The sequence below is a fragment of the Pseudomonas nitroreducens genome, assembly GCF_024170165.1.
Taxonomy (GTDB): Bacteria; Pseudomonadota; Gammaproteobacteria; order Pseudomonadales; family Pseudomonadaceae; genus Pseudomonas; species Pseudomonas nitroreducens_C.
In genome coordinates, this window is the sequence record NZ_JALJXP010000012.1 from 171,093 (window position 1) to 225,031 (window position 53,939).

At 66.4% G+C, this 53,939-nt stretch carries 54 protein-coding genes (1 of these 54 only partly in view); 21 read left to right on the top strand and 33 right to left on the bottom strand.

Features of this window, described 5'->3' with window-relative positions:
- Window positions 1-711 carry the 3' portion of an ABC transporter permease gene (locus J2T47_RS22595; protein ID WP_253451817.1) on the top strand. Its footprint begins 111 nt before the window's first position, so 711 of the gene's 822 nt are visible here — the last part of the coding sequence; its start codon lies beyond the left edge, outside the window; it ends in the stop codon at window positions 709-711.
- A 155-nt stretch (window positions 712-866) separates the two neighbouring features.
- Window positions 867-2,291, top strand: a complete 1,425-nt coding sequence (locus tag J2T47_RS22600) for a gamma-aminobutyraldehyde dehydrogenase (RefSeq protein ID WP_253451820.1) — start codon at window positions 867-869, stop codon at window positions 2,289-2,291.
- A 233-nt stretch (window positions 2,292-2,524) separates the two neighbouring features.
- On the opposite strand, the gene J2T47_RS22605 is transcribed toward J2T47_RS22600, so the two are convergent.
- From J2T47_RS22605 to J2T47_RS22630, 6 genes are all read right to left on the bottom strand, one after another.
- Window positions 2,525-3,229 carry a type 1 glutamine amidotransferase gene (locus J2T47_RS22605; protein ID WP_253451823.1) on the bottom strand — a complete coding sequence of 235 codons (705 nt, stop codon included), beginning with the start codon at window positions 3,227-3,229 and terminating at the stop codon, window positions 2,525-2,527.
- A 214-nt stretch (window positions 3,230-3,443) separates the two neighbouring features.
- Window positions 3,444-3,782, bottom strand: a complete 339-nt coding sequence (locus tag J2T47_RS22610) for a ribonuclease E inhibitor RraB (RefSeq protein WP_253451827.1) — start codon at window positions 3,780-3,782, stop codon at window positions 3,444-3,446.
- A 215-nt stretch (window positions 3,783-3,997) separates the two neighbouring features.
- A complete protein-coding gene (locus J2T47_RS22615; RefSeq protein ID WP_253451830.1) occupies window positions 3,998-4,921 on the bottom strand; it encodes a DMT family transporter in 924 nt (307 codons plus the stop codon).
- Between the two features lie 138 nt (window positions 4,922-5,059).
- The gene (locus J2T47_RS22620; protein ID WP_253451833.1) at window positions 5,060-5,821 is read right to left on the bottom strand and encodes an SDR family oxidoreductase; all 762 of its coding nucleotides are present in this window, start codon (window positions 5,819-5,821) and stop codon (window positions 5,060-5,062) included.
- Window positions 5,818-6,780, bottom strand: coding sequence for an alpha/beta hydrolase (locus J2T47_RS22625; RefSeq protein WP_253451836.1), 963 nt, complete (start codon window positions 6,778-6,780; stop codon window positions 5,818-5,820). Before J2T47_RS22625 ends, J2T47_RS22620 begins: the two co-directional genes overlap by 4 nt.
- Window positions 6,764-8,239 (bottom strand): flavin-containing monooxygenase, encoded by a 1,476-nt coding sequence (locus J2T47_RS22630; protein ID WP_253451839.1) that lies wholly within the window; start codon window positions 8,237-8,239, stop codon window positions 6,764-6,766. Before J2T47_RS22630 ends, J2T47_RS22625 begins: the two co-directional genes overlap by 17 nt.
- A gap of 146 nt (window positions 8,240-8,385) precedes the next feature.
- Between J2T47_RS22630 and J2T47_RS22635 the strand changes: the two genes are divergently transcribed.
- Window positions 8,386-9,402, top strand: coding sequence for an AraC family transcriptional regulator (locus J2T47_RS22635; RefSeq protein WP_253451842.1), 1,017 nt, complete (start codon window positions 8,386-8,388; stop codon window positions 9,400-9,402).
- Window positions 9,403-9,422: 20 nt separating this feature from the next.
- Here J2T47_RS22635 and J2T47_RS22640 read toward each other — a convergent pair whose 3' ends face one another.
- The 3 genes from J2T47_RS22640 to speE form a co-directional block, all read right to left on the bottom strand.
- Window positions 9,423-10,208: a sulfite exporter TauE/SafE family protein gene (locus J2T47_RS22640; protein WP_253451845.1), complete on the bottom strand. Its 786-nt coding sequence runs from the start codon at window positions 10,206-10,208 to the stop codon at window positions 9,423-9,425.
- Window positions 10,209-10,437: 229 nt separating this feature from the next.
- Window positions 10,438-12,513, bottom strand: a complete 2,076-nt coding sequence (locus J2T47_RS22645) for an LTA synthase family protein (RefSeq protein ID WP_253451848.1) — start codon at window positions 12,511-12,513, stop codon at window positions 10,438-10,440.
- Between the two features lie 323 nt (window positions 12,514-12,836).
- Window positions 12,837-13,697, bottom strand: coding sequence for a polyamine aminopropyltransferase (speE, locus tag J2T47_RS22650; RefSeq protein ID WP_253451852.1), 861 nt, complete (start codon window positions 13,695-13,697; stop codon window positions 12,837-12,839).
- A 193-nt stretch (window positions 13,698-13,890) separates the two neighbouring features.
- Between speE and J2T47_RS22655 the strand changes: the two genes are divergently transcribed.
- The gene (locus J2T47_RS22655) at window positions 13,891-14,802 is read left to right on the top strand and encodes a DNA-3-methyladenine glycosylase family protein (RefSeq protein ID WP_253451855.1); all 912 of its coding nucleotides are present in this window, start codon (window positions 13,891-13,893) and stop codon (window positions 14,800-14,802) included.
- A 2-nt stretch (window positions 14,803-14,804) separates the two neighbouring features.
- On the top strand, window positions 14,805-15,281 hold the full coding sequence (locus tag J2T47_RS22660) for a methylated-DNA--[protein]-cysteine S-methyltransferase (protein ID WP_253451859.1): 477 nt from the start codon (window positions 14,805-14,807) through the stop codon (window positions 15,279-15,281).
- Here the strand turns inward: J2T47_RS22660 and J2T47_RS22665 are convergent.
- The gene (locus J2T47_RS22665) at window positions 15,278-15,811 is read right to left on the bottom strand and encodes a methylated-DNA--[protein]-cysteine S-methyltransferase (protein WP_253451862.1); all 534 of its coding nucleotides are present in this window, start codon (window positions 15,809-15,811) and stop codon (window positions 15,278-15,280) included. The genes J2T47_RS22660 and J2T47_RS22665 overlap by 4 nt on opposite strands.
- Window positions 15,812-15,835: 24 nt before the next feature.
- Window positions 15,836-16,414: a helix-turn-helix domain-containing protein gene (locus J2T47_RS22670; RefSeq protein ID WP_253451865.1), complete on the bottom strand. Its 579-nt coding sequence runs from the start codon at window positions 16,412-16,414 to the stop codon at window positions 15,836-15,838.
- 67 nt (window positions 16,415-16,481) lie between these two features.
- Here J2T47_RS22670 and J2T47_RS22675 point away from each other — a divergent pair, with 67 nt between their 5' ends.
- Window positions 16,482-17,009 carry a dihydrofolate reductase family protein gene (locus tag J2T47_RS22675; RefSeq protein WP_253451868.1) on the top strand — a complete coding sequence of 176 codons (528 nt, stop codon included), beginning with the start codon at window positions 16,482-16,484 and terminating at the stop codon, window positions 17,007-17,009.
- Between the two features lie 76 nt (window positions 17,010-17,085).
- Here J2T47_RS22675 and J2T47_RS22680 read toward each other — a convergent pair whose 3' ends face one another.
- From J2T47_RS22680 to aroC, 6 genes are all read right to left on the bottom strand, one after another.
- Complete coding sequence (locus J2T47_RS22680) at window positions 17,086-17,277, bottom strand: PLDc N-terminal domain-containing protein (RefSeq protein ID WP_045208647.1); 192 nt, start codon at window positions 17,275-17,277, stop codon at window positions 17,086-17,088.
- Window positions 17,278-17,362: 85 nt separating this feature from the next.
- Window positions 17,363-18,046, bottom strand: coding sequence for an acireductone synthase (mtnC, locus tag J2T47_RS22685; RefSeq protein WP_253451871.1), 684 nt, complete (start codon window positions 18,044-18,046; stop codon window positions 17,363-17,365).
- A 178-nt stretch (window positions 18,047-18,224) separates the two neighbouring features.
- The gene (locus tag J2T47_RS22690) at window positions 18,225-18,770 is read right to left on the bottom strand and encodes a 1,2-dihydroxy-3-keto-5-methylthiopentene dioxygenase (protein ID WP_253451874.1); all 546 of its coding nucleotides are present in this window, start codon (window positions 18,768-18,770) and stop codon (window positions 18,225-18,227) included.
- A gap of 47 nt (window positions 18,771-18,817) precedes the next feature.
- The gene (locus J2T47_RS22695) at window positions 18,818-19,444 is read right to left on the bottom strand and encodes a methylthioribulose 1-phosphate dehydratase (RefSeq protein ID WP_253451876.1); all 627 of its coding nucleotides are present in this window, start codon (window positions 19,442-19,444) and stop codon (window positions 18,818-18,820) included.
- Complete coding sequence (locus J2T47_RS22700) at window positions 19,428-20,588, bottom strand: MFS transporter (protein ID WP_253451879.1); 1,161 nt, start codon at window positions 20,586-20,588, stop codon at window positions 19,428-19,430. Before J2T47_RS22700 ends, J2T47_RS22695 begins: the two co-directional genes overlap by 17 nt.
- Window positions 20,589-20,643: 55 nt before the next feature.
- Window positions 20,644-21,735, bottom strand: coding sequence for a chorismate synthase (gene aroC, locus J2T47_RS22705; protein ID WP_253451882.1), 1,092 nt, complete (start codon window positions 21,733-21,735; stop codon window positions 20,644-20,646).
- A 123-nt stretch (window positions 21,736-21,858) separates the two neighbouring features.
- Between aroC and J2T47_RS22710 the strand changes: the two genes are divergently transcribed.
- Together J2T47_RS22710 and J2T47_RS22715 are read left to right on the top strand one after the other, a co-directional pair.
- Window positions 21,859-22,893: an alpha/beta hydrolase gene (locus J2T47_RS22710; protein ID WP_253451884.1), complete on the top strand. Its 1,035-nt coding sequence runs from the start codon at window positions 21,859-21,861 to the stop codon at window positions 22,891-22,893.
- 50 nt (window positions 22,894-22,943) lie between these two features.
- On the top strand, window positions 22,944-23,723 hold the full coding sequence (locus J2T47_RS22715; RefSeq protein ID WP_045208663.1) for a hypothetical protein: 780 nt from the start codon (window positions 22,944-22,946) through the stop codon (window positions 23,721-23,723).
- 169 nt (window positions 23,724-23,892) lie between these two features.
- Here J2T47_RS22715 and prmB read toward each other — a convergent pair whose 3' ends face one another.
- Window positions 23,893-24,807: a 50S ribosomal protein L3 N(5)-glutamine methyltransferase gene (gene prmB / locus J2T47_RS22720; RefSeq protein ID WP_253451887.1), complete on the bottom strand. Its 915-nt coding sequence runs from the start codon at window positions 24,805-24,807 to the stop codon at window positions 23,893-23,895.
- 180 nt (window positions 24,808-24,987) lie between these two features.
- On the opposite strand from prmB, the gene J2T47_RS22725 reads away from it, so the two are divergent.
- The 4 genes from J2T47_RS22725 to folE all read left to right on the top strand — a co-directional run bounded on the left by J2T47_RS22725 (window position 24,988) and on the right by folE (window position 27,394).
- Window positions 24,988-25,584: a cysteine hydrolase family protein gene (locus tag J2T47_RS22725; protein WP_081520633.1), complete on the top strand. Its 597-nt coding sequence runs from the start codon at window positions 24,988-24,990 to the stop codon at window positions 25,582-25,584.
- A gap of 173 nt (window positions 25,585-25,757) precedes the next feature.
- Window positions 25,758-26,078, top strand: a complete 321-nt coding sequence (locus J2T47_RS22730; RefSeq protein WP_253451891.1) for a hypothetical protein — start codon at window positions 25,758-25,760, stop codon at window positions 26,076-26,078.
- A gap of 68 nt (window positions 26,079-26,146) precedes the next feature.
- Window positions 26,147-26,704 (top strand): Smr/MutS family protein, encoded by a 558-nt coding sequence (locus J2T47_RS22735; protein ID WP_253451894.1) that lies wholly within the window; start codon window positions 26,147-26,149, stop codon window positions 26,702-26,704.
- Window positions 26,705-26,848: 144 nt separating this feature from the next.
- Window positions 26,849-27,394 carry a GTP cyclohydrolase I FolE gene (gene folE / locus J2T47_RS22740; RefSeq protein WP_024765420.1) on the top strand — a complete coding sequence of 182 codons (546 nt, stop codon included), beginning with the start codon at window positions 26,849-26,851 and terminating at the stop codon, window positions 27,392-27,394.
- A 64-nt stretch (window positions 27,395-27,458) separates the two neighbouring features.
- Here folE and J2T47_RS22745 read toward each other — a convergent pair whose 3' ends face one another.
- From J2T47_RS22745 to J2T47_RS22760, 4 genes are all read right to left on the bottom strand, one after another.
- Entirely contained in the window at window positions 27,459-28,310 is an 852-nt protein-coding gene (locus tag J2T47_RS22745) for a cache domain-containing protein (protein ID WP_253451898.1), read from the bottom strand.
- 97 nt (window positions 28,311-28,407) lie between these two features.
- On the bottom strand, window positions 28,408-28,869 hold the full coding sequence (locus J2T47_RS22750; RefSeq protein ID WP_253451900.1) for a bacteriohemerythrin: 462 nt from the start codon (window positions 28,867-28,869) through the stop codon (window positions 28,408-28,410).
- Between the two features lie 367 nt (window positions 28,870-29,236).
- Entirely contained in the window at window positions 29,237-29,839 is a 603-nt protein-coding gene (locus tag J2T47_RS22755) for a glutathione S-transferase family protein (protein WP_253451902.1), read from the bottom strand.
- Between the two features lie 10 nt (window positions 29,840-29,849).
- Entirely contained in the window at window positions 29,850-31,007 is a 1,158-nt protein-coding gene (locus J2T47_RS22760) for a PLP-dependent aminotransferase family protein (protein WP_253451905.1), read from the bottom strand.
- Between the two features lie 82 nt (window positions 31,008-31,089).
- Between J2T47_RS22760 and J2T47_RS22765 the strand changes: the two genes are divergently transcribed.
- Window positions 31,090-31,533 carry a MarR family winged helix-turn-helix transcriptional regulator gene (locus J2T47_RS22765; RefSeq protein WP_253451908.1) on the top strand — a complete coding sequence of 148 codons (444 nt, stop codon included), beginning with the start codon at window positions 31,090-31,092 and terminating at the stop codon, window positions 31,531-31,533.
- Here the strand turns inward: J2T47_RS22765 and J2T47_RS22770 are convergent.
- On the bottom strand, window positions 31,530-32,171 hold the full coding sequence (locus J2T47_RS22770) for a hypothetical protein (RefSeq protein ID WP_253451911.1): 642 nt from the start codon (window positions 32,169-32,171) through the stop codon (window positions 31,530-31,532). The genes J2T47_RS22765 and J2T47_RS22770 overlap by 4 nt on opposite strands.
- 342 nt (window positions 32,172-32,513) lie before the next feature.
- Here J2T47_RS22770 and J2T47_RS22775 point away from each other — a divergent pair, with 342 nt between their 5' ends.
- The 3 genes from J2T47_RS22775 to J2T47_RS22785 are packed head-to-tail and all read left to right on the top strand — an operon-like array spanning window position 32,514 to window position 35,547.
- Window positions 32,514-33,116 (top strand): LysE family translocator, encoded by a 603-nt coding sequence (locus J2T47_RS22775; protein WP_253451914.1) that lies wholly within the window; start codon window positions 32,514-32,516, stop codon window positions 33,114-33,116.
- A gap of 13 nt (window positions 33,117-33,129) precedes the next feature.
- Window positions 33,130-34,329, top strand: coding sequence for a benzoate/H(+) symporter BenE family transporter (locus tag J2T47_RS22780; protein WP_253451917.1), 1,200 nt, complete (start codon window positions 33,130-33,132; stop codon window positions 34,327-34,329).
- A gap of 54 nt (window positions 34,330-34,383) precedes the next feature.
- Window positions 34,384-35,547: an AAA family ATPase gene (locus tag J2T47_RS22785; RefSeq protein WP_253451920.1), complete on the top strand. Its 1,164-nt coding sequence runs from the start codon at window positions 34,384-34,386 to the stop codon at window positions 35,545-35,547.
- A gap of 427 nt (window positions 35,548-35,974) precedes the next feature.
- Here J2T47_RS22785 and J2T47_RS22790 read toward each other — a convergent pair whose 3' ends face one another.
- From J2T47_RS22790 to J2T47_RS22800, 3 genes are all read right to left on the bottom strand, one after another.
- Window positions 35,975-36,274 (bottom strand): LasR-specific antiactivator QslA, encoded by a 300-nt coding sequence (locus J2T47_RS22790; RefSeq protein WP_253451922.1) that lies wholly within the window; start codon window positions 36,272-36,274, stop codon window positions 35,975-35,977.
- Window positions 36,275-36,976: 702 nt separating this feature from the next.
- Complete coding sequence (locus J2T47_RS22795) at window positions 36,977-37,867, bottom strand: bile acid:sodium symporter family protein (RefSeq protein WP_253451925.1); 891 nt, start codon at window positions 37,865-37,867, stop codon at window positions 36,977-36,979.
- Between the two features lie 288 nt (window positions 37,868-38,155).
- Window positions 38,156-38,917, bottom strand: a complete 762-nt coding sequence (locus tag J2T47_RS22800; RefSeq protein ID WP_081520647.1) for an SDR family oxidoreductase — start codon at window positions 38,915-38,917, stop codon at window positions 38,156-38,158.
- A gap of 237 nt (window positions 38,918-39,154) precedes the next feature.
- Between J2T47_RS22800 and J2T47_RS22805 the strand changes: the two genes are divergently transcribed.
- Both J2T47_RS22805 and J2T47_RS22810 read left to right on the top strand, forming a co-directional pair.
- Window positions 39,155-40,159, top strand: coding sequence for an NADP-dependent oxidoreductase (locus J2T47_RS22805; RefSeq protein WP_253451928.1), 1,005 nt, complete (start codon window positions 39,155-39,157; stop codon window positions 40,157-40,159).
- Window positions 40,160-40,439: 280 nt separating this feature from the next.
- Complete coding sequence (locus J2T47_RS22810; RefSeq protein WP_253451931.1) at window positions 40,440-42,188, top strand: SulP family inorganic anion transporter; 1,749 nt, start codon at window positions 40,440-40,442, stop codon at window positions 42,186-42,188.
- Here J2T47_RS22810 and J2T47_RS22815 read toward each other — a convergent pair.
- Window positions 42,156-44,126, bottom strand: coding sequence for a methyl-accepting chemotaxis protein (locus J2T47_RS22815; protein ID WP_253451934.1), 1,971 nt, complete (start codon window positions 44,124-44,126; stop codon window positions 42,156-42,158). The two genes, J2T47_RS22810 and J2T47_RS22815, sit on opposite strands and share 33 nt — an antisense overlap.
- Before the next feature lie 274 nt (window positions 44,127-44,400).
- On the opposite strand from J2T47_RS22815, the gene J2T47_RS22820 reads away from it, so the two are divergent.
- The gene (locus tag J2T47_RS22820) at window positions 44,401-44,775 is read left to right on the top strand and encodes a hypothetical protein (RefSeq protein ID WP_253451937.1); all 375 of its coding nucleotides are present in this window, start codon (window positions 44,401-44,403) and stop codon (window positions 44,773-44,775) included.
- A 24-nt stretch (window positions 44,776-44,799) separates the two neighbouring features.
- Here J2T47_RS22820 and J2T47_RS22825 read toward each other — a convergent pair whose 3' ends face one another.
- A complete protein-coding gene (locus J2T47_RS22825) occupies window positions 44,800-45,408 on the bottom strand; it encodes a flavin reductase family protein (protein WP_253451940.1) in 609 nt (202 codons plus the stop codon).
- Between the two features lie 77 nt (window positions 45,409-45,485).
- Entirely contained in the window at window positions 45,486-45,764 is a 279-nt protein-coding gene (locus J2T47_RS22830) for a hypothetical protein (RefSeq protein ID WP_253451943.1), read from the bottom strand.
- A gap of 152 nt (window positions 45,765-45,916) precedes the next feature.
- On the opposite strand from J2T47_RS22830, the gene J2T47_RS22835 reads away from it, so the two are divergent.
- The gene (locus J2T47_RS22835) at window positions 45,917-46,264 is read left to right on the top strand and encodes a GFA family protein (protein WP_081520654.1); all 348 of its coding nucleotides are present in this window, start codon (window positions 45,917-45,919) and stop codon (window positions 46,262-46,264) included.
- A 239-nt stretch (window positions 46,265-46,503) separates the two neighbouring features.
- Here the strand turns inward: J2T47_RS22835 and mnmH are convergent, their stop codons facing one another.
- Both mnmH and selD read right to left on the bottom strand, forming a co-directional pair.
- A complete protein-coding gene (gene mnmH, locus J2T47_RS22840; RefSeq protein WP_253451946.1) occupies window positions 46,504-47,604 on the bottom strand; it encodes a tRNA 2-selenouridine(34) synthase MnmH in 1,101 nt (366 codons plus the stop codon).
- The gene (gene selD / locus J2T47_RS22845; RefSeq protein ID WP_253451949.1) at window positions 47,604-48,638 is read right to left on the bottom strand and encodes a selenide, water dikinase SelD; all 1,035 of its coding nucleotides are present in this window, start codon (window positions 48,636-48,638) and stop codon (window positions 47,604-47,606) included. The genes mnmH and selD overlap by 1 nt, the downstream gene beginning before the upstream one ends.
- Before the next feature lie 108 nt (window positions 48,639-48,746).
- Between selD and J2T47_RS22850 the strand changes: the two genes are divergently transcribed.
- The gene (locus J2T47_RS22850) at window positions 48,747-49,784 is read left to right on the top strand and encodes a patatin-like phospholipase family protein (protein ID WP_253451952.1); all 1,038 of its coding nucleotides are present in this window, start codon (window positions 48,747-48,749) and stop codon (window positions 49,782-49,784) included.
- A 725-nt stretch (window positions 49,785-50,509) separates the two neighbouring features.
- Here the strand turns inward: J2T47_RS22850 and J2T47_RS22855 are convergent.
- Together J2T47_RS22855 and J2T47_RS22860 are read right to left on the bottom strand one after the other, a co-directional pair.
- Window positions 50,510-51,202: a response regulator gene (locus tag J2T47_RS22855; protein WP_253452036.1), complete on the bottom strand. Its 693-nt coding sequence runs from the start codon at window positions 51,200-51,202 to the stop codon at window positions 50,510-50,512.
- Window positions 51,203-51,242: 40 nt separating this feature from the next.
- Window positions 51,243-53,900 (bottom strand): sensor histidine kinase, encoded by a 2,658-nt coding sequence (locus J2T47_RS22860; RefSeq protein ID WP_253451955.1) that lies wholly within the window; start codon window positions 53,898-53,900, stop codon window positions 51,243-51,245.
- Window positions 53,901-53,939: the final 39 nt, after the last annotated feature.

Sequence of the window (53,939 nt, forward strand, 5' to 3'; positions counted from 1 at the left end):
TTCAACACCGAGGAGTCGGCCTACAGCTTCCCGCTGCAGGGCTTCACCCTGAAGTGGTTCAGCATCGCCTTCGGGCGCGGCGACGTGCTCGACGCCATCTGGCTCTCGGTGAAGATCGCCTGCGTCGCCACGCTGATCGCCATGCTCCTCGGCACCCTGGCCGCCGGCGCGCTGTACCGCCGCGATTTCTTCGGCAAGGAGAGCATCTCGCTGATGCTGATCCTGCCCATCGCCCTGCCCGGCATCATCACCGGTATCGCCCTGCTCTCGGCGTTCAAGACGCTGGGGATCGAGCCGGGCTTCCTGACCATCGTCATCGGCCACGCGACCTTCTGTGTGGTGATCGTCTACAACAACGTGATCGCGCGCTTCCGCCGCACCTCCTTCAGCCTGATCGAGGCGAGCATGGACCTGGGCGCCGACGGCTGGCAGACCTTCCGCTACATCATCCTGCCGAACATCGCCACGGCGCTGCTGGCCGGCGGCATGCTGGCCTTCGCCCTGTCGTTCGACGAGATCATCGTCACCACCTTCACCGCCGGCCACGAGCGCACCCTGCCACTGTGGCTGCTCAACCAGCTGACCCGCCCGCGCGACGTGCCCATCACCAACGTCGTCGCCATGCTGGTGATGCTCGCCACCATGCTGCCGATCCTCGGCGCCTATTACCTGACGCGGGGGACCAGCGATGTGGCGGGGGGCGGGAAATGAATCCTGGCGTTTTGCGAAGCTCCCTCTCCCCCGCCCTCTCCCTGAAGGGAGAGGGAGCATCCGTGCAGCGGGATACCACTGCGCAGAGGACAGCCCCCTCTCCCTCTGGGAGAGGGTTGGGGTGAGGGAAACCCACTCACGAAAAGGAGCCCCCCATGCAAACCAAACTCCTGATCAACGGCCAGTTCGTCGCCGGCGAAGGCGCCGCGCTGGACATCCTCAACCCCGCCACCGGTACCGTCATCGGCCAGATCGCCGAAGCCAGCGAAGCCCAGGTGGACAGCGCCGTGCGCGCCGCCAATGCGGCGTTCGACGGCTGGTCGCAGACCGCGCCGAAAGACCGCGCCATGCTCCTGCTGCGCCTGGCCGACCGCATCGAGGAACACGCCGAGGAGCTGGCCCGGCTGGAGTCGGACAACTGCGGCAAGCCCTACGCCGCCGCGCTGAACGACGAGATCCCGGCCATTGCCGACGTGTTCCGTTTCTTCGCCGGCGCCTGCCGCGTGCTGCCCGGCTCCGCTGCCGGCGAATACCTGCCCGGCTTCACCTCGATGATCCGCCGCGACCCGGTGGGTGTGGTCGCCTCCATCGCACCGTGGAACTACCCGCTGATGATGGCCGCGTGGAAGCTCGGCCCGGCACTGGCCGCGGGCAACTGCGTGGTGCTCAAGCCGTCCGAACAGACGCCGCTGACCGCCCTGCGGGTAGCCGAATTCATCGCCGAGCTGTTCCCTGCCGGCGTGGTCAATCTGGTGTTCGGCCGCGGCCCGAGCGTGGGCGCGCCGCTGGTCAGCCATGACCTGGTACGGATGGTTTCGCTGACCGGTTCGGTGGGCACCGGCAAGGCCATCATCAAGAGCGCCGCCGACAGCGTGAAACGCCTGCACATGGAGCTGGGCGGCAAGGCCCCGGTGATCGTCTTCGACGACGCCGACCTGGAAGACGTGATCGCCGGCATCCGCACCTTCGGCTTCTACAACGCCGGGCAGGACTGCACCGCCGCCTGCCGCATCTACGCCGGCAGGAAGGTCTACGACAATTTCGTCGCCGACCTCGCCAGCGCGGTATCGAGCCTCAAGATCGGCCTGCAGAACGACCCGGCTACCGAACTCGGCCCGCTGATCACTGCGGACCAGCGCAACCGCGTCTCCGGCTTCGTCGAGCGCGCCAAGGCCAGCCCGCACATCCAGATCGCCACCGGCGGCAAGATGGTCAGCGGCAACGGCTTCTTCTACGAACCGACGGTGGTGGCCAACGCCCAGCAGGACGACGAGATCGTCCGCCGCGAAGTGTTCGGCCCGGTGGTATCGGTGACGCCGTTCAGCGATGCCGACGAAGCGGTACGCTGGGCCAACGACTCCGACTACGGCCTGGCCTCTTCGGTGTGGACGAAGGATGTCGGCCGCGCCTCACGGGTGGCGGCGCGGCTGCAGTACGGCTGCACCTGGGTGAACACCCACTTCATGCTGTGCAGCGAGATGCCCCACGGCGGCTTCAAGCAGTCCGGCTACGGCAAGGACCTGTCCATGTACGGCCTGGAGGACTACACCGTGGCGCGGCACATCATGTTCAAGCATTGAGGCAAGCCAGCGGCACGAGACACTCCGCACGAGGGGGCCCCTCTCCCCCGCCCTCTCCCTGAAGGGAGAGGGAGCAGCCTGTGCCGGCTGACACCGTTGATTTCAGCCGGCTCCGATCCAGTCCCCTCTCCCTTCAGGGAGAGGGTTAGGGAGAGGGCCGATCCGAGCGAAGAAGTACCTCATAGGAGCGGACTCCGTCCGCGATAACTCGCCACCGCACCGAGACAGCAGGATCAGACCAACCCGGCCAGCTTCAGCCAATGCTGGTAGAGCCCTTCCGCCACGCGGTTCATCGCCGCGACCTTCTGCGGCAGGTCGGCCAGCATCGATTCCGCGCTTTCCTGGCTGGGCTGGCTCGGGTCCAGGTAGTCCGGGAAGCCGTTCACCCAGCCGCTGACCAACTCCTCGGTCATCTCCGGATGGCCCTGCAAGCCGAGGATGCGCTCACCAAAGCTGAAGCCCTGATTCTCGCACCAGGGGCTGGAGAGCAGGCGGGTGGCGCCCTGGGGAATGTCGAAGGTATCGCCATGCCACTGGTAGATCGGGAATTCCTCGGGCAGGTGCGCCAGCCACGGGCTCTGCCCTTCCTCGCGGCGCATGGGCTGCCAACCCATCTCGGTGTACGGCAGGCGGTGGATATCGGCGCCCAGTGCCTTGGCCAGTAGCTGGCCGCCCAGGCAGTGACCGATCATCGGCACGTCGCGCTCGATGAAGCGGCGGATCGCGGCGATCTCGTCACGCAGCCATTGCAGATCGTCGTTGACGCTCATGGGCCCGCCCATGATGGCGACGGCTTTCGGCCGCTCCAGGTCGTAGCCTTGCAGCTCGCCCAGGTCGACACGACGTACGTCGAACGGCAATTGCAGACGGTCGAGCAGCGCACCCAGGTGGCCGGGCGGGCAGAAATCGACGTGGGTCAGGATCAGGATATCGGTCATGGTCACCTCCGCGCGGCAGTCTGCCGCATCGGTGGCGCCGTGGAAACCTGGCGTGTCCGCAAGCTTGTCCTTGCACGGTTGCCGCCCAGGGGGCTATCACCAGGGTAGAAAGGCGCGCCGTCACTGCTGGCGACGGCGCGCATTTTCAGTCTTACGGGTAAAGAGCGCGGGTAGAAGATCAGCCGTCCTGGGACGGCTCAACGACGTGTTGCGATCAACGCAGGGAAGTGACCTCCTGGGTCACGCCCCAACCATCGAGCGTACCGCCCAGTGGCAACACGACTTCCTCAAGGTCGTGTTCGAAATCGCCGATGGCGGCATGGGTGGCGAACATCACCTTGCTGATCTGCAGGTTCCAGCCGCCGTCATCGCGTGCTTCGACCTGGGTTCTCAGCGACTCGCCGCGAAACTGCCGGGCAGCTTTGCGGGCGTTCTGTTCATCGGAAAAGATGGCGAAAAAATCGATGGGATGAATACGAGCGAAATCGAAGCCACCTTCCTTCATCCGGCGCAACACGTTGACGCTGATATCCTCCGAGAGGGGCTTTTCCATGGTACGCACCTCCTGTCGAGACGTTCAGAGTGTATTCCCCGCCAACGAATACGCCCGGTGCGGGCGTATTCCGGGCACTTCAGTGTGCCGCCAGGAAACGTCAAATGCCGCAACGTCCCCCGAAATGGTAGCCAACTCCGTCGAACGCGCCGAGCGGCGCAACGGAATTCACCGGCCACATTCCTCAGAGTAGCGCCTGAGTACGGGACGTGCCGCTACTTTGACGCTTTGCGCCGTTGGGCGGCGACAGGCGGCAAAGGCACCACGGCGGCCGCGCGCACTCTGGTTCCGAGCAGCAATGCCGCCAGCACGAAAGCCATCCCCAGGGCATGCCCAGCACTGAAATGCTCAGCGAGCAACAGAACGCCTACCAACGCAGAACTAACCGGCATCAATCCGGTAAACAGTCCGGCGATGCTCGCCGGAACTTGCGAGATACCCCGGTACCAAAGCAGAAACGACAGCACGCTGGCACTGAGCGCATAGAAAAGCACCCAAGCCCAGGTGGCTGCGCTCGGCATACGCCAATCGAAGGCCAGTACCTCAGGCAATGCCAGCGGCAGAAACAGCAGTAATCCCGACAGGTTGACGCCGAACGCCATCGCCCAGGGCCTCACGCTGAACGACAGCCGGCGTGAGAACACGGCGAACAATGCCTCGGCCAGCACGGCACCGAGTACCAGCATATTGCCGAGGGCACTGCTCTCCCCAGCCACAGATCGATCCAGCAAGTTCAGCAGAGCGATTCCAGCCACTGCCAGAACGATCGCCAGCAGTTGTCGTCGACTGATCTTCTCGCGCAGCCAAAGCCAGGCCAGCAATGCGACCACACTAGGGGTCGCGCTGGTGATGATCCCAGCGCTGGTGGCCGAGGTGTGCAATACGCCTTGAAGCATGCACAGACTGAACAGGAAGCAGCCGAAGAATGCCTGTAGAAACAATCCACCGCAGACCCGGCGATTCAGCCCTTTACGCATATCGCCGACAAACATGCCCGGCAGCAGCACAACGCTGGCGATCAGGAAACGCAACACCGCCAGCAGGTAGACCGGGACTTCAGTCAGGATCAGTTTGCCAATGGCGATATTGCCTCCAACGAGCAACATCGACAGGGAAAGGCAGAGAAACGCGAACGGCATGGCGGCATCCTTGCAGCGACAGGGATAGGGCCCCAGGAGCGAGACCGGGGCTCCAGCATTCTGTCGGAGCCCCTCACACACAAGCACCGAGCCCGGCGATTGGTCATCGCGCAGGGAAAAGGCACGATCCCGTCATACTCAGGCACGGCTGAGCCAGGCCATCACCCAGCGGTTGATCGCCGGTGGCGACAGCTGGCCGGACCAGTACATGGCACGGAACATCGCGCCGATGGGCCGGTGCACTCCGCCGCTCTGCGCCTGCCGCCACGCGGCGTGGGCGATGTCCTCGGCCACCAGGGTGACACCCAGGCGGCGCAGCACCGGCGGCTCGAAGGTCTGGCTGGCGACCATCGGCGTGCGCACGAAGGGCGGCATCAGGTCGGCGACGCGGATGCCCAGCTCGCGCCATTCCAGCTCCAGCGCCTCGGTCAGCCCGCGCACGGCGAACTTCGAGGCCGAGTAGCTGGCCATCTGCGGCACGCCATAGAGCCCGGACGCCGAGCCCATGTTCAGCACCTGCGCGCCCGGCGTGCGCTTGAGGAATGGCAGCGCGGCATAGCAGCAGTTGAGGACGCCCTGCACGTTGATGGCGATGATGCGGTTGTGCTCGGCAAGGCTGATGTCCTCGAAGCGCCCGAAGCGCAGGATGCCCGCGCAGTTGAACAGCAGGCGCAGGTGGCCATCGTGGGCTTCGGCGAACTCGCGTACCGCTGCCGATACCGCCTCGGCATCGGTGACATCCAGCGCCCGCTGCCAGGCGCCGCCCAGCTCGGCAGCCAGCGCTGCCAGGGGTTCGGGGTTGAGGTCGATCAGGCCGACGCGCCAGCCACGCTGGTGGAACAGTTTTGCAGTGGCGGCGCCGATGCCCGAGGCGCCGCCGCTGATCAGGATGGTATTCATCGTGGCGTTCCTTGCACGGTGACCGGCTGCAGATGGCTGGAAAGGAAGTTGGCGACGTCCTGCAAGGCGCGATCGGCCACGTCCAGCAGCCCGGCATGGGCCTGGAACACATGCCAGCAGCCAGGGAAGCGCTGCAGTTGCACGGTGTTGCCGTAGCGCCGCGCGGCATCGACGAAGCGCAGGCTGTCGTTGCGCAGCACCTCGTCCTCGCCAACCTGGATCAGCAGCGGCGGCAGGCCACTGAGATCGGCATGCAGCGGCGACAACTGGGCGTCCGCGCGGGCCACACCGGGCGGGCAGAACATCTCCATGGCGCTGTCCATCCAGGCACGGGTGATCAGCGGGTCGCCCGCTGCGGGCGCGTGCAGGTGCTCGGCGGACAGATCGGTCACCGGCGAGAAGGCCACCAGCGCGCCCGGCGCCGGCAGGCCCTGGGCCTTGGCCTCCAGCGCCAGCTGCAGGGTCAGGTGGCCGCCGGCAGAATCTCCCGCCACGGCGATGGCGTGCGCGGGAAGGCCCTTGTCCAGCAGCGCACGGTAAGCCGCCACGGCGTCCTCACGCTGGGCCGGGAAGCGGTGCTCGGGCGCCAGGCGGTAGTCGATCACCCAGACCTCGGCCTTGCAGCGCCGCGCCAGGTTGGCGGTGATCGCCCGGTGCGTGGCCGGCGAGCCGATCAGGTAGGCGCCGCCGTGCAGGTAAAGGACCACCCTGCCCTCGCCAGCGCCTTGCGGCCGCCAGACTTCGGCGGGAACGCCGCCCAGGGTCGTCTGCTCGCGGTGTACTCCGCGCGGCGTCAGCGTGGCGGCCGTCAGCCCACGCAGCAGCGCGCGCTGCGCCTTCACTGGCAGTTGCGGGCCCATCAGCCCGCGGAACAGCAGGTTGAGCGCACCGCGCAGGGTGGCCGTCAGCAGCTTCTGGCGGGTCGACAGCGGCAGTTGCGGTTCAACGGATGCAGTCATAGTCGGCGAACTCCGGCTGACGGGTCTGTTGGCGGTAGCGGAAGGTGAAGCCCGGCCAGTTCACGGTATTGCGCCCACTGGCGGTCTTGTACCAGCTGCTGCAACCGCGCTCCCAGATGGTGTGCTGCAGGTCGTGCTGCAACTGGCGGTTGAAGCTTTGCTGCGCCTGGGGCTTGAGGTCCAGGTACTTCAGGCCCTCGTGCTGGATCCGCTGCAGGCAGCTGAGCACGTAGGGGAACTGGCTCTCCAGCATGTAGATGATGGAGTTGTGCCCCAGGTTGGTATTCGGCCCGTAGAGGATGAAGAAGTTGGGGAAGCCGCTGACGCTGATGCCCTTGAAGGCCTCGGCACCGTCGCTCCAGGCCTGGTTCAGCTCGCGCCCGGCGAGGCCGGTGATGCGCATCGGCGCGAGGAACTCGGTGGCGGCGAAACCGGTGCCGTAGATGATCGTATCCACCGGATGCCGCACCCCGTCGCGGGTGACGATGGCGTCCTCGGTGACCTCGCGGATGCCGCTGTCCACCAGCTTCACGTTGCGGCGCGCCAGCGCCGGGTAGTAGTCGTTGCTGATCAGGATGCGCTTGCAGCCCATGGGGTAATCCGGCTGCAGCCGCGCGCGAAGCTGCGGGTCGCTGATGCTCTTGCGCATGTGCAGGTGGAAGCTGATCCGCATGAATTTCATCATCGGCGGGAACACGGTGAAAGCCAGTGCGCGGGCCTCGTGCTGGATGTACTTCAGGCCCCGGTCCAGGCGCTGCAGCCAGGGCAGCCGCGACTTGATGCGGCGCTCCCAGTCGGCGTAGGGCCGGTCCGGCTTGGGGATCACGTAGGCGGCGCTGCGCTGGAACAGCAGCAGCTCGGCCACCTTCGGGGCGATCTGCGGGACGAACTGGATGGCGCTGGCGCCGGTGCCGACCACCGCGACACGCTGGCCCTCCAGCGGCGTGCCGTGGTCCCACTGCGCGGAATGGAAAGCCTTGCCCTGGAAGCGCTCGATGCCCGGCAACTTCGGGATCAGCGGGCGGCTCAATTGGCCGAGGGCACAGACCAGCGACTGGGCGCGCAGCTCCTCGCCATCGGCGCAGGTCACCCGCCACTCGCCGGCTGCTTCGTCGAAGCTGGCCTCGCGCACCTCGCAGTTGAAGCGAATGCGCTCGCGCAGGCGGTACTTGTCCGCGCAGTGCCGCGCGTACTCGAGGATTTCCGCCTGGGGCGCGAACTTGCGCGACCAGTCGGCCTTGGGTTCGAAGGAGAAGGAATACAGGTGCGAAGGCACGTCGCAGGCGGCGCCCGGATAGACGTTCTCGCGCCAGCAGCCACCGACGTCGGCAGCCTTTTCGAGGATCAGGAAATCCTGGATGCCTGCCTTCTGCAAGCGAATCGCCAGGCCCAGGCCGGCAAAGCCGGCGCCGATGATCAGCACGCGCGGGGCGGCCGATCGACGGGATGATGTTGTCATTGTTGTGCTCCCGGTTTCGAAATCCGCACGGCGGCGGATGACACCATCCTAGTGCGACTTACGGTCACGGGTTATGGCATAGTCGGACATAAAATTGTGACTTTCGGTCACCCCTGATTTTCGGTCATTTGAAAGCCGAGGTTCCGATGCCTGCCACCCCACCCTGGTCGCCCCGGCGCAGCGCCATCAGCGTGCAGCTCATGACCCAGTTCGGCCTCGACCACGGCATGACCCTGGAGCAGTGCCTGGACGGCACCGGCCTGGACATCGGCGTGCTCGCCGACCCCGGCGCCGAGGTGGAAGCCGCCCAGGAGCTGGAACTGCTGCGCAACATCAACCGGCAGATCGGCCAGCGCCCCGGCATCGGCCTCAAGGCCGGGCTGCGCTACCACCTCAACACCTACGGCATCTGGGGTTTCGCCCTGCTCAGCAGCTCGACCTTCCTCAGCGCGGCGCACCTGGGCCTGCGCTACCTCGACCTGACCTACGCCTTCCACCGCATGACGCTGGAAGAGCACGACGGCGAGGCGCACCTGGTACTGGACGATGCAGCGGTGCCGGAAGACCTGCGCGACTTCCTCATCGACCGCGACGGCGGCGGCGTGCTGCGCATCCAGCGCGACCTCACCAACCAGCCGCCGCCGATCCGCCAGGCGCTGTTCCGCCGCGAAGCGCCAGCCGACCTGCAACCCTACATCGATGAACTGGGAGTAACGCCGCTCTACGGCCAGGCGGAAAACCGTATCGTCTTCGACAGCCGCATCCTCGAACTGCCGCTGCCCGGCGCCAATCCCGAGGTGGCGCGTCGCTGCGAGGAACAGTGCCGCACCCTGCTCGCCCGCCGGCAGGTGCGCACGGGACTGTCCGGGCAGATCCGCGATCGTCTGCTGGGCACGCCGGGGCGGCTGCCGGACATGGAGCAACTGGCAGATGAACTGCACATGACGTCGCGCACGCTGCGCCGTCGCCTGGAAACCGAAGGCAGCAGCTATCGCACTTTGCTGGACGAGGTGCGCCAGGCGCTGGCCGAGGAGTTGCTGGCCACGGGGGCGATTCGACTGGAGGAGATTGCCGAGCGGCTCGGCTATGGCGAGGTGTCGAACTTCATCCACGCCTTCCGCCGCTGGAAAGGCGTGACGCCGGGGCGTTTCCGCCGCGGCTGATCTCGCCCTGGAAAGCGGGCTTAGAAGACCAGCTTGTAGCCGATCATCGCCAGCATCACGGCCAGGCACGGCCGCAGGATGCCGTCCGGAATGCGCCCGGCCAGGTGGCTGCCGACGTAAATGCCCGGCAGCGAACCGATCAGCAGGTAGCCCAGCAGGCCCCAGTCCATATTGCCCATGCTGGCGTGGCCGAGACCGGCGACCAGGGTGAGCGGTACGGCGTGGGCGATCTCGGTACCGACCAGGCGGCGGGTGGCGAGGAAGGGATAGAGGATGAACAGCGCCACGGTGCCCAGTGCGCCGGCGCCGATGGAGGTCAGCGCGACCATCGCGCCGAGGATGGCGCCGGTGATCACGGTCAGGGTGTTCAGCTTCGTGCCACTGAAGTGGAAGCTGTCGCCGGCATGGCGCTGGGCGAAGGCCAGCACCTGCTTCTTGAACAGCACCGCCAGCGCAGTGAGCAGCAGCACGACGCCCAGGGCGTTCTTGATCACGGCGTTCATGGCCGCGGTATCGGCGTGCAGGCTGTGCAGGAACAGCAGCGTCAGCGCCGCCGCCGGGACGCTGCCCAGGGCCAGCCAGCCGGTGATGCGCCAGTCGATGTTGTCGTTCTTGCGGTGAACCAGGACGCCGCCGGACTTGGTGATGGCGGCATAGAGCAGGTCGGTGCCCACTGCGGCAGCGGGGTTGATTCCGAACCAGAGGAGAATCGGGGTCATCAGCGAACCGCCGCCGACACCGGTCATTCCAACGATAAAGCCAACGACAAGACCCGCGATTACGAAACCGATATTGCCAACATCCATCTACGCGTCCTGACTGGCGAAACTGATCACCTCGTGGTGTGGCGGCGAGGATAACCAGTTTTCTTATAATCCATTAGACCGATGTGGTCTTAATTTATAACCGGATTCTACCGATTGAAGCCTCGCCAGAACCTGACGCAGATCCGGTATCACGGCGCTCCAGTAGTGGTCCGGGAGCGATGGGAGACATGAAAAAGGGGCCCGAAGGCCCCTTTCACTTAGCGCTCGATCACTTCACGTCAGGCTTGCCGTCGACCACACCGGTCTTGTTGTCCAGCAGGGCCTGGGTGGCGGTCTGGATGAAGGACTCCAGACGGGTCTTCATTTCCGACTGCTCCGGGGTGTTTTCGATGCGCGTCACTCCGAAGTCCTTGCCCAGCTTGTAGTCATAGACGCGGATGTCGCCTTCCTTGGGCTTGATCAGGATGCGATTGCCATAGACCAGCGCCACATCCTGGCCACTGCCCGACGGCTTGATCATGCCGAAGCCCTTGTCGCCCTCGGGCAGGTTCAGCAGGTCGCGACCCCAGCACTGGTGGCGCGCTTCGCCGCCCAGGCGGCCCATGATGGTCGGCACGATGTCGATCTGGGTGCCGACTGTGTCGCGGGTGGCACCGTACTTCTCCTGGATGCCGGGAGCGATGACCAGCAGCGGCACGTTGAAGCGGAACAGGTCCATCTCGGTCAGCTGCTCAGGAGTACCGAAGCCGTGGTCGCCGACGACCACGAAGATGGTGTCCTTGTAGTACGGCGACTTCTTGGCCTTCTCGAAGAACTGGCCCAGGGACCAATCGGAATAGCGCATCGCGGTCAGGTGCTCGTCCAGGCTGCCATAACCGGTCACCGGCTGTACCGGCAGGTCCTTGGGCAGTGCGTAGGGCACGTGGTTGGACAGGGTCTGCAGCAGCGCATAGAACGGCTTGCCGGTGGCATGCAGCTTGTCCAGCTCCTCGTTGCCGCGGGCGAACATGTCCTGGTCGGAGACGCCCCAGGTCGGGTCGGAGAACACCGGGTTGACGAAGTCGTTGCGGCCGATGAACGAGGTCATGCCCTGGTTGGCGAAGAAGCCCGACTGGTTGTCCCAGGCGAAATCGCCGTTGTAGACGTACACGTCTTCGAACTTGCGCGCCGACAGCAGCTGCGGCAGGCCGGAGAACTTGTGACCGCCCTCGGGCGTCTGCATCAGGTACTCGAAGCCCGGCAGGTTGGGGAAGCACGCCATGGTGGCGAACATGCCCTGATGGGTATGGGTGCCGTTGGAGAAGTACTGGGTGAACAGCAGACCCTCCTTGGACAACTTGTCGAAATACGGGGTGATGTTGCCCGGGGCGCCCAGCGCGCCGACGTAGTGACCGGCGAAGCTTTCCATCAGGATCACCACGACGTTCTTCACCGGCAGGGTGCCATCGGCGGGCGGCGTGTAGTCGCGGCGGATCGGTGCGTCGTCGGCATCGACCAGCTTGTCGTCGGGCATCACCAGCATCTTGCGCACGGTGGCCAGGGCCTGGTCCTGCGGCAAGGTCGACTTCCAGATGTTGTCGCGATCCTCGGAGAAGCGGCTCTCGGCAGCCTTGATCAGGCTCAGGGTGCCATTCAGGCCGAGCTGGTTGGCGAACTGCGAATCGGTGGTGAAGGCATCGCCCCAGCGCAGCGGCGGGCCCTGGCGCAGGGTGCCACGGGCAGCGACGACGCACAGCACGATCAGCACCAGCAGCGCGGCAACACGGATGTACCAGGCAGCAGCCGACGGACCACTGGCAGCCGGGCGAGTAGCCCGGTCGATACCACGGAACAGCAGGTACAGCAGCCAGGTGGCGAGGGCCCAGGCCAGCAGGTAACGGACGACCGGGTAGCCGTACCAGATCATGCTCATGACCGTCTTCGGGTCTTCGGACATGTACTGGAACACCAGGCTGTTCAGGCGCTGGTGGAACTCACGGTAGAAGTCCATTTCCAGCACGCCGAGGAACAGCGTGATGCTCGCGGCGATGGTCAGCCAGGCCTTCCACAGCCAGCGCCAACCCATGGCGCGCACGCTGACGACAGCGAACACCAGCGGAGCGACGATGTAGACCACGGCGCGAATGTCGAAGCGCATGCCGGTGATGAAGGCCTCGACGAAGGTGGCGGCCGGGGTGCTGCCGATCAACTCGCGGTTGTAGATGAACAGCGCCAGGCGCAGCAGGGAGTACATCACCATCAGCGTGACGACGCTGAGCGCGGTGAATGCCAGGTGGCTGGACAGGGTCGGCCGCGTGAGGCTCGCTCCGGTCTGGCGATTGGTCAGGACTTCTGATTGGCCCATTTCTTGGTTCCGTTGTGAACGTTTCGGGTTCGAAGACGCATCGCCATGGCCGGGCAGCAGGGTTGCCCGCGCGAGCGCGAAAGGCTGCGGCATTACACCGCAAAAGTAGCGGCGGCGCATTCTATTGTGTGCCGCTTAAGCAGACCTTAAGCCTGGCCGGGGAATCGTTTCGAGATGATGCGAATGAGAACCCGCGCGAGGCCGGACCGCCAGAAGGCGGTCACGATGCCGGAGAAGGCGTGAAGAAAATGTCGCAGGCGCGCGCCCCAAGGACGGGCAGCTGACCGCACCGCCGCGAAGCGACGGTGCGCTGATGCCGGCTGTCAGTCGTTGGCCGGCTTGCCGATGGCCTGCAACACATACTGCGGCAGGGCGAAAGCGCCCTGGTGGATCGCCGGGTTGTAGTAGCGGGTCTGAATGCCGCTGGCAGCGAAGCGCTGGGCCAGGGTAGCCGCCTCGACCTGACGCAGCGCCGGGTTGGTCGAGCCCCAGGCGAAGGTCATCGAGCCGCCGATGTAGGTCGGCACCGCCGCCTGGTAGAAGTGCCAGTCGGCGAACAGGCCGTTCATGCGGCCGGCGGTGTTGCGCACGGTGTCCAGTTGCATGAAGGGCGTGCCGTTCTGGGTCACCAGCACACCGCCTTCATTCAGGCAGCGGTGGCAGGCCTGGTAGAAGTTCTCCGAGAACAGTACCTCGCCCGGACCGATCGGGTCGGTGGAGTCGGAGATGATCACGTCGAACTTCTCAGTGGTGGTGGCGACGAAGCGCATGCCGTCGTCGATCACCAGGTTCAGGCGCGCATCGTCGAAGGCGCCCTGGGAGTGGTTGGGCAGGAATTCCCTGCACATGTCGACCACCGTGCCGTCGATCTCGACCATGGTGATGTGCTCGACGCTGGCGTGCTTGGACACCTCGCGCAGCATGCCGCCATCACCGCCGCCGATGATCAGCACGCGCTTGGCCGCGCCATGGGCGAGGATCGGCACGTGGGTGAGCATCTCGTGGTAGATGAACTCATCGGCCTCGGTGGTCTGGATCACGCCGTCCAGCGCCATCACCCGGCCCATGCGGGCATTCTCGAAGATCACCAGGTGCTGGTGCTCGGTGCGCACCTCGTGGAGCATCCTGTCGACGCTGAAACGCTGGCCATAGCCGTCGTAGAGGGTTTCCTGGTAATCGTGCATGCAGTGGGCTCCCGTCGGGACAAGACACTAGGAGGGGACGGCCGGACCGCCCCGAAAGAGGCGCGCATTCTACGTGCCGGAAGATGACAGGTCGAACCCTGCCGTCGGCGCCCTCCCCACAAGGAGCCAGCCGCGCCAGTTTGAAAGTCAGGCGCGGGACGACAGCCCGCCGCGCAACAGGTAAGGTCGCTGCATGAAAAGCACAGCCGCCGATTCCCGCGTCATTCGCCTGCCCTACCACGCGCCGTGGGACTGGCAGCAGTTCCACGAGCACTTCGCTCTGCGCAGCCTGGCCGGCGTCGAATGCCTGACGCCCCGACGCTACGCGCGCAGCGTGCGGCTGGGCGCGGACAGCGGCTGGTTCAGCGTCACGCCACTGGATGACAACGCCGAACTGGAGCTGGAGCTCCACCTGCCGGCCCATCACCACACGGCGCTGACGGCGCGGGTACGCAAGATGTTCGACCTCGACAGCAACCCCGCGCTTATCGCCGGGCACCTGGGCGACGACATCGTGCTCGGCCCGCTCCTGCGGCAAGCCCCCGGCCTGCGCCTGCCCACCGCGTTCGACCCGTTCGAGCAGGCGGTGCGCGCCATTGTCGGCCAGCAGGTCACGGTGAAGGCTGCGGTGACCATAGTCGGACGACTGGTGCAGCGCCTGGGCGAGACGCTGCCTGGAGCCGGAGAGATCGAAGGCCAGCCAACCCGTCTTTTCCCTACGCCCGAGGCCCTGGCCGAAGCCGACCTCGCCGGCATCGGCATGCCCGGCAAGCGCGTGGAAACCCTGCAGCGCTTCTCCGCCGCCTGCGCCAGCGGCGCGTTGCAACTGCACGTGGACGACGGCGCCGAGGACCTGGTGAAACGCCTCTGCGCCCTCCCCGGCATCGGCCCCTGGACCGCCGAGTACGTCGCCCTGCGCGCCTTCGGTGATCCGGACGCCTTCCCCGCCGCCGACCTGGGCCTGCTCAAGTCACCGGTGTGGGGCGCCGACGGCATCACCGCCCGTGAACTGCAACGCCGCGCCGAGGCCTGGCGGCCCTGGCGTGCCTACGCCGCTGTCTATCTGTGGCAGGCCTATTCCCAGGCCGGCCGCACCGGAGGATGACCATGCACTACCGCTACCATGACAGTCCCACCGGCCGCCTGCTGCTGGCCGGCGACGAAGGTGGCCTGCGCATGCTCTACATGGACCTGGAGACCCGCCACTACCCCGAGCCGGACTGGCAGCTGGGCAGCCCTTTGCTGGACGAGGTGGCGCGTCAACTGGACGAGTATTTCGCCGGCAAGCGCCAGCGCTTCGATGTACGCCTCAACACCGGCGGCACCGAGTTCCAGCGCCAGGTCTGGCAGGCGCTGCTGGAAATCCCCTACGGCTACACCACCGTCTACGCGGAGCTCGCGCGGCGCATCGGCCGGCCCAGGGCAATCCGCGCGGTGGGTACGGCCAACGGCGCCAACCCGATCAGCATCATCGTCCCCTGCCACCGGGTGATCGGCAGCAACGGCAGCCTCACCGGCTACGCCGGCGGCCTGCCGCGCAAGGAACTGCTGCTGCGCCTGGAGGGCGCGCTGGAGAAAGCCTAAAAGTCGAAGGCGGTCTGTGCCGCCTGCGGGTCCTCGAAGCCTTCCAGCGCCAGCATGCGCATCTTCGAGGTACTGCCGCCCGGCGCGGAGAAGCCGCCGGTCTTGCCGCCACTGGCGAGCACCCGGTGGCACGGAATGATCAGCGGGATCGGGTTGCTGCCCATCGCCTGCCCCACGGCTCGGGACAAGCCGACATCACCCAGACGCCGGGCGATCTCGCCGTAGGTCGTGGTTTCACCGCGTCCCAACTGGAGGATGTCGTCGTAGACGCGGCGGTGAAATTCGCTGACCGCGGACAGGTCCAGCGGCACGGTGTCGAAGGACACCGCCTCGCCTCGCGCATAGCCCAGGATCAGCTGGCGCGCCTCATCGATGAAGGCCGGCCAGTGGGCCGTCTCGCTGCCGAGCTTGTCGAAGCGCTCACGCAGGCTGTGTACCGAGTCCCCCGGCAGATAGGCGCGCGTGATTCCCTGCGGGCTCCAGGCGAGCCCGAACCAGCCGAGGTCTGTTTCGATCAGGCAGTAATGCATCGGACGAGTCTCTATCCCTATGCCCTATCCCGCAACCCTTTCCGCCTTCAGCACGACGTCGCACCAGCGCCGCAACTCTGCACCGATGGCGCCGGCCGGATCACCCCGGCGCTCGAAGGCCCACCACAGCTGCGCGCCCTGCCACTGGCTGGTCATCAGCCGGCCGAGCATCGGTTGCCGCTGCGGGTCATCGCTCAATCGCCGCCCCAACGCCTTGGCCAGCGTGGCGCCCCACTGAGCACCGCGCCGGCGCAGCAGCAGATCGCGCATGTCTTCCCTGAGGATCAGCAGGCCTTCGGCGTAATCCGCCTCGCCCTCGCCCACCGGGAACATTGCCACCAGCATCTGCACCGCGCCCTCGGGGCTCAGTTCGGCGCTCGCATCGAGCTGCGCGGTCTGCTCGTCCAGCCGATCCCAGGCGCGCAACAGCACGGCGCGAAGGAACTCCGCCTTGGTCGCGTGCCGCTGCACCAGCGTTGCGGCAGACAACCCGACCTCGCGGCCCACGGCGGCGAAGGTCACCGCATCAGGCCCTTCGCGCACCATCAGCGCCATGGCGGCATCGAGTATCGCTTCATCGCTCACCGTCTTGGTCCGAGCCATGCCATCCTCTTTTATAAATGAACATTCATTTATATATTGGCGCAAAGCTTACCCAGGGAAACCCCATATGGCCAGGATTCTCGGCTACATCGCCAGCAGCCTCGACGGCTTCATCGCCACCCCGCAGCACGGGCTGGACTGGCTGTTCAAGCATGACCAGCTGCAACTGGGCGAACACGACTACGGCCTGTTCCTCCAGCGCATCCGCACCGTGGTCATGGGCCGCGCGACCTACGACTTCCTCGCCGCCGATCCCGGCCCCTGGCCCTACGGCGCGCAGCGCGTGCTGGTAGCGACCTCCCGCCCCATCGATGCGCCGAAAGGCCCGCTGGAAATCCGCAGCGATATCGACGCGCTGATCACCGAACTGCGCGCACTGGACGATGGCGATGTGTGGATGCTCGGCGGCGGCCAGTTGCAGATGGCCTTCCTGGAGCACGGGGCGCTGGATGAGCTGGAGATCTATGTGATGCCGGAGATCATCGGCGGCGGCTTTCCGCTGTTCCCCGCGACCGGTCTGCGGGTGTCGCCGACGCTGTTGTCAGCCAAGGTGATCGAGCCAGGGTGCGTGCGGATGCATTATCGATTTGACTGAGGAATCACCCTGCAGGAGCGGGCCATGCCCGCGATCGCGCCGCCCATGGGCGCTCCTGCAGGGAGCGGTACGGCAACTAGATCTTCACATTCCCCCGCGGCCCCGCTACCGCCCAGATGATCAGGCCCAGCACCGGCAGGATGACGATCACCAGGATCCAGATGATCTTCATCGACATCTCGGCGTTGCTTTTCACTACGTTGATGATCGCCCAGATATCCAGGGCAAAGATGATCAGGCTGATCAGGCCACTCAGGGTCGAACCCATATAGAAGATCCCTCTATGCGATTATCGGCCTGATCAGCATAGCCGCCCGCACCGCAACGGCACGGGCGCGGGCCAACGGCAGGGCTCAGACCCGCGCCGGGTCGATCACCGCAAAGCTGGCCACGGTGTCATGGCCTTCCAGCACACCGCCCTCACGGGCCAAGCCGATGGTCTGCAGGCCGGCCTGCTGCGCTGCATCCAGCTCCTGAACCACGTCGGAAAGGAAGAGGATCTCCTCGCCCGGCAGGCCGATGGCAGCGGCGATGCGCCGGTAGGAATCAGCCTCGCGCTTGGGCCCGCTGGTGGTGTCGAAATAACCGGAGAACAGCGGCGACAGGTCGCCGGCCTCGGAGCAGCCGAAGATCAGCTTCTGCGCCTGGATCGAGCCGGAGGAATAGACAAACAGCTGGTAGCCTTCGGCATGCCAGTGGCGCAGTGCATCGACGGCGTCCGGGTAAACGTGGCCCTTGAGCTGGTCGGCGCGGTAGCCCTGCTCCCAGACCATGCCCTGCAACGCCTTGAGCGGCGTGGCCTTGCGGTCTTCGGCAAGCCAGCCGAGGAGGATTTCGATGCAGCGTTCGCTGTCGGCGTTCGCCTCACCGCTGTCGGCGCGGACGGCAGCCAGTTGCTCGGCCACGGCAGGCTCGGCAGCGTGTTCGCGAACGTAGTCAGGCAGATGCGCGGCGGCATAGGGGAAGAGCACGTCGAAGACGAAGCTGACCGCGCTAGTGGTGCCTTCGATGTCGGTGAGTATGGCTTTGATGGGCATGGGAACTCCAAAAGCCCGCCGCTGCGACAAGCGGACGGTGTGTCCATGTGGGAGCGAGGGGGACGCCCAGTTCTTGCTCGCGAACCGATGCCGCAGCAGGGTTCATTCGCGAGCAAGGACTAGGCGTCCCTCGGTCCTACGAAAAGCAAAGAAGGCCCGGCAACGCCAGGCGAGGGAATCAGTCTTCCAGCAACGGAAACCGCTTGGCGATCTCGTCGCCCGTGAACTTCGCCACCCAGCCCTCGGCGTTGTTGAACAGGCGGATGGCGACGAAGTGCGGGCGCTCGCCCATGTCGAACCAGTGGCGAGTGCCGGCGGGCACCGAGATCAGGTCGTTCTTCTCGCACTGCACGGCATAGACGTGATCCTCGATGTGCAGAGTGAACAGTCCGCGACCGGCGACGAAGAAGCGCACTTCGTCCTCGCCGTGGCGGTGCTCGTCGAGGAACTTGGCGCGCAGTTCGTCCTTTTGCGGGTGGTCGGCGGTGAGGCTGACCACATCGACAGTGACGTAGCCTTCCTCTTCCTGCAGTCGACCAATCTCGTGCTGGTAGGCGGCGATCACCTCTTCCTGGCTGGCGCCGGGGACGATGGGGGCATTGGCCGCCCAGCGCTGGAAGCGCACGCCCAGCTCGCCCAGGGTGGAAGCGATGTCCTCGGCGTGGGTCAGCAGCTTCAGCGGCTGTTCGGGATTGGTTTCGTGGTAGACGGTCAGGCTGCTCATGGTCGTTATCCTTCTGGGCAATTTCCGCAAAAGCGGGCCGGATTCGCTCAGCGTGTGCCGCCGCGAAGGCTCAAGACTTTCAGTTCGCATTCGAAGAGAAATTCGAAGGCTTCGATCTGGCGCAGGGCATCGGCCATGCGCGGCCCCCAAGTGTACAGACCGTGGCCGCGGATCAGGTAACCGGGGCAGTCCGGATGTGCATCGAGCCAGGGCTGCACCCTGGCGGCCAGGCGGGCGATGTCCTGGTCGTTGTCGAAGATCGGCACGGTCACGCGGCCTTCATGGGTGGTGACGCCGCTGAAGGCCTTCTGCAGCTCGTAGTCTTCCAGCTCCAGGCGATCACCGGCGGTCAGTCGCGACAGCACGGTGGCGTTCACCGAATGGGTGTGCAGCACCGCACCGATCTCATCGCGCCAGGTGTACAGCTGGGTGTGCAGCAGGGTTTCCGCCGAGGGCTTCTTGCCCGGCTCCAGGCTGTTGCCGGAGAGATCCGTTTCCAGCACATCGTCCTCGCCGAGCTGGCCCTTGTGCCTGCCGGAAACGGTGAGCAACGCGCGGTCGGCGGCCAGGCGCGCCGAGTAGTTGCTGCTGGTGGCCGGCGACCAGCCGCGGCCATGGAGGAAGCGCCCGGCCTCGATGATCTGCTGGGTCAATTGCTCACGGGTGTCGTTCATGCGGGTCCTCGTTCAGACGGGTCCAGATGATAAAGGCGGCGGCCAGCGCGGCCACGCTGGCGATTGCAAAAGTCCAGGACGGGCCAAGGCTACCCCAGCTGTAGCCGGAGTAAAGCGCACCCAGCGCGCCGCCGGTCCCCGCCAGCGCGGCATACAGCGCCTGGCCCTGGCCCTGCTGGCGCGCCTGGAAGCTGCGCTGGACGAAATGAATCGCGGCGGCGTGGAAGCTGCCGAACGTAGCGGCGTGCAGCAACTGGGCGAAGAGCAGCACCGGCAGGTGCCCGGCCAGCGTGCCCAGCAGCAGCCAGCGCAGGGCCGCCAGCAGGAAGCTCGCCACCAGCACCTGGCGCAGGGAAAAGCGCTTGAGCAGGCGCGGCATCACCAGGAACAGCAGCACCTCGGCCACCACGCCCAGCGCCCAGAGCTGGCCGATCAGCCCGCGGGCATAGCCGAGCGCTTCCAGGTGCAGGGTCAGGAAGGTGTAGTACGGGCCGTGGGACAGCTGCATCAGGCACACGCACAGGTAGAAGGCGAGCACGCCGGGCTTGAGCAACTGCCGGAGGAAGCCGCCAGCGCTGGCTTCGTCCTGTCGCGCTGGCGGCTGGGCGTTGGGCACCCACCAGCTGGCGCCGACGATGCCGAGCATGATCACCAGCAGCGCCAGCGGATAGGCATCCAGGCTGGCGAACTCGAACAGCCAGCCCAGGCCGACCACGGTGCAGATGAAACCGATGGAGCCCCACAGGCGGATGCGGCTGTAGCTCTCGGTGCGCCCGCGCAGGTGCGCCAGGGTGATCACTTCGAATTGCGGCAGCACCGCGTGCCAGAAGAACGCGTGCCCGGCCATGATCAGCGCCAGCCAGGCATAACTGTGGCCAAGGAAGATGCCGGCGAAGCACAGCGCCGTGCACACCGCGCCGAAGCGCACGATGGCCAGCCGCTGGCCGCTGCGGTCGCCCAGCCAGCCCCACAGGTTCGGCGCCACGCAGCGCATCAGCATGGGGATGGCGACCAGCTCGCCGATACGCGCGCTGGAGAAGCCCAGGTGATGGAAATACAGCGCGAGGAACGGCGCCGTCCCGCCCAGCAGGCAGAAGTAGAAGAAGTAGAAACTGGACAGCCGCCAGTAGGGAACCTGCGTCATCGGCGGCGCGACGAACCTTCCGCGAACCGGAAGGCTCGCGGAAGGTTCTGGTCGGTCAGAGCTGGCCGAGGACCGGGGTGCCGACCTTCACGTCGGCATTCTGCGCGCGGTGGCGCAGCAGGTGGTCGAGCAGCACGATGGCCATCATCGCCTCGGCGATGGGGGTGGCACGAATGCCCACGCACGGGTCGTGGCGGCCCTTGGTGATCACGTCCACCGGGTTGCCGTTCACGTCGATGGAACGACCAGGGGTGGTGATGCTGGAGGTCGGCTTGAGCGCCAGGTGGGCAATGATCGGCTGGCCCGAGGAGATGCCGCCAAGGATGCCGCCGGCATTGTTCGACAGGAAGCCTTCCGGGGTCAGCTCATCGCGGTGCTCGGTGCCGCGCTGGGCGACGCTGGCGAAGCCGGCGCCGATTTCCACGCCCTTCACCGCGTTGATGCTCATCAGCGCGTGGGCCAGTTCGGCGTCCAGGCGGTCGAAGATCGGCTCGCCCAGGCCGGGCGGCACGCCTTCAGCGACCACGGTGATCTTCGCACCGACCGAGTCCTGGTCACGGCGCAACTGGTCCATGTAGGCCTCCAGTTCCGGCACCTTGTCCGGGTCGGGGCTGAAGAAGGCGTTGTCTTCGACGCTGTCCCAGGTCTTGAAGGGGATTTCGATCGGGCCGAGCTGGCTCATGTAGCCGCGCACGCTGATGCCCAGGCCTGCCAGCACCTTCTTGGCGATGGCGCCGGCGGCCACACGCATGGCGGTCTCGCGCGCCGAGGAGCGGCCGCCACCACGGTAGTCACGCACACCGTACTTGTGGTGGTAGGTGTAATCGGCGTGGGCCGGGCGGAACAGGTCCTTGATCGCCGAGTAGTCCTTGGACTTCTGGTCGGTGTTGCGGATCAGCAGGCCGATCGGGGTGCCGGTGGTCTTGCCCTCGAACACGCCGGAGAGGATTTCCACCTCGTCGGCTTCCTGGCGCTGGGTGGTGTGGCGGCTGGTGCCGGGCTTGCGGCGGTCCAGGTCGCGCTGCAGGTCTTCCAGGGAAATCTCCAGGCCGGGTGGGCAGCCGTCGACGATGGCGACCAGCGCCGGGCCGTGGCTTTCGCCAGCGGTGGTGACGGTGAACAGCTTGCCGTAGGTGTTGCCGGACATGCGAGGCTCCGCGAAAAGACTGGGATTCGAAAAGGCCGAGCAGTATACCTGCGTCAATCCGCCCTGCGAACCTTCGCCGCCCGCGAGGATCAAAGCGCCATCAGCCCCATCGCGAAGCCATCGATGCGCCGTCTCGCCCTGTTCTGCTTCCTGCTCATGTCCTCCTTCGCCCAGGCCGCCCCCACCAGCATCCTGCAACGCCCCTATGACCTGGACACCGGTCATGGCGTGCTGCGCGGCACCCTGCTGCTGCCGCAGGCCCCGCCCTCCCAGCCGCAGAGCCCACCGCCGGTGGCCCTGCTGATCGCCGGTTCCGGCCCCACCGACCGCGACGGCAACAACCCTGAGGGCGGGCAGAACGCCTACCTGCGCAAGCTCGCCGAGACCCTGGCGGAGAACGGCATCGCCAGCGTGCGCTACGACAAGCGCGGCGTGGCCCGCAGCCTGCCGGCAGCGCCGCGCGAGGAAGAGCTCAGCGTCGAGGCCTACGTCAGCGACGTGGTGGCCTGGAGCGACAAGCTGGCCCACGACCCGCGTTTCGGACGGCAGATTCTCATCGGCCACAGCGAAGGCGCGCTGATCGCCAGCCTCGCCGCGCCGCAAAGCCACGCCGAGGCGCTGATTTCACTGGCCGGCAGCGCTCGCCCGATCGGCGACGTGCTGCGCGAACAGCTGCAGGGCCGCCTGCCCCCGCCCCTGCTGGCCCAAGCCGACCAGCTGATCGACGGTCTGCAGGCCGGGCAATTGCAGCCCCGGGTGCCGGAGCCACTGAAAGCGCTGTTCCGCCCCAGCGTGCAGCCTTACCTGATCTCACTGTTCCGCCAGGACCCGTCCCGCGCCTTCGCCGCGCTCAAGCTGCCCACCCTGATCCTGCAGGGCACCAACGATATCCAGGTCGGCGTCGAGGACGCGCAGGCACTCAAGCGCGCCAAGCCCGACAGCGACTTCAACCTGATCTCGGGGATGAACCACATCCTGCGCATCGTTCCGACCAGCGGTCGGCAGCAGCTCGCCTCCTACAACAATCCCAACCTGCCGCTGGCCCGCGAGCTGGTGCAGCGCGTCACGACTTTCATCCGGCAGGCACAGACCCTGCCCGGTGGCACGCTGGCGGAATCTGGAGCGAACGTCTCAAGAAATCCGCCGGTGCGTCGATAAACCACGGGAGAGCCCTGGTCACGCCCGCCAGGCCCCCGAGGTAGCCCCCCATGACCGAAGCCGAACAGACCGCCGTCGCCGCCGACGAGGCCGCCGCCCGCCCGCACCCGTGGGCCGAGCTGGCGCCGGAACACTATCGCCTGCTGCGCCTGGCGCCGCTGCCCACCGACCGCAGCACCGGCGCGCGCCCGCTGCGTTTCGTCCAGCTCGGCCGGGTGGAACGCCACAACGCCGAGCAGAGCCTGCTGCGCCTGACCGTTCAGGTGCCCGGCCAGGTGCTGCGCAAGGAAGTGAACCTGCTGGAGGTCTGGGCGGACCACCGCAACAAGGAAGTGCGCTTTGGCGCCGACTCAGGCTTCGCCACCGATCCGCTGAACCGCGGCCTCGGGCGCTTCCTGCTGGCCCAGGGGGTGGCCTGGGCGAAAAAGAAGTGGTCGCACTACCGCGTCGAAGGCGGCGCGCTGGCGATGAAGGACGCGCCCAACGAAGAGGCCCGGCAGCGCCGCGACCACTTCCTGCGCGCCCAGGGCTTCGACGTGATCTACGAGGATTCGCGGCTGCTGAAGGCCCGCTACAGCGTCGGCCGGGTCAGCGAACTGTATGACGACTGGCACAAGGACAAGGTGCAGATAGTCCCGTTGCTGGAGGCCGGCTCCATGCTGGAACAGGCCGACCAGAACCTGGCCACCCAGTCCAACGAGATCCGCCGGCTGGAGCAGCGCATCGAGACCTTCCGCCGCGACGACACCAGCCTGCGCTTCACCATTGCCTGCCTGACGGTGTTCGCCGTGTTCCAGGCCGGGTTGCTGATCTGGATTGCCACGCACTGAGGCGCGTGGATGGTAACCGCGCCCCTGCGTATTCCGGCGGGAGCGACGAGCGATCGCGGACAAAGTCCGCTCCTGCCCAAAACCTACCTGCCGCGTAGCAGCGGACTCCGTCCACGATTGGCCGGATCTCGCACCAACCCCTCGCCATGGCCCGCTCCTACAGGTCTATTCAGGCTTTGATGCGGGATTTGAACAGCTCCTGATGCTCGCGGCACTGCTGCGCCGAGAGCAGGAACACGCCGTGGCCGCCGTACTCGAAGTCCAGCCAGGTGAAGTCCACTTCCGGGTAGAGCGCCGCCACGTGCACCTGGCTGTTGCCCACCTCCACCACCAGCGTGCCGCGCTCGGTCAGATGGTCCCCGGCCTCGGCCAGCATGCGCCGCACCAGGTCCAGGCCGTCGTTGCCACAGGCCAGGCCCAGCTCGGGCTCGTGGTGGTACTCCGCCGGCATGTCGGCGAAGTCTTCGGCGTCGACATAGGGCGGGTTCGACACGATCAGGTCGAAACGCTGGCCCGGCAGGCCTTCGAAACCATCACCCTGCACGGTGTAGACGCGCTCGCCCAGCTCGTGGCGCTCGATGTTGATGTTGGCCACTTCCAGGGCGTCGAACGACAGGTCGCCCAGCACCACCTCGGAATCCGGGAAGGCACTGGCGCAGGCGATGCCGATGCAACCCGAGCCGGTGCACAGGTCGAGGATGCGCGCGGGGTCCTGCGCCAGCCAGGGCTCGAAGCGGCGCTCGATCAGCTCGGCGATGGGCGAGCGCGGCACCAGTACGCGCTCGTCGACCACGAAGGGCATGCCGCAGAACCAGGCCTCGCCCAGCAGGTAGGCAGTCGGTACACGTTCGTCGATGCGCCGGCGCAACAGGTGCATCAGGTAGTCGCGCTCCTCGTCCTCGAGGCGGCAGTCCAGGTAGGCATCGGCCATTTCCCAGGGCAGGTGCAGCGCGCCCAGCACCAGCTGGCGGGCTTCGTCCCAGGCGTTGTCGGTACCGTGGCCGAAGAACAGTTCCTCGGCGTGGAAGCGGCTGACGGCCCAGCGGATGTGGTCACGCAGGGTCAGCAAACGGGATTCGGTCACGGCAGCAGTCCTCGCAGCTCGCAAAAAGGGGCGCATTCTAGCTCAGCGCAGGGGCGCTGGGGCGCCTCCGGGCGGTTCCGTCGAAGAATGCCATTACCACTTTGGCGCGAGTTCGCAAAGATTCACAGCGGACGCGTTACGGCCCACAATGAGTGAACATGCATTTACAGGAGTCCAGACATGTCCCATCCGCTCAGCATGCTGCAGATCAGTGGGCGCGGATATCCGCCGGCCACCCTGCGCCAGAGCACTCTGTTGATCATCGACGCCCAGGAGGAATATCGCAGCGGCGTGCTCGCCCTGCCTGACCTGGACGCGGCGGTGGCGCAGATTCGCCTGCTGCTGGAGACGGCCCGGAACATGGGCACTCCCATCGTCCACGTGCACCACCTGGGCGTGGTCGGCGGCCTGCTCGACCCGCAGGGCCCGCGCGGCCGCTTCCTGCCCGAACTCGCGCCGCTGCCGGGCGAGGTAGTGGTGGACAAGCGCCTGCCCAACGCCTTCGCCGGAACCGACCTGCATGACCGCCTGCAGGCCAGCGGCCGCCTGGACCTGATCGTCTGCGGGTTCATGACCCACTCCAGCATCAGCACCACCGTCCGTGCCGCCAAGGACTACGGCTACCGTTGCACCCTGGTGGACGCTGCCTGCGCCACCCGCGACATTCCCACCCCCGAAGGTGGCGTGCTCGCCGCCCGTGACCTGCACCGCGCGGAAATCGCCGCCCTGGGCGACAACTTCGCCGCCGTGGTCGCCCAGGCCCAGGCGCTGGTCTGAAGCCATTCGTCCCGACGGGCGGCAGCGACAAGCGCCCGGGGTTAGGCTCAGCTTAGGCGCGAAAGCCCGCGAACCCGCTCGCTTGGCGGGTTCGCCGCGCTTCCCGACCCTGGGGTTGGAACCCCACCCCTCCCCACCGGTCATAGCCTCGTTCAACAGATGAGGAAGTCGGGATGAAGATGACCGAGAAATTCGATCCACCCAGCCTGCGCCCGAAACGTCCGGGCCGCTGGCGCTGGCGCTTTGCCGCCGCCGTAGCCGCGGTGATCGCCACCTTCGGCATCCTGTCCAGCATGGCCGGCGTCGCCGCCCTGCTCCGCCGTCAGCCCGCGGTGGGAGTGCTGCACATCGAACCGGGCGCCGGCGCCGTACTCCTGGTGATCGGCCTGTTCTGCCTGTGGCTGGGCGTCACCTTCTGGCGCGCCGCCCGCCGCCGAGCCCGTGGCCGCGATGGCCTGAGCCTGTCGCCGCGGCTGATGAAGCGCCGCAACTGATTGCCTCGGTGAATTTCCGTAGGACCGGCACGATCCGTTAGACTGCGCGGCTCTTCGAGGAGGTGCGCATGCAAGACGACGACTTTTCCCAATTCGCCCGCGAGATGCGCGGCGTCAAGCGCATCACCGTGGACCAGGCCGACACCGGCAAACCCAAGACCGACCGCAAGCAGCTCAAGGAGCTGCGGCAGAACGCGAGCGTGCGCACCGAGAACATCCGCGTGGATGGCCTGTCCGACCAGTTCGTCATCGACGTCGGCCCCGAAGACGAACTCTACTGGGCCCGCGACGGCGTCCAGGAAGGCCAGATCCGCAAGCTCAAGGCCGGCCAGATCGCCTTCGAGGGCAGCCTCGACCTGCACGGCATGAAGATCGAGACCGCCCGCGAAACCCTCTGGGACTTCATCGCCGAAGCCACCCGTTTCGAGATCCGCTGCGTCCGCGTCACCCACGGCAAGGCCGCCCGCGTCGACGGCCGCAGCCCGATGGTGAAGAGCCACGTGAACACCTGGCTGCGCCAGCACCCGCAGGTGCTCGGCTTCGCCTCCTGCCTGCCACGCCATGGCGGCACCGGCGCCATCTACGTGATGCTGCGGCGCACCATGCTCGAAGGCCGCGACGAGTAAATCCCCCAGGCAAATCCTGGTTGCACGCCTGGCGCCAAAGCGCCGGGCATAACGCGCCAACCGGCGCGCGGGCCTTGCCAGAGGGGGCTTCGCGCCCTACCCTGCGCCACGGTTTTTATTTTTGTCATTGCCACAGGTAGATCCATGTCCCTGGAACAAAACTACTCCGCGATCCTCAGCCAGCTCGGTGAGGACGTCACCCGCGAAGGTCTGGTCGACACGCCCAAGCGTGCCGCCAAGGCCATGCAGTACCTTTGCCGCGGCTACCAGCAGACGCTGGAGGAGATCGTCAACGGCGCCCTGTTCAGCTCCGACAACAGCGAAATGGTGCTGGTCAAGGACATCGAGCTCTACTCGCTGTGCGAGCACCACCTGCTGCCCTTCATCGGCAAGGCCCACGTCGCCTACATCCCCAACGGCAAGGTGCTGGGCCTGTCCAAGGTCGCGCGCATCGTCGACATGTACGCCCGTCGTCTGCAGATACAGGAAAACATGTCGCGGCAGATCGCCGAGGCCGTGCAGCAGGTCACCGGCGCGCTGGGCGTGGCCGTGGTGATCGAGGCCAAGCACATGTGCATGATGATGCGCGGTGTGGAGAAGCAGAACTCCTCCATGGTCACCTCGGTGATGCTCGGCGAGTTCCGCGAGAACGCCGCGACCCGCAGCGAGTTCCTCAGCCTGATCCGCTGAAGCGAGTCGTTGCCATGAAAAAACCGGCCCTCAGGCCGGTTTTTTTTGTGCCTGCAAGAAGGCATCAGCGGGTGTAGTAACCCACCGCCACCAGATAGTGACCGGCCTTGCGCAGGAAGGCGTGCTTGTTCTCCACCTTGCTGGTCACCGGGTTGCGCCACTGGTATTCGAACTCGGCCTCGCCCTTCGCCTTCACCAGCTCCAGCATGGCGTGGCCGATGGGGTTGCCACCCGGGTCCTTCAGCGAGTCGAAGTCGGTGCCGACCATGCGGGTGTTGAAGCCGTGGGCGACGAACTTCGAGCTGTCCAGGTCGACCACGAAGACATACAGGTCATCCTCAATGAAGGTCTTGTCCCGCGCATTGATCTTCTTGAAGGTGCCCTGCGGATCGGCTTCGACTGCCTTCACCGCCTTGTCCAGCATGGCCGCCGCCTGCTGCGCCGAAGCGCGCGGGATGTAGTAGCCCACCGCGAGGAAGCGCTCGCCGACGCGCTGGTAATAGACGTGCTTGCGTTCGACCTTGCCGTCCGCCCAGTTCTTCCAGCGGTAATCGGCCTGCTGCACCTTGCCGGTCTCCGGCGACTTCAGCGCCTTGGCGAACTGCGCCTGCAGCGAAGGATCGAGGGTGGAGGAAACGTCGCGGTCGATCAACACCACCGACGGCCCGCCGCTGGCGAGCATGGTGCCCTTGCTGTCCACCACGAACACATAGAGGTCGCCATCGACGAACTCGCCCTGGCGGCTGAACGCCGCGAAGGCCTTGTCGCCCTCCTGCTTGTAGGCGGCCACCGCCTTGGACAGCAGCGCCTTGGCGCGCTGGTCGTCAGAGCCTGAGGTGGCGCTCGACTGGGCGGCGAACAATGGGAAGGACGACAGGAAAGAAAGCAGCAACAGTGACTTCAACAGCGTCTTCATGCGCGAATACCCCCGTGGCATTGCTTGTAGTTGTGCTCAGAGCATAGCCAGCCAGGGGCGATTCGCGTCGGCATTCACTGCCGAAACAGCGGGCGATTCAGCCGAAGAATCGTTTTATCGAGCGCGAGAGCCAGCCGCCATGGCCCTGGTCACGGGTCAGCTCGTGCATGGTCGCCTTCACCGCGTCCACGTAATTGGCGTCGTCGTTGCGGATATGGTTGAACAGCCAGCGGCCGAGCAGGCCCTTGAGCTCCTCGGCGACGTCCTCGCCGGCCTCGAAGCGCGTGCGGTAATCGGAAACGCGCTTGATGAAGAGCTCATGGACCTTCTTGTGCGCGCGGGTGAACTGGTAACCGGAGTCTTCCAGCAGGGTCTCCTCGAAGGCGAAGTGCGAGATGGTGTAGTCGACCAGTTCCTCGATCACGCCGCCGAGCAGGGCCCGGTCGTGATGGGCCTGGGCCTCGTGCAGCTGGTTGATCATTTCGACGATGCGCTTGTGCTGTGCGTCGATCACTCCGATCCCGGTGTCGAGATCCGCCTGCCAGACCAGATAGGCCATCTTTCCCCTCCCCATGCCAGGCGACGACACTGCCTGCCGCTCGCGCCCGGCCACATCGGTACATCCCGCTGGCAGCGCGTCCAGATTAGGGAGGGCGACAAAACGCCGCCATGATGCCGGTCAACCCCAAAGCGCCGGAATCCGCGGTTTAGAGCGGTTCTTTCGGATTCGTCTGATGGCGTTTTGCCTGTTTACTTCACCGACGCCAGAATCAGTCTGTAAGAGCGAGCTTGCTCGCGAATCGCCCAAGGTCCGGTGTTGCCGGAAGCCTGTTCGCGAGCAAGCTCGCTCCTACCAAGAGCACCGGGCGCACAACGAAAAACGCCGCTTCCAGGGAAGCGGCGTTTTCCAGGGCCAGGCGCGACAGTCAGTCCTGCATGCCCACATGCCGCGGGTGATCGGCCACCCGCGCCAGCCAGGCATTGATCGCCGGGAAGTTCGACAGGTCGAAACCACCCTGGTGCGCCACATGAGTGTAGGCGTACAGGGTGATGTCGGCGATGGAATAGGTGTCGCCCACCAGATAAGGCGTCTGCTCCAGCTGCTTTTCCATCACCTTCAGCGCCTTGTAGCCGCCCTTGTGGCAGCGCGCGTATTCCTCGCGGCGCTCCTCGGGCAGGCCGAGGTAGAACTCGATGAAACGAGCCACCGCCACGTAGGGCTCATGGCTGTACTGCTCGAAGAACTGCCATTGCAGCACCTGGGTGCGCAGGCGCGGCTCGCTGGGCAGCAGGTCGCTGCCATCGGCGAGGAAATTGAGGATGGCGTTGGATTCCCACAGGCAGGTGCCGTCTTCGAGCCTGAGGACCGGCACCTTGCCGTTGGGGTTCATCGCCAGGAACTCGGCGGTCTGCGTCTCGCCCTTGAGGATGTTGATCTCGCGCCACTGGTAAGGCAGCCCGAGCAGGTGCAGGGCCAGCTTGACCTTGTAGCAGTTGCCGGACAATTGATCGCCGTAAACGGTGTACATGCTCATCTCCTCACTGGGCCTGGGCTTCACGGATCACCGCGGCCAGGCGACGAAGCCCTTCACCGGCGCGTTCGGGCGCCACGTGGCTGAAGTTAAGCCGCAAATAGCCGGGATTGGCATCCGGCTCGGTGAAGAAAGGCTCACCGGGCATGAAGGCCACGTTCTGCGCCAGCGCCGCGTCCAGCAGCGTGCGGGTGTCCAGCGGCTGCTTGAGGCGGAGCCAGAAGAACAGCCCGCCCTGGGGCACGTTCCACTCGGCCAGCTCGGCGAAATGCTGCTCAAGCTGCGCCTGCATGGCATCGCGGCGGATGCGGTAGAAATCACGCAGCTCGGCCAGATGCCCACGGTAAGCCTCGGTGCCGAACCACTGCAACGCCTGCCACTGGCCAACACGGTTGGTGTGCAGGTCGGCGGACTGTTTCAGCCGCAGCAGGTGCGGGAACAGGTCCGGCGTGGCGATCAGGAAGCCCACGCGCAGGCCAGGCAGCAGCGTCTTGGACACGGTGCCGGTGTAGATCCAGCTGGACCGCTTCAGGCGACTGACCAGCGGGGTCGCGGCACCTTCATCGAACACCAGCTCGCGGTAGGGTTCGTCCTCGATCAGGGTCACGCCGAACTCGTCGAGCACGGCGGCCACCTCATCGCGGCGCTGTTCGCTGTAGCGCACGCCGGACGGATTCTGGAAGGTCGGGATCAGGTAGGCGAAGGCCGGCTTGCTGGTCTGCAGGCGCTGGCGCAGCGCAGCGACGTCCGGGCCTTCGGCGCCCAGCGGCACGGTCAGGCAGTTCGCGCCGAACAGCTGGAAGGCCTGCAGCGCGGCAAGGTAGGTCGGCGCTTCGAGCAGCACTTCGGTGCCCGGATCGATGAACAGCTTGCTGGCCAGGTCGAGCGTCTGCTGCGAGCCGCTGACGATCAGCACCTGGCTCGCCCCGCAGGGCACGCCCAGCGCACGCGCTTCGGCCGCGATGGCCTCGCGCAGTGCCGGCTCCCCTTCGCTCATGCCGTACTGGCCCATGCTCGCCGGCATCGCATCCCAGTTCACCTTCGGCAGCATCGGCTCGGCGGGCAGGCCGCCGGCGAAGGACATCACCTCCGGGCGCTGCGCCGCGGCGAGGATTTCACGGATCAGAGAGCTTTTCAGTCGGGCGATGCGTTCGGAGAAGGCCATGGGAGTCACCGGTAGCGGGAGCACGGAAGAATGAGTCAAACTGCTTGACCGAAGCTACGACGCCCGAGACGGATACGTCAATATGCCTGACCTAATAAAAAATGCCCTGCAACTCCAGGCCATGGAAGCCTTCTTCTACAGCTACCGGGCCTTCACCGCGAAACCCGACGAGATGCTGGCACGCCGCGGCCTGAGCCGGGTGCACCACCGCATCCTGTTCTTCATCGCGCGCAATCCGGGACTGAGCGTCAGCCAGTTGCTGTCCGCCCTGGGCGTGACCAAGCAGGCACTGAACGTGCCGCTGCGCCAACTGCTGGAGCGCGATCTGCTCCGCAGCGAAGCCTGCGCCGACGACAAGCGCCGGCGCCTGCTGGAGCTGACGGCCGAAGGCGGCAAGCTGGAAAAGGCCCTGCGCCAGGAACAGGGACGCCTGCTGCAACGCGCCTTCGACGAGGCCGGAGAAGATGCCGTACGCGGCTGGCTGGCGGTCAATCAGGCCATCGCCTGGTCGCAGGAAGAGGACTAGCGGACAGCCGCTTCCAGCTCGCGGGCGGCGCGCAGGAACATCAGCGCCAGCGGCAGCAGGCTGGCCATCGCCAGCGCGGTGCCAGGCAGGAACAGCAGGACGCTGAGCAGACACACGCCGGAGGTGACCTCCAGCCAGCCCATGATCTTCACCGACGGGTAAGGCAGCTCGATCTTCAACAGGCGGATGCCGTACCACAGGGTGACGATACCGGTGGGCACGAACAGGCCCATGAAGCCCATCAGCGCGCCATTGAGCTCACCACTGAGCTGCTCGTCGAAGATCAGGCTGTAGACCTGCATCACCAGCGCCACGGCAATCGACAGCCCGACCGGCCAGGCCAGCCCGCGGGCGTTGAAGCGATCCTCGAGAAAGCTGCGGGCGCGCCAGAGCAGGAAGCAGCCGAGCAGCGTGCTGAGCACACCGCCCCAGAGTTCGTAGCGTTGCCAGGTGGTCGATTCATGCAGCGCGGCGGCGAACGACAGGGCGAAAAGCACCAGGTTGCACAGCAGCAGCGCCAGGCTCAGGCCGCCGAGCAGACGCAGATGGCCAGGGTTCCAGCGCCCGCCGAGAAAGGCGCCCGGAGCGCTCTGATCCACCAGCTCGACCTTGGGGGCGGCGTAGGGATTCTGTTCCATGGTGGCGATCTTCCATCAGTTGCACGGCATTCCCGCACCATACCGGCGCATCCCCGCCCATGCCACTGCCGCTCTCACTGTACGGGCCACTCGGGTGCTGGCTGTTATGGGACAGCCCGGAGCCTGCGGGATTAGGCTGGTCCTAATTGAGACTCTGCGTGGGGCGCCCCTCTCCCCCGCCCTCTCCCTGAAGGGAGAGGGAGCTGTCCGTGCCGGCTGACACTTTGGCTTCAACCTGCACCACACGGTCCCCTCTCCCTTCAGGGAGAGGGTTAGGGAGAGGGAACCCCCTGGCACAAGGCTCCACAAAAAGTAGCCCCAGAACAAGACCGGTACCCCGCCATGCCCCTCGAACTCCTCGGCGCCTTCGTGCTGTTCGCCTTCGTCACCTCCATCACCCCCGGCCCCAACAACATGATGCTGCTGGCCTCGGGCGTGAACTTCGGCGTACGCCGCACCATTCCGCACATGCTCGGCATTAGCATCGGCTTCCTGCTGCTGGTGGTCGCCGTGGGCCTGGGCCTGCACCAGCTGTTCGAGCGTTTCCCGGCCTCCTACACCGCGCTGCGCTATGCCGGTGGCGCCTACCTCCTGTATCTGGCCTGGAAGATCGCCCGCTCCGGCGCGCCCGAGGCGAAGGGCGAGCATAGCGCCAAGCCGATGACCTTCCTCCAGGCCGCCGCCTTCCAGTGGGTCAACCCCAAGGCCTGGGTGATGGCCGTGGGCGCCATCGCCACCTACCTGCCGGCCAACAGCTGGATCGGCAACGTGGTGCTGATCGCCACCCTGTTCGCCGTGGTCAACCTGCCCAGCGTGGGCGTCTGGACCGTACTCGGCAGCCTGCTGCGGCGCTGGCTGGAAGATCCGCTGCGGCTGCGCCTGTTCAACGTCGGCATGGCGGCACTGCTGGTCGCTTCGCTCTACCCTCTGTTCACCCGCACCTGATGGAAGTTCGTGCATGACTGACACCACACCCGCCTCCGCGCCACTGCGCCCGCTGGCAGACTCCTCCCCCGCCGCCATCGTCGCCGGGTTCGTCGCCATGCTCACCGGCTACACCAGCTCGCTGGTGCTGATGTTCCAGGCCGGCCAGGCAGCGGGCCTGACCACCGCGCAGATTTCCTCATGGATCTGGGCACTGTCCATCGGCATGGCCCTGACCACCATCGGCCTGACCCTGCGCTACCGCACGCCCATCGTCATCGCCTGGTCCACCCCCGGCGCCGCGCTGCTGATCAGCAGCCTGCCCGGCGTGCCCTACGGCGAAGCCATCGGTGCGTTCATCGTCTGCGCCGCGCTGATCACGATCTGCGGCGTCACCGGCAGCTTCGAGCGCCTGATGCGCCAGGTGCCCGGCTCGCTGGCCTCGGCGCTACTGGCCGGCGTGCTGTTCCGCATCTGCATCGAAATCTGCAACGCCGCGCAGCAGCAGACGGCACTGGTGGTGGCGATGTTCGTCAGCTACCTGGTCGCCAAGCGCCTGTCGCCGCGCTATGCAGTCTTCGCCGCGTTGCTGGTGGGCGTCGCCTTGGCCGGCTTCCTCGGCCTGCTCAACTTCAGCCACTTCCAGCTGGAAGTCGCCAGGCCGGTGTGGACCACGCCGAGCTTCTCCCTGGCCGCCACCATCAGCATCGGCATCCCGCTGTTCATCGTCGCCATGGCCTCGCAGAACATGCCCGGCCTCGCCGTGCTGCGCGCCGACGGCTACCAGGTGCCCGCCTCGCCGCTGATCTCCACTACCGGCATCGCCTCGCTGCTGCTGGCGCCGTTCGGCTCCCACGGCATCAACCTGGCGGCCATCAGCGCGGCCATCTGCACCGGCCCGGAAGCCCACGAGAATCCGCACAAGCGCTATACCGCCGCGCTCTGGTGCGGGCTGTTCTACGGCATCGCCGGCATCTTCGGCGCCACCCTGGCCGCGCTGTTCGCCGCGTTGCCCAAGGCGCTGGTGCTGTCCATCGCCGCGCTGGCCCTGCTCGGCTCGATTACCAACGGCCTGACCAACGCCATGGCCGACGCGCGCCAGCGCGAAGCGGCGATGGTCACCTTCCTGGTCACCGCCTCGGGCTTCACCCTGTTCTCCGTCGGTTCGGCCTTCTGGGGCCTGGTGGCCGGCCTGCTGACCCAGCTGGTGCTGAACTGGCGCCGCGCGCCGTAAAGACGCAACCCTTCTGCTAGCATGCGGGCGATTGCCCGAACCGGATCGCCCCGCATGCTGCACACCCTGGCCGTCGCCAACTACCGCTCGATCAACTCGCTGGTGCTGCCGCTGGGCCGGCTGAACCTGATCACCGGCGCCAACGGCAGCGGCAAATCCAACCTCTACCGCGCCCTGCGCCTGCTCGCCGAAACCGCCCAGGGCGGCGTGGTGAATGCCCTGGCGCGCGAGGGCGGGCTGGAATCCACCTTCTGGGCCGGGCCGGAAACCCATTCGCGGCGCATGCGCACGGGTGAAGTGGAAGTCCAGGGCGGCCCGCGCAACGAGGTCAAGCGCCTGCGCCTGGGCTTTGCCGGCGAGGACTTCGGCTACACCATCGCCCTCGGCCTGCCGCCACCGCCGGTGGTCAGCGCCTTCGGCCTGGACCCGGAGATCAAGCACGAAAGCATCTGGGCCGGCCCCTGGTACCGCCCCGCCTCGCAACTGGTGGAGCGCAACGGCCCGATGCTGCGCGCCCGCGAGGGCCGCAGCTGGCAGGTGCTGGAGCAGCACATTCCGACCTTCGACAGCCTGTTCACCCAGATCGGCAGCGGCTCGGATTGCCCCGAAGCCCTGCTGCTGCGCGAGCAGATTCGCGGCTGGCGCTTCTACGATCATTTCCGCACCGACGCCGACGCCGCGGCGCGGCAGCCGCAACTCGGCACTCGCACCCCAGTGCTGCACCACGACGGCCGCGACCTTGCCGCCGCCCTGCAGACCATCCGCGAAATCGGCGACGCCACCGCGCTGGAAACTGCGATAACCGACGCCTTCCCCGGCGCCGAACTACAGATCGACTGCCAGCCCGGCGGGCGCTTCGCCGTGGCGCTGAAGCAATACGGCCTGCTGCGCCCGCTGAGCGCGGCGGAACTCTCCGACGGCACCCTGCGCTACCTGTTGCTGGTCGCCGCCCTGCTCACCCCGCGCCCGCCGTCGCTGATGGTACTCAACGAACCGGAAACCAGCCTGCACCCGGACCTGCTGCCGGCGCTCGGGCGCCTGATCATCGCTGCCTCTAAGCACACCCAGGTCTGGGTCGTGTCCCACGCCAGCCGGCTGATTGCCACGCTGGAGGAACACCCCGAGTGCAACTGCCTGCACCTGGACAAGGAACTGGGCCAGACGCGCATCCGCGACCAGGGCATGTTCGATGCTCCGGCGTGGCATTGGCCGGATTGAGTCCGCGCCTTCAGGTCGATGCCGGAGTTGAAAGGGTCGCAGGAGCGGACTTCGTCCGCCAAGCACGTAGGGCGCATAACCCGGAACGGGTTATCCGCCGATGCCCTGGCGGTGGATAACGCTGACGCGTTATCCGCCCTACGACCTGCCAGGAGCGTGAGAAACCCGCCGGCAAGGCACGGCGCCAACCTGCAGGAGCGCGCCCCGCGCGCGATCGCGGGCATGGCCCGCTCCTACATGGGGCGCCGGACCTCTGTATTTCCTGATGAGGCTGGGTAGGTTTCGCGGGCAAAGAGCGCTGCCCTGTACGACAGAGGCCGGGGATTCGCAAGCAAGCTCGCTCCCGCAGGAGCCGGTGAGATGCCAGGGAGGAGGTAGGCGCCCCACCAGCCTCCACGGGAGCGAGCTTGCTTTCGAACCCGAGACTTCAGACCTTCAGGACGGCTGGCGAGGCGGCGGCCATGAGGCGTTGCTGCAGGCGCCAGAGGAAAGCCGTTTCATAGGCAACCTGATGGAAGCCTCGTCCCTGGTCCAGTCGCCCCATATGCAAGGCCATCCAGAGGTTGGATTTGTGCCGCTCGGCGAACCATTGCTCGACGCGGGCCACGCCGGCGTCAGCGGCCGGCTGGCAATCCATCGGCCACTCCAGTGCCAGCCCCGGCCAGCCATCGGCCTGCGGAATGTGGCAGATGTGGAATCTCGTGTTGCGCACCTTCTTGTCTCTCATTGAAAACTCCCTTTGCCGCGCTCGCGGGCGCGGACGTCGATCCATCTCCAAAGGGCCGCCAGGCTCCCAATACACCCGGCGGCCTGCTGCAAATCTCAGGTGCCCGGCAGGGTGGTGAGCACCGAGGGTTCAGCCAGTTCAATTAGTCGCTAGAAGGAATTCCAGAGGGGTGTTGCCGGTGGTGCGCGGGGGTAAAAGCGGGGTAGTGCATCGTTCAGTTCCTACGTAGTGATGGGAGGAACCCGACTCGCCCAACTTTCCACTGAAGGGTGGCGGGACCGTGCAAGGGTGGAAATACCGGCTACGTAGGACCCGGCCGGGCCGAAGCCCGCCTCGCACGATCCCGCCATAGACAGCACCTGACGGGCACAAAAAAGCGCCAGTCAAACCGCCATGGCGCTACCGCGCCTACGTAGCAAACACCGGGTTTCCACACCCAGGTCACGACAACCGTCGCGACCCGGAAACCTTACCGGCGGCCTTGCAGGCACAGCAATGCGGCATGCTACCGGTTCTTCCGACGCCGGTGCAGGACGCTTCCCGAGTACCTTGTCGCATTTGCGTAGGAAGATGGACCGATGCAGGAAAGGTCGCTGGCGCAACCCGTTCCCTAGCCGGCCGGTTAACGCAGAGATCACCTGCAGGAGCGCGCCATGCGCGCGATTGCGGGCATGGCCCGCTCCTGCAGGGAACATCCGGGCGTCAGGCGGGCGCCTGCTCCGGTGCGGTCTTGGCCACGCCACGGCTGACCCACCAGCCGAAGAGCCCGGCGGTGAAGAACATCAGCACGCCGTAAATGGCCGCCGGGATCGCCATGGTCTTGTTGTTCAGCAGCATCGGGCTGAGCGCCAGGGCGATGGCGAGGGTGCCATTGTGGATGCCGATTTCCATGCCAATGGCGATGGATTGCGGCTTGGACAGCTTGAGCAGGCGCGGAATCCAGTAGCCCAGGGCCAGGCTCAGCAGGTTGAAGCACAGCGCCGCCGCGCCAACGATGGGTGCATAGGCGAGGAAGGTCTGCCAGTCCTTGGTCACCGCCACGCCGATGATCACCGCCAGCAGCAGCGCGGAGAGGATCTTCACCGGCTTCTGCAGCACCGCTGCCACGCTCGGCAGCAGGCGCCGCACGATCATGCCGATGGCCACGGGACCGAGGACGATGATGAACACCTGCACCACCTTGGCGAACTGCAGCGGGATGGTCTGGCCGTCGTTCATGAAGTACAGCAGCGACAGATTCACGATCAGCGGCATGGTGAGGATGGCGATCACCGAGTTCACCGCGGTCAGCGTGATATTCAGCGCCACGTCGCCGTGGGCCAGGTGGCTGTAGAGGTTCGCGGTGGTGCCGCCGGGCGATGCAGCGAGCAGCATCATGCCCACGGCCAGCGCCGCTTCGAGGGCGAAGCCCAGGGTGATGAGGAAGCACGCCAGGGGCAGCAGGATGATCTGGCAGACCAGGCCGATGAGCACGGGCTTGGGGTAGCGCACCACGCGGGCGAAGTCGGCGATGGTCAGGGACAGGCCGAGGCCCAGCATGATGATGCCCAGGGCGATGGGCATGAACAGCGTCAGCAAGGGATCGTTGGTCATTGTCATTATTCTCCAACTGGTGTGGGCCGATTCTTTCGGCCTCTTGGGCGCTTGTAACTGGCCTTGCAGGCCAATACCCCATCTTCCTGTAACAAAATGCGAAAGTTTGTAGCGATCAGGGAGGGATCACACGGCTAGCGGGCTTTTCGTAGGAGCGAGCTTGCTCGCGAACCGCCCAGCGCCGAAGCGTCCGGGAAATTCGTTCGCGAGCAAGCTCGCTCCTACAGGTGTGACGTGGCAGCGTTGGTGCAGGGGCTAGCCCCCTGCACCAACGCTGCCCTAAGACGATCAGATCGCCGTGGCCCCGCCATCCACCGGCAGGGCGATGCCGGTTGTGAAGCCGGCGTGGTCGCTGCACAGATAGAGCACCGCGGAGGCGATTTCCTCGACGCGGCCGACGCGGCCCACCGGATGCATGGCGGCGGCGAACTCGGCCTTCTTCGGGTCGGCCTCGTAGGCGCGGCGGAACATGTCGGTGTCGATCACCGCCGGGCACACCGCATTGACGCGGATTTTCTTCTTCGCGTACTCGATGGCGGCGGACTTGGTCAGGCCGATCACCGCGTGCTTGGAGGCGGCGTAGATGCTCATCTTCGGTGCGGCGCCCAGACCTGCGACCGAGGCGGTGTTGACGATGGCGCCGCCGCCCTGCTCCAGCATCACCGGAATCTGGTGCTTCATGCACAGCCAGACGCCCTTGACGTTGACGCCCATGATGGCGTCGAACTCGCTTTCCTCGCCGTCCGCCAGCTTGCCCTTCTCGATCTCGATGCCGGCGTTGTTGAAGGCGTAGTCCAGGCGGCCGTAGGCGGCCACGGTGCCTTCGACCAGCGCCTTGACCTCGGCGTCGCGGGTCACGTCGCAACGGATGAAGGTCGCCTCGCCACCCGCCGCGCGGATCAGCTCGACGGTGCCTTCGCCGCCCTTGGCGTCGACGTCGGATACCACGACCTTCACACCCTGCTGGGCGAAGGCCTGGGCAGTGGCGCGGCCGATGCCGTTGGCGGCGCCGGTGACCAGGGCGACCTGGCCGGAAAGCAGCTGACTCATGAGCGTTCCTCGAAAGCGTTGCGAAGCGAATGGGGATAACCGTCGCAGTCTAGCCAGCGCGTTGCGGGCGCGAAGCACTATCAGGCGGGACAACGTCGTTGCATCCATGCCGATGATGATTCAGCCAAATCCGGATCACTGGAACCGATGGACGAACATTCCCCCGGCGGACGAAACTTGCCCCAACGCCGCGCGCGGACTATCACCTAGGCTTTCCCCCTGACTGAGTCCACTGCCATGTCCGCCCAGATCAACCGTCAGTTCCAGCTCGCCCAGCGCCCGGTCGGCGCCGCCACCCGCGACACCTTCGCCTACGTGGAAACCCCGGTCGGCGAGCCCGGCCCCGGTCAGATCCTGGTGAAGAACCAGTACCTGTCGCTGGACCCGGCCATGCGCGGCTGGATGAACGACGCCAAGTCCTACATCGCCCCGGTGGCCATCGGCGACGTGATGCGCGCCCTGGGCGTGGGCAAGGTGATCGCCTCGCAGCACCCGGACTTCAAGGTCGGCGACGAAGTGAACGGCGCCCTCGGCGTGCAGGACTACTTCCTCGGCGAGCCCAAGGGCTTCTACAAGGTCGACAGCCAGCGCGCGCCGCTGCCGCTGTACCTGTCCGCGCTGGGCATGACCGGCATGACGGCCTATTTCGGCTTCCTCGACGTCGGTCTGCCCCAGGCCGGTGACACCGTGGTGGTCTCCGGCGCTGCCGGCGCGGTGGGCAGCGTGGTCGGGCAGATCGCCAAGATCAAGGGTTGCCGCGTGGTCGGCATCGCCGGTGGCGCCGACAAGTGCCGCTACCTGATCGACGAACTGGGCTTCGACGGTGCCATCGACTACAAGGCCGAGGACGTCAACGCCGGCCTCAAGCGCGAGTGCCCCAAGGGCGTGAACGTGTTCTTCGACAACGTCGGCGGCGACATCCTCGACGCCGTGCTGGCCCGCCTGGCGCCTAAGGCGCGGGTGGTGATCTGCGGCGCAATCAGCCAGTACAACAACAAGGAAGCCGTACGCGGCCCGGCCAATTATCTGTCGCTGCTGGTCAACCGCGCGCGCATGGAAGGCATGGTGGTGATGGACTACGCCCACCGCTTCCAGGAAGGCTTCAAGGACATGGCGAGCTGGATCGCCGAGGGCAAGCTGAAGTCGAAGGAAGACATCGTCGAGGGCCTGGAAACCTTCCCCGAGACCCTGGCCAAGCTGTTCAGCGGCGAGAACTTCGGCAAGCTGGTGCTCAAGGTCTGACCGCACCGTCGCAGGTGCCCCGTTCGGTGCACACGCCGGCCCTCTCCCCGCCCTCTCCCTGAAGGGAGAGGCGCTCTTGATCTTGTAGGAGCGAGCTTGCTCGCGAACCCGCCCCGCACCGGCATTGCCGAAGGGAATGTTCGCGAGCAAGCTCGCTCCTACAGACAAGCCCTCACCGCCTGCACGCTTTCCGCGCTCTATCTCGATGATATCCGACAAGCTCTGTTGAGCCTTTCCAGCTAGGATTTCCCCTGGTCGACTCCAAGGAAGATCCCCCCGAATGTCCTTCGCCCGTTGGCTGCCCGGTCTGGACAGCCTGCTGCACTACCGTTTCGACTGGCTGCCGCGTGATGTGCAGGCTGGCTTGTCGGTGGCCGCGGTGCAGATTCCCACCGCCATCGCCTATTCGCAGATCATCGGCTTCCCGCCGCAGGTAGGGCTGTACGCCTGCATCCTGCCAATGCTGATCTACGCCATCGTCGGCAGCTCGCGGCAGCTGATGGTCGGCCCGGACGCCGCCACCGCCGCCATGGTCGCGGCGGCCATCACGCCGCTGGCGGCGGGCAACCCGGAGCGCCTGCTGCAGCTGTCGATGATAGTCGCGGTCATGGTCGGAGCGCTGTCCATCGCCGCCGGCTTCGCCCGCGCCGGCTTCGTCGCCAGCTTCCTCTCGCGGCCCACGCTGGTGGGCTACCTGAACGGCATCGGCCTGAGCCTGATCGCCGGGCAACTGGGCAAGATTCTCGGCTACCACAGCGAGACCAGTGGCTTCGTCCGCGGCTTGATAGCCCTGGTGCGCAACCTCGCCGACACGCACCTGCCGACCCTGGCGCTGGGCATCGGCACCCTGGCGCTGATGATCCTGCTGCCACGCCGCTACCCGAAGATTCCCGGCGCCCTGGTGGGTGTGCTGTTCGCCTCGCTGATCGCCGCCCTGTTCGGCCTGGACCAGTACGGCATCAAGCTGCTCGGCGAAGTACCCCAGGGCCTGCCACAGCTGAGCTGGCCGAAGACCAGCGTCGAGGAGCTGGGCAGCCTGTTCCGCGATGCCATGGGCATCACCATCGTCAGCTTCTGCAGCGCCATGCTCACTGCACGCAGCTTCGCCGCCCGCCACGGCTACGCCATCGATGCCAACCACGAGTTCATGGCGCTGGGCATGGCCAACATCGGCGCGGGGATTTCCCAGGGCTTCGTCATCAGCGGCGCCGACTCGCGCACCGCGGTGAACGACATGGTCGGCGGCAAGAGCCAGCTGGTCGGGGTGGTCGCCGCGCTGGTGATCGGCCTGGTCCTGCTGCTGTTCAGCAAGCCGCTGGGCTGGGTACCGATGCCGGCGCTGGGCGCGGTGCTGCTGATGGCCGGCTGGGGGCTGATCGACTTCCGCGCGCTGCGCGGTTTCTGGGCGCTGAGCCGGTTCGAGTTCGGCTTGTGCGTGCTGACCACGGCCGGCGTGCTCAGCGTCGGCGTGCTGCCGGGCATCTTCGTCGCGATCATGCTCGCCCTGCTGCGTCTGCTTTATCTCACCTATCGCCCGCACGACGCGGTGATGGGCTGGGTGCATGGCATCGATGGCCAGGTGGAGCTGGAGCAATACCCCAATGCTCGCACCCTGCCGGGGCTGGTGATCTACCGGTTCGACGCGCCGATCCTGTTCTTCAACGCCGACTACTTCAAACAGCGTCTGCTGGAAGTAGTGGCCGAAGCACCGAACGCGCGCGCGGTGCTGCTCAATGCCGAGGGCATCCTCAACCTGGACATCAGCGGCCTGACGTCGCTGCGCGAAGCGCAACAGACCCTCGATGCACAAGGCGTGCACCTGTCCCTGGCGCGGGTGACCGGCGAGACGCTGGCGATGCTCAAGCGCTCCGGCGCTCTGGGCGAGGTGAAGCCGCCGCTGGTATTCAGCTCGGTACGCGCGGGCGTCAACGCCTACCGGCGTGTCCACCAGCAGCGCAAGCGCGAACAGGCCGCCGCCGAGCAGGTGGCGTCGGCATCACAGACGGAACTGCCCGACCAGCCCCTGTAGCTCACGGCTGAGCTGCGCCAGCTCGACGCTGGAAGACGCGGTGGATTCCATGGCCTGCGCCGATTCGTCGGCGATGCCACGGATGCTGCTGACGCTGCGACTGATCTCCTCGGCCACCGCGCTCTGCTGCTCGGAAGCGGCGGCGATCTGCTGGTTCATCTGGTGGATCACCGCCACCGCCGCGGCGATGGTGCCCAGCGCGGCCTCGGTCTGCACCGCGTCGCCCACGGTCATTTCCACCAGCGCATGACTGCGCTGCATGCGCTGCACCGACGTATTCGCACCATTCTGCAGGGCGGCGATCAGCGTCTCGATCTCGGCGGTGGATTGCTGGGTGCGCCGCGCCAGCGCCCGCACCTCATCGGCCACCACGGCAAAGCCCCTGCCCTGCTCGCCGGCCCGCGCCGCCTCGATGGCGGCGTTCAGCGCCAGCAGGTTGGTCTGCTCGGCGACGTTCTTGATCACGTCCAGCACGCTGCCGATGCTCTGGCTCTCGCGGCCGAGCTGTTCGATGCTCTGGGTGGCTGCGCGCACGGCGTCGGCCAGTTGTTCGATGCGACCGAGGGTCTGGCGTACCACGTCCTGCCCGCTGGCGACCTTGCCGTCGGCCTGTTCGGCGGAGCTGGCGGCCTCCTCGGCATTGCGCGCCACGTCGTGGACGGTGGCGGCCATCTGGTTCATCGCCGTGGCAACCTGGTCGGTCTCGGCTTTCTGGCTGTTCACCCCGTGCTGGGTGCGCTCGGTGACGCTGGACAGCGCCTGCGCCGAGGCAGTGATCTGCCCCACGCCGTCGCTGAGGCGGCTGACGATGCCGCGCAGGCTGTCGGCCATGCTGCCGACCGCGCCCATCAGTTGGCCGACCTCATCCTTGCGCCGCACCTCGATGCTCACGCTGAGGTCGCCTTCGGCAATGCGCCGAGCCATGCCGATCACCTGGCGCAGCGGTCGCACGATCATCCAGGTGATCAGCAGCGAGGCCAGTGCGCCAACCAGCAGCGCCAGCGCCGCGGAAGCGACGATCATCAGCGTGTTGGTGCGCAATTGGCTCTGCATGGCCGCGCGCTGGGCAGCATAGGCATCGTCGACCTGTTGCATGACCAGCGCCGCGCGGTCATTCATCTGCGCGTGGACCTGCTTTTCCTGCTCCAGGCTGGCGGTGTACTCGTCGAGCTTCTCGACAAAGGCGTTGATGTTGGTGATGACGTCCTTGAGCACCGAAACGTAGGTCGGATCGGTGATCGCCTGCTGCAGCTTGGCGGACAGCTCCAGCGCCTCGGCGGCGGACTTGATGCGACCTCCCTGGGCCTTCTCGCCGTCGGTTTCACCCTCGCCGCCGGCCTCCATGCGTGAGCGCGCCTCGTTCAGGCCCTGCAGCACCAGGCGGTAGAGCTGGCTGACCTGGGCGGCCTGCTGCAGCAGTTCCTCGCCCTTCTGGCCCTGGGAGTCCTTGAGTTCGTAGGCTCCGTCATCGGCGAGGCTGGATTGCAGGATGTCCAGGCTGTTGGATGCGCCGCTCACCGACCAGGTGGCGGCGTCCAGCGACAGACGCCGGCTCTTGCTGGATTTCTCGAAGCTGGCGAAGGCGGCCAGGTAGTCGGCAACGCCCTGCTCCACGCGGGCCATGGCTGCGGCCTGTTCCGGCCGGGCCTTGAGTCGCGCCACCGCCTCGCCGAGGTTGCCGGCGTGTTCGCGCAGGCGCTTGGCGGAGGTATCGCTGGCGTCGATCACGAAGTCCTTCTCGCTCTGGCGCATCTCCAGCAACTCGCGGTTGATGGTCGACATATCGCCGAGCAGGTCGAAGCGCTGGGAAATCGCCCGTAGCGAGGTCACGCCGATCACCGCCACCAGAGCGGTCAGCAACAGCACCAGGCCGAATCCGATGGCCAGTTTCTTCGCCGTTCCCATATCGGCCAGACGACGCTGCACGAAGGCAACCATGGCTTCTCCCCCCATCCGCAAAAGGCGCCGCAGGAAATCCCGAAGGTCTCCTGATCGTTATCGTTGCTTTTGCCCGGAACATTAGGAGCGCCGCACACCGACTGGATAGAGGGCGCGGCGGTGATGGCACGGTGATGCTGCAGAGAGATACGTGGAGGTCGTATCCAGAACACTGAAAAGAACCTTCCAGGCAGGTATTCAGAAATTGCTGACAGCGAGCCGACAGCCTGACCGTTCAGATTCCGACCCCTGTCCTTCTTCTCCAGGTGCTCGGATGAACGCCTATTACCAACTGATGCTGCAGCGCCCGCTGGCGGGATTCGCCCAGGAACTCCTGCTGCCGGAGCTGTACCGCGAACAGCGCCGCCTCGATCCGCTGCTGCTGGCTCGCGGGCAATTGCCGATCCGCCGTTTCGTGTGCCCGCAGGTTGGCGGAGAGGTCGAGCGTGAATGGCCGGACGGCTGGTTCGATGCGCAGGCCGGCTGGTGCCTGGTGCACGATATCGTCAGCCTGATTCACGGCAGCACGCTGGGCTTTACCCGCCGTGACGCACTGCTCGCGGAACTCTTCGCCCTCGGCGAACGGCTGGACGTCGCGCGCATGGGCGACATCCACTGGCAGCTCGGGCTGGAACTGGAATTCGCCTGACGCCGCTGCGCCAGGCGCGGCGTCCTACTTCGGACGAATCATGCTGAAGGTGTCGCGGGTGTAGCTGTACTGGGTGCCGCCCAGGCGCCCGACCAGATCCAGCTTCGCCGGATCGACGTGGCGCTCGTCCAGCATCACCGACTCGTCGATGTGCGCCAGCAGCACGCGGGCGAAGATCAGCATGCTGGAGGGATTTTCCGCCGGGTACGGCAGGATTTCCGCCAACTGGCATTCGAAGGCCACCGGCGCGCCGACCACGCGGGGCGGCGCCACGCGTTCGCTGGGCACCGTGGCAATGCCGGCGTGCTCGATCTCGCTGACGCCGTGGGGCAGCCAGGCGGCGGTGGCGTTCATGTTCTCGGCCTGAGCGGCGCTGACCAGGTGGATCACCAGCTCGCCGGTCTCGCGCACGTTGCGCAGGGTGTCCTTGACGCTGCCGTCCTCGCGCACGCTGGTGTTGACCAGCAGGGTCGGCGGCGAATCGCTGATGACCTGGAAGAAGCTGAACGGCGCCAGGTTGCTCTGGCCGTCCGCGGACAAGGTGCTGACCCAGGCGATCGGCCGCGGCGTGACGGTGGAGGCCAGCCAGCGGTAGGCCTCGGCCTTGGACAGTTGGGTTAAGTCGAGTTGCATGAGCTGATCCTGGCAGAACGGCGGGCGATGCGGTGGGAAAGGCACGGGCCGCTTCACGCGGCCCGGCGATACGCGGCTCAGCGGCCGGCGCGGGATTCCTTGATGTAGAAGCGCGCGCGGCTGGCCTTGTCGGCGCAACCGTCGTAGGCCTCGACCTGCTGCTGGGTCTTGGCGGCGGTCAGCAGACCGACGGCCTTGGAGTAGCTGACGGTGCCGGCGAAACCTTCGGCCTTGGCCAGGTCCAGTTCGTGCCAGGCGGTGTTCAGCTCGTTGGCGCAGCTGTCACGGTTGACGGTCTTGCCCGAGCAGCCGGCGACGGCGAGCAGCAGGGCGATGATCAGGGGAATGCGCGGCATGACGAAACTCCTGGAAGTATTCGGGGGTGAATCCAGCTTAGAACGCGGCGCAGAGGCCTGCCGGACGGCGCCGCAGTATGCCATCGGACGGATGGCATTCAAGCGGCTACTACACTGTTTGCCCACGGGGTATCCCGACAAGGAGAAGGATCATGGTGCACCAGGGCAGCTGCCATTGCGGGCAGATCGCGTTCGAAGTGGAAGGGGATGTCGGTGAAGTCGTGTCATGCAACTGCTCGATCTGCCGGCGCAAGGGCTCGCTCCTGTGGTTCGTGCCGCGCGGCAAGCTGAAGCTGACGACTCCTGAGAGTGCGATGAGCACCTATACGTTCAACACCCATCGCATCGAACACCGTTTCTGCCCCACCTGCGGCTGTGCGCCGCTGGCCTATGGCGCCATGCCGGACGGCACGCCGATGGCGGCGATCAATGTGCGCTGCCTGCCGGGCGTGGACCTGGCGGGGCTGACGGTGAAGGAGTACGACGGCAAGAGCGTGTGAGACGGCCCGCCCCATCCAGCACGAGCAACCGCCTGTAGGAGCGAACTTGCTCGCGAACCGCACCCTGCCAGCCGCACCGGCAAACGCCTGAGTAGGATGGCGTGGAGCGAAGCGATACCCATCGCTCTCATGCACCGACAGCAGCATGGGTATCGCAAGCTCCACCCATCCTACGTTGGTGCTCCGTCGTGATGCCGGTGCGGGCCGGTATGGCCCGCACCTGTAGGGGAACGCCGGGATCAGCGCTCGGCGCGGAAACGCAGGTACTCGACCACTTCGTCCTGGGTGCCGCGGAACTCCACGCGTTCGCCCTTGCTCTCGCGCTGGAAGGCATACATCGGGTCGTAATACTCGCCGAGCAAACCTTCGATCCAGCCCCGGTGCAGGTCCACCGCGCCGCTGCGCTTCTGCTCTTCCAGGGCTTCATCCATGATCGCAGCGAGGCGCTGGTAACGCTCGCCGCCCAGGCGCTTGACGATGCCCGACAAGCTCTTGCGCAAGTACGCGGCGAAGGAGTCGAAACCGCCCTCCTCGCCGACCACCTGCACGTGGTCGGCGCACAGGTCGACCACATAGTCCTTGAGGATGCGCTCCACGCGCTGCTCGAAGCTGTCTTCCAGCCATACCAGCGGGTAGTGCTGCATGCCCTGGTACAGCTCCAGCGGCACCGAGCAGCTGCCGACGATGCGGCCTTCGTCCTCCAGCACGAACTGCTCCATGCCGGCGTGGCGCTTTTTCAGGATGTCGATGGCCAGGCGGTTTTCGAAATCGATCTGAGCAGGCTGCGGCGTGGCGCGGCGGCCGAAGGCGGAGCCGCGATGGTTGGCGTGGCCTTCCAGGTCCAGGCTGTTGGCCAACTGGGCGATGACTTCGGTCTTGCCGGTGCCGGTCAGGCCGCCCACCAGCATGAACTGGCATTCCTCAACGGCGGCGCGGGTGGTGTCGAAGAGGAAACCGCGCATCGCCTTGTAGCCGCCGACCACCCGCGGGTACTCGATGCCGGCCTCGGTCTTCAGCCATTGCTGGGTGATCTGCGAACGCAATCCGCCACGGAAGCAGTACAGGTAGCCCTCGGGGTTGGCCCTGGCGAAGTTCGCCCAGGCTTCGATGCGCTCGGCCTTGAGCTTGCCCATGACCAGCTCGTGGCCCAGGGCAATGGCCGCCTGCTGGCCGTTCTGCTTGTAGCAGGTGCCGACCTTCTGCCGCTCGATGTCATTCATCAGCGGCAGGTTGATCACGTTGGGGAACGCGCCCTTGTCGAATTCGACCGGGGCGCGCACGTCCATCATCTTCACATCGCCGAGGAACAGCTCGCGGTAGTGGCGGGTGTTGTCGCGCATCACATCACCTCGACCGCGTGACGCTGTCGGCCGACCAGTTCGCCGATGGGCGCCAGGTCCATGCCCAGCTCCTTCGCCGTGGCGAGGAACTGCGCCTCGCCGTCCGGCTCCACCGCCACCAGCAGGCCGCCGCTGGTCTGCGGGTCGCACAGCAGCAGCTTGTGCAGCTCGGGCAGCGGCGCGATGCGCTCGCCGTAACTGTCGAAGTTGCGCAGGGTGCCGCCGGGCACGCAACCGGCTTCCAGGTAGTACTCGACGCTGGCCAATCGCGGCACGGCGTCATAGCTCACGCGCGCGGTCAGGCCGCTGCCGTCGGCCATTTCCACCAGGTGGCCGAGCAGACCGAAACCGGTGACGTCGGTCATCGCCTTCACGCCCTCGAGCTTGCCGAAGCGCGCGCCGGGCTTGTTCAGGGTGCACATCCAGTCGCGGGCGAGGCCCACGTCCTCGGCGCGCAGCTTGGCCTTCTTCTCGGCGGTGGTGAGGATGCCGATGCCCAGCGGCTTGGTCAGGTACAGCTTGCAGCCGGCAGTAGCGGTGTCGTTACGCTTCATGAAGCGCTTCTCCACCAGCCCGGTGACGGCCAGGCCGAAGATCGGCTCGGGAGCGTCGATGGAGTGCCCTCCGGCCAGCGGAATGCCGGCTTCGTCGCAGACCTTGCGGCCACCGGCGATCACTTCGCGGGCGATTTCCGGCGCCAGCACGTTCACCGGCCAACCGAGGATGGCGATGGCCATCAGCGGGTCGCCGCCCATGGCGTAGATGTCGCTGATGGCGTTGGTGGCGGCAATGCGGCCGAAGTCGAAGGGATCGTCGACGATCGGCATGAAGAAATCGGTGGTGGACACCACGCCGCGCTCGGCGTCGATTTCGTAGACGGCGGCGTCATCGCGCGAGGCGTTGCCGACCCACAGCCTGGGGTCGAGGTTCTGCGCGCCGCTGCCCGCGAGGATGACCTCCAGGACCTTGGGGGAAATCTTGCAGCCACAGCCGGCACCATGGCTGTACTGGGTCAGGCGGATCGGTTCGCTCATCGGGAGGCTCCGGGCAGGGAAATCAAACGGCGATTCTAGCAAAGCCCGGCTTGGCGCGGCCGCTGCCCCGGGCGTATCGTCGCAGGGTTCGTAACTCGGAGTTGCCCCATGTCAAAACAGATCGCGCTGGTACTCGGTTCCGGCGGCGCGCGCGGTTATGCGCATATCGGAGTGATCGAGGAGATCGAACGGCGCGGCTATGAGGTGGTGTGCATCGCCGGCTGCTCGATGGGCGCGGTGATCGGCGGCATCTACGCCGCCGGAAAACTCGGCGAATACCGCGACTGGGTGGAAAGCCTGGACTACCTCGACGTGCTACGCCTGCTCGACGTCAGCTTCCGCCTCGGCGCCATCCGTGGTGAGCGGGTCTTCGGCAAGATCCACGAAATGCTCGGCGAGATCGACATCGAGCAGCTGCCGATCCCCTACACGGCAGTGGCCACCGACCTCACCAACCAGCAGGAAATCTGGTTCCAGGAAGGCTGCCTGCACCAGGCCATGCGCGCCTCGGCGGCGATCCCCAGCCTGTTCACTCCGGTCATGCAGGGCACCCGCATGCTGGTGGACGGCGGCCTGCTGAACCCGCTGCCGATCGTGCCGGTGGTGTCGACCCATGCCGACCTGATTGTCGCGGTCAACCTCAACGCCACCAACCAGCGCCAGTATTCGCTGCCGGTGATCGAGCGCCCCGCGGCACTCAAGGGCCGTTTCGACTCGGTGATTTCCGGGCTGTCGAACAAGCTCAGCTTCTTCCGCCGCGGCGACGTCGAACCGCCACCCGAACTGATCGCCGACGCCCTGCTGCACCCGGTGCCGGCCGCCTCCGAAGAGCCCGCCGAGCCGGAAATGCAGCAACCCGCCGCCGCCCCGCAGGCCAAGGGCTCGCCGCGCTCGGCCACCGGCAGCCATGTGATCGACAGCAGCAGCCCGGCCTCGCTGCTGGAGCTGGTGAACCAGAGCTTCGAGGTGATGCAGACATCGCTCGCGCAGTACAAGATCGCCGGCTACCCGCCGGACATCCTGATCAACGTGCCCAAGCGGGTCTGCCGCTTCTTCGAGTTCTACAAGGCCCCCGAACTCATCGCCCTCGGCCGGCAGATCGCCAGCGATACGCTGGATCGGTATGAGGCGGAGAATCCTTACTGATCGGGCTGGTGCTCTTCCGACAAGAGCGATGAATCGCGGGCAGGTTTCGACTTTGGGCGGTTCGCGAGCAAGCTCGCTCCTACGAAGAGCCTGCGCATTGATCCGGCTTTGGCTTTGGCTCTTGAAGACTTCCAGAGAAATATCCGCGCACTCCGAAGGGCCCCGTTCAGGAGGCCTCGTTGAAGCGCAGTTTCAGGGGTTGAGCGACATGGATGTCGCGAGAGCGGCGATGGGCCAGGGATGGCCCTTCGACGCGTGCCCCTGAAACTGCGATTCAACGAGGGAATTTTTCGCCCCAAGCGAAAAACCGGATGTCCGGGGCAAGACCTTTGCCTACTTTGGGGCGTTTGCCAAAGTAGGTCGCCCGAGGGGGCGAAACACGAAGCCCGCGCGTACGCCGAAGCGGCGCATGAACACCCAGCCCGAGGCGAGGGCATCGCGGACAAAGTCCGCTCCTACGAGATCAAAAGCCCCTCACCCTGACCCTCTCCCGCAAGCGGGAGAGGGGACCGTTCGGCACAAGGCGAAACGATGGCGTCAGCCCCCCGACCGTCCCGCCAAACAGGGCCTGCAGCCAGGATCGAGCAGATAAGGCGCCCTGGCCAACTATCCCAGAAACAGGTTTGTAGGGCGCATAACGCGCCAGCGTTATCCGCCGCGGTGGCATCGGCGGATAACCCGTCCCGGGTTATGCGCCCTACTCGTAACGAACTGGCACCGTGCGTTCAGCCCTCGCGCAAGCGATAACCGACGCCTGCCTCGGTCACGATAAACCGCGGCGTCGCCGGATCATCCGCGAGCTTCTGCCGCAGGTGCCCCACCACCACCCGCAGGTAATGCGTGTCCTCGGTATGCGTCGGCCCCCAGATATCCTTCAGCAATTGCTGCTGGGTCACTACCCGGCCCACATGGCGCGCCAGGGTCGAGAGCACCGCGTACTCCTTGCGCGTCAGCGAGACCTCCTCGCCATCCAGCAGCACCCGCCGATAGGAGAAATCCACACTCAGCGGCCCCACCACAACCACCGCCTCCTGCGTCTCGCCACTGGCCCCCTGGCGCAGCAGCACACGGATGCGCGCGAGGAATTCCTGGATGCCGAAGGGTTTGGTCACGTAGTCGTTGGCACCGCTGTCCAGCGCCAGCACCTTCTCGCTTTCGCTGGCGCGCACCGAGAGCACCAGCACCGGCACCTGCGACCACTCGCGCAGTTCGCGCAGCACGTCCTGGCCGTCCTTGTCCGGCAGGCCGAGGTCGAGCACCACCAGGTCCGGGCGGCCCAGCGCGGCCTGGGCCAGGCCCTCTTCGCCGGTGCCGGCTTCGAGCACCTTGTAACCGCCGGCGCTGAGGCTGATACGGAGGAACTTGCGGATCTGCGGTTCGTCGTCGACGACCAGGATGGTGGCGGCGCTGGCGTTCATCGGCAGTCCGGACTGGCTGGGGGCGTCCAGCTTGAGCCTTTCAGACAGCGGCATCAAGCTGCTCCAGGTCCGGCTGCTGCTGCAGCGGCAGGTGCAGCACGAGAGTGGTGCCGCGCCCGTCGATGCCGTCCTCGACGGTGATCCGCCCGCCGTGGGCGCCGACCATGCCCTGGCAGATTGCCAGGCCCAGCCCGGTGCCCTGCCCGCCCCGATCACCGCGCGCGGCGGTGTAGAACATGTCGAAGATCTTCTCGCGCTCGGCCAGCGGAATACCCGGCCCTTCGTCGCTGACCAGGAAGCGCAGTTCCTCCTCGCCCTGCTCCACTGCCACCCGCAGGCGGCCTTGGGGCGGCGAGAAGCGCGCGGCGTTTTCCAGCACGTTGACCAGCGCCTGCTCGATCAGCGCGGCGTGCACATAAAGCAGCGGCAGCTCCGGCGCGACACGGGTTTCCACCCGATACGGCGCGACCACCGCACGCAGGCGATTGAGCGCGCTGCCGACTATGTCGCCGGGCGACACCCAGTCCCGCGACAGCTTCAGGCCGCCGTGGCCCAGACGGGTCATGTCCAGCAGGTTCTGGATGTAGCGGTCGAGGCGCTCGGCCTCGTCGCGGGTGCTTTCCAGCAGCTCGCGGCGATCCGGCGGCGGGATGGCATCGCCGAGGGCCAGCAGGCTGTCGATGGCGCCGCGCATGGAGGTCAGCGGTGTGCGCAGGTCATGGCTGACCGAGGCCAGCAGCGCGCTGCGCAATTGTTCGGTTTCGCCGTGCAGGCGCGCGGCTTCGAGGTCTTCGGCGAGACGCGCACGGGCCAATGCCTGCGCCAGCGGTTGACCGAGAGCAGCCAGCAGGCGACGGCGCGACCCGGACAAAGGTTGCGAATCGCGCGGGCTGACGCCGAGCAGCGCCAGCGGGCCGTCCTCGCCGGACAGCGGCCACCACCACCAGCGCCCGCCCGGCAGCGTGCCGGTACCCAGGCCGGCGGGCTGGTCGTGCTGCCAGGCCCAGTCGGCGGCGGCACGCTCCTGGTCTTCCAGTGTGCGGTTGAGGCCGCCCTCCAGTTTCCATTCGCCGTTGACCCGGCCGAGCAGGCAGATATCCAGCCCCTCCCAACCGCCCAGCTGCTGCGCGGCGGCGGCCATCACCGCCTGGCGGTCGGTGGCGGCGGTGAGCTTGCGCGACAGTTCGAGCATCTGGCTGGTCTCTTCCTGGGTCTCGCGCAGCGCCTGCAGTTGCCGGCGCTGGCGGGCCGCGAGGTTGCCGGTGAGGCCGGCCATGAGCAGGAAGAACAGCAGCGTCAGCACGTCTTCTTCGCGCTGGATGGAGAATGAAAAATGCGGCGGGATGAACAGGAAGTCGTAGGCCAGGAACGACAGCACCGCGCAGGCCAGCGCCGGACCGAGGCTGCTGCGGACTGCCACCAGCAGCACCGCAGCGAGGAACACCAGGGAGATGTTCGGCAGCTCCAGCACACTGGCCACCGCCCAGGCCAGGGCGCTGGCACAACCGGCGGCCACGGCGGCGAGCAGGTAGTTACCCCAGGGCCAGCGCGTCTGCGGGCGGACCCTGAGCGGTGCGAAGTCGGCCTCGCTGTCGAGCACGCTGATTTCCAGCCCATCGCCCAGGCGCAGCAGGCGCGCGGCGAGGCCGCCGCCGAGCAGCCGGCGATACCAGCGCTGCCGTGAGCGGCCGACCAGCAGCAGGGTGGCGCGACGTTCCTTGGCGTGTTCGACCAGGGTCCGCGCAACTTCGCCGCCACGCAGTTCGACCACGTCGCCGCCCAGCCGCTCGGCCAGTTGCTGGGCATTCTGCAGTTGCATGCGCGACGCTTCGCTGCGCGCTTCACCGGTATCGACGTGAATCAGCGACCAGGGTAGATGCCGGCGCTCGGCGACGCGACTGGCATGGCGCACCAGGCGCTCGGCGTTGTGTTCACCATCCACCCCCACCAGCAGCCTGCCGCGCACAGCGGGTGCGTCGCCGCCCTGCTGGCGGTAGCGATGGGCGAGATCGTCGTCCACCCGCGCGGCGGCGGTCTGCATGGCCAGTTCGCGCAGGGCGGTGAGGTTGGTCTGGCTGAAGAAGGCATCGATGGCGGCGCGGGCCTGCTCGGGCACGTAGACCTTGCCCTCGCGCAGGCGCTCCAGCAGCTCGCGCGGCGGCAGGTCGACCAGCAGCAGTTCGTAGGCTTCCTGCAATACCCAGTCGGGTACGGTTTCGCGCACCTGGACGCCGGTGATGTCGCGCACCTGGTCGTTGAGGCTTTCCAGGTGCTGGACGTTGACCGTGGTGTAGACATCGATACCGGCGGAGAGCAGCTCCTGGATGTCCTGCCAGCGCTTGGCGTGGCGGCTGCCGGGGGCGTTGCTGTGCGCCAGTTCGTCCACCAGCGCCAGCGCCGGCGGGTCGCCGAGCAGGCCGTCGAGGTCCATTTCCTCCAGGGTGATGCCCCGGTAGAGCGAGCGCTTGAGCGCCTGCTGCGGCAGGCCGGCGAGCAAGGCTTCGGTCTCGGCGCGGCCATGGGTTTCGACGACGCCGACGCGCAACTTCACGCCCTGGCGCAACTGGCTCTGGGCGGCCAGCAGCATGGCGTAGGTCTTGCCGACGCCCGGTGCGGCGCCGAGGAATACCTTGAGACGGCCACGCCCCATGGGAGGCAGGTCGGCCAGCAGGGCGTCGGCGCGGTTGGGGTCGGTCATCGGGCTATCCTCGGAGCGCTCCGGGCGCTCGTTCTAATG

What these genes read in the sequence shown, in the direction of transcription:
- J2T47_RS22700 (WP_253451879.1), bottom strand. Translation starts at nt 20,588, where the DNA reads ATGACGCAGGTTCCCTACTGGCGGCTGTCCAGTTTCTACTTCTTCTAC.
- J2T47_RS22730 (WP_253451891.1), top strand. Translation starts at nt 25,758, where the DNA reads ATGAAGATGACCGAGAAATTCGATCCACCCAGCCTGCGCCCGAAACGT.
- J2T47_RS22715 (WP_045208663.1), top strand. Translation starts at nt 22,944, where the DNA reads ATGACCGAAGCCGAACAGACCGCCGTCGCCGCCGACGAGGCCGCCGCC.
- J2T47_RS22755 (WP_253451902.1), bottom strand. Translation starts at nt 29,839, where the DNA reads ATGTACACCGTTTACGGCGATCAATTGTCCGGCAACTGCTACAAGGTC.
- J2T47_RS22610 (WP_253451827.1), bottom strand. Translation starts at nt 3,782, where the DNA reads ATGGAAAAGCCCCTCTCGGAGGATATCAGCGTCAACGTGTTGCGCCGG.
- J2T47_RS22795 (WP_253451925.1), bottom strand. Translation starts at nt 37,867, where the DNA reads ATGACCAACGATCCCTTGCTGACGCTGTTCATGCCCATCGCCCTGGGC.
- J2T47_RS22620 (WP_253451833.1), bottom strand. Translation starts at nt 5,821, where the DNA reads ATGAATACCATCCTGATCAGCGGCGGCGCCTCGGGCATCGGCGCCGCC.
- J2T47_RS22695 (WP_253451876.1), bottom strand. Translation starts at nt 19,444, where the DNA reads ATGAACGACACCCGTGAGCAATTGACCCAGCAGATCATCGAGGCCGGG.
- J2T47_RS22850 (WP_253451952.1), top strand. Translation starts at nt 48,747, where the DNA reads ATGTCAAAACAGATCGCGCTGGTACTCGGTTCCGGCGGCGCGCGCGGT.
- J2T47_RS22635 (WP_253451842.1), top strand. Translation starts at nt 8,386, where the DNA reads ATGCCTGCCACCCCACCCTGGTCGCCCCGGCGCAGCGCCATCAGCGTG.
- J2T47_RS22655 (WP_253451855.1), top strand. Translation starts at nt 13,891, where the DNA reads ATGAAAAGCACAGCCGCCGATTCCCGCGTCATTCGCCTGCCCTACCAC.
- J2T47_RS22860 (WP_253451955.1), bottom strand. Translation starts at nt 53,900, where the DNA reads ATGACCGACCCCAACCGCGCCGACGCCCTGCTGGCCGACCTGCCTCCC.
- J2T47_RS22625 (WP_253451836.1), bottom strand. Translation starts at nt 6,780, where the DNA reads ATGACTGCATCCGTTGAACCGCAACTGCCGCTGTCGACCCGCCAGAAG.
- J2T47_RS22600 (WP_253451820.1), top strand. Translation starts at nt 867, where the DNA reads ATGCAAACCAAACTCCTGATCAACGGCCAGTTCGTCGCCGGCGAAGGC.
- J2T47_RS22640 (WP_253451845.1), bottom strand. Translation starts at nt 10,208, where the DNA reads ATGGATGTTGGCAATATCGGTTTCGTAATCGCGGGTCTTGTCGTTGGC.
- mnmH (WP_253451946.1), bottom strand. Translation starts at nt 47,604, where the DNA reads ATGCGCGACAACACCCGCCACTACCGCGAGCTGTTCCTCGGCGATGTG.
- J2T47_RS22780 (WP_253451917.1), top strand. Translation starts at nt 33,130, where the DNA reads ATGACTGACACCACACCCGCCTCCGCGCCACTGCGCCCGCTGGCAGAC.
- J2T47_RS22605 (WP_253451823.1), bottom strand. Translation starts at nt 3,229, where the DNA reads ATGACCGATATCCTGATCCTGACCCACGTCGATTTCTGCCCGCCCGGC.
- J2T47_RS22830 (WP_253451943.1), bottom strand. Translation starts at nt 45,764, where the DNA reads ATGCCGCGCATTCCCCTGATCATCGCCCTGCTGCTCGCCGTCGCCGGC.
- J2T47_RS22750 (WP_253451900.1), bottom strand. Translation starts at nt 28,869, where the DNA reads ATGGCCTATCTGGTCTGGCAGGCGGATCTCGACACCGGGATCGGAGTG.
- J2T47_RS22670 (WP_253451865.1), bottom strand. Translation starts at nt 16,414, where the DNA reads ATGGCTCGGACCAAGACGGTGAGCGATGAAGCGATACTCGATGCCGCC.
- J2T47_RS22835 (WP_081520654.1), top strand. Translation starts at nt 45,917, where the DNA reads ATGGTGCACCAGGGCAGCTGCCATTGCGGGCAGATCGCGTTCGAAGTG.
- J2T47_RS22660 (WP_253451859.1), top strand. Translation starts at nt 14,805, where the DNA reads ATGCACTACCGCTACCATGACAGTCCCACCGGCCGCCTGCTGCTGGCC.
- aroC (WP_253451882.1), bottom strand. Translation starts at nt 21,735, where the DNA reads ATGTCCGGCAACACCTACGGCAAGCTGTTCACCGTCACCACCGCTGGC.
- J2T47_RS22775 (WP_253451914.1), top strand. Translation starts at nt 32,514, where the DNA reads ATGCCCCTCGAACTCCTCGGCGCCTTCGTGCTGTTCGCCTTCGTCACC.
- J2T47_RS22690 (WP_253451874.1), bottom strand. Translation starts at nt 18,770, where the DNA reads ATGAGCAGCCTGACCGTCTACCACGAAACCAATCCCGAACAGCCGCTG.
- J2T47_RS22785 (WP_253451920.1), top strand. Translation starts at nt 34,384, where the DNA reads ATGCTGCACACCCTGGCCGTCGCCAACTACCGCTCGATCAACTCGCTG.
- J2T47_RS22665 (WP_253451862.1), bottom strand. Translation starts at nt 15,811, where the DNA reads ATGCATTACTGCCTGATCGAAACAGACCTCGGCTGGTTCGGGCTCGCC.
- J2T47_RS22820 (WP_253451937.1), top strand. Translation starts at nt 44,401, where the DNA reads ATGAACGCCTATTACCAACTGATGCTGCAGCGCCCGCTGGCGGGATTC.
- mtnC (WP_253451871.1), bottom strand. Translation starts at nt 18,046, where the DNA reads ATGCCCATCAAAGCCATACTCACCGACATCGAAGGCACCACTAGCGCG.
- folE (WP_024765420.1), top strand. Translation starts at nt 26,849, where the DNA reads ATGTCCCTGGAACAAAACTACTCCGCGATCCTCAGCCAGCTCGGTGAG.
- J2T47_RS22725 (WP_081520633.1), top strand. Translation starts at nt 24,988, where the DNA reads ATGTCCCATCCGCTCAGCATGCTGCAGATCAGTGGGCGCGGATATCCG.
- J2T47_RS22745 (WP_253451898.1), bottom strand. Translation starts at nt 28,310, where the DNA reads ATGAAGACGCTGTTGAAGTCACTGTTGCTGCTTTCTTTCCTGTCGTCC.
- selD (WP_253451949.1), bottom strand. Translation starts at nt 48,638, where the DNA reads ATGAGCGAACCGATCCGCCTGACCCAGTACAGCCATGGTGCCGGCTGT.
- J2T47_RS22855 (WP_253452036.1), bottom strand. Translation starts at nt 51,202, where the DNA reads ATGAACGCCAGCGCCGCCACCATCCTGGTCGTCGACGACGAACCGCAG.
- J2T47_RS22805 (WP_253451928.1), top strand. Translation starts at nt 39,155, where the DNA reads ATGTCCGCCCAGATCAACCGTCAGTTCCAGCTCGCCCAGCGCCCGGTC.
- J2T47_RS22770 (WP_253451911.1), bottom strand. Translation starts at nt 32,171, where the DNA reads ATGGAACAGAATCCCTACGCCGCCCCCAAGGTCGAGCTGGTGGATCAG.
- J2T47_RS22825 (WP_253451940.1), bottom strand. Translation starts at nt 45,408, where the DNA reads ATGCAACTCGACTTAACCCAACTGTCCAAGGCCGAGGCCTACCGCTGG.
- J2T47_RS22815 (WP_253451934.1), bottom strand. Translation starts at nt 44,126, where the DNA reads ATGGTTGCCTTCGTGCAGCGTCGTCTGGCCGATATGGGAACGGCGAAG.
- speE (WP_253451852.1), bottom strand. Translation starts at nt 13,697, where the DNA reads ATGCACGATTACCAGGAAACCCTCTACGACGGCTATGGCCAGCGTTTC.
- J2T47_RS22710 (WP_253451884.1), top strand. Translation starts at nt 21,859, where the DNA reads ATGCGCCGTCTCGCCCTGTTCTGCTTCCTGCTCATGTCCTCCTTCGCC.
- J2T47_RS22765 (WP_253451908.1), top strand. Translation starts at nt 31,090, where the DNA reads ATGCCTGACCTAATAAAAAATGCCCTGCAACTCCAGGCCATGGAAGCC.
- J2T47_RS22630 (WP_253451839.1), bottom strand. Translation starts at nt 8,239, where the DNA reads ATGACAACATCATCCCGTCGATCGGCCGCCCCGCGCGTGCTGATCATC.
- J2T47_RS22680 (WP_045208647.1), bottom strand. Translation starts at nt 17,277, where the DNA reads ATGGGTTCGACCCTGAGTGGCCTGATCAGCCTGATCATCTTTGCCCTG.
- J2T47_RS22735 (WP_253451894.1), top strand. Translation starts at nt 26,147, where the DNA reads ATGCAAGACGACGACTTTTCCCAATTCGCCCGCGAGATGCGCGGCGTC.
- J2T47_RS22615 (WP_253451830.1), bottom strand. Translation starts at nt 4,921, where the DNA reads ATGCCGTTCGCGTTTCTCTGCCTTTCCCTGTCGATGTTGCTCGTTGGA.
- J2T47_RS22800 (WP_081520647.1), bottom strand. Translation starts at nt 38,917, where the DNA reads ATGAGTCAGCTGCTTTCCGGCCAGGTCGCCCTGGTCACCGGCGCCGCC.
- J2T47_RS22645 (WP_253451848.1), bottom strand. Translation starts at nt 12,513, where the DNA reads ATGGGCCAATCAGAAGTCCTGACCAATCGCCAGACCGGAGCGAGCCTC.
- J2T47_RS22810 (WP_253451931.1), top strand. Translation starts at nt 40,440, where the DNA reads ATGTCCTTCGCCCGTTGGCTGCCCGGTCTGGACAGCCTGCTGCACTAC.
- J2T47_RS22760 (WP_253451905.1), bottom strand. Translation starts at nt 31,007, where the DNA reads ATGGCCTTCTCCGAACGCATCGCCCGACTGAAAAGCTCTCTGATCCGT.
- J2T47_RS22675 (WP_253451868.1), top strand. Translation starts at nt 16,482, where the DNA reads ATGGCCAGGATTCTCGGCTACATCGCCAGCAGCCTCGACGGCTTCATC.
- J2T47_RS22790 (WP_253451922.1), bottom strand. Translation starts at nt 36,274, where the DNA reads ATGAGAGACAAGAAGGTGCGCAACACGAGATTCCACATCTGCCACATT.